We start from the raw sequence: 56,027 nt of genomic DNA, 5'->3' as shown, positions 1-56,027 counted from the left end.
GCTGCTGTACCAGTCGAGTCCGCTAAGGCTCATGGGTAGCTTGAGGCTTTGGAGGTCACTGCGGCTTTGCGGCATCAGGGGCTCATCATGGCGGCCCTGCAGGCGCTTGAGACGGTTCCATTCGGTCGGGCCGTGACGCAGGCAGATCAGTTCAAAATAGGGATCAGGAGCGGGTTTAGCTGTGGGCTCAGACATGAGTTTTTCAGGCATGGATGTTTTAGGCATGAATGAGCGGCTCCAGTTCGGTGCGCAGCACGGCGGCGGCAGATTGTAGAGAGTGCTGTTGGCGAACAGTGGCCAGACTGGCGTCCCGCCATTGCTGGCGCAGCGCAGGCTGTGCCAGGGCCAAATCCAGGGCCTGGGCCAGTGCGCCTGGATCCCGCGGGGGAACCAGCTGGCCGGTACGGTTGTGATGCACCACCGCCGCCACGCCCCTTTCGTTGCCGGCAATCACCGGCAGGCCCTGGGCCTGTGCCTCCAGCAGTGCCATGCCAAAGGCTTCGTTCACCGCAGGCCAGACCATGAGATCTGCAGCCCTGAGCAGGGGCGTCAGCTCAGCGGGCGAGAGTCGGCCCAAAAAGCGCACGCGGGCCTGCTGGTTCGACGAATCCTGCTGGCCAAAGGCCGCCAGCACCTCATTGCGGGCACTGCCATCTCCGACTATCAGCAGCTGGGCGTCGCTGTGCAGTTGCGCAAGGCTTGCCGCCAGTATGCGGTAGGATGCCAGCTTGTCGCCAGAGCGCATCATGGCCACGCTGATCAGCCAGGGTTTGTCGGCGTTCAGCTGCCAGCGTCTGGCCAGGGCGGCTTTGTCGACGCAGGAGATGGCTTGGGCATCAAGGTCAATAAAGGGGTTGAGGTTGACGATGGGGGCCTGTGGGCCCAGGCAAGCCTCAAGGCCGTCGATATCGGTGGGGTTAAGGGTAAAGATGCGTTGTGCCAGATGCAGCGCATCGCCAACGCTCTGATGCGATAGCGCCCAGGGGCCCAGGGCGCGGCTGGCAGCCCAGGAGGCTTCGGCGCAGACATAGGGAATGCCAAGTTGTCGGCAGACGGCGGGGCCAATCCAGTCCGGCGCCTTGTAGTACAGATGGTAGGTAAACCAGAGTCTGGGGCGCCATTGCTGGCGTTGCCAGTGCCGGATCAGGCGTGTCGCCAACTGTTCGCCCAGCTGTGCCATGCGCAGTTGGCGCACCGGGTCGCCACTGGCGTCACGGCTGCGCAGGGCGCTGGCCAGACGTACATCAAAACCTGCTTCCCCCAGCGCGCTCATGAGCAGCCGGGCCAGCAAGCGGTCGCCGGAGGGGGTGGCATGGCTGGGGGCCTTGAGTGGCGCGTAGAAGGCGACAGGGGAAGGCATAAGGCTCAGTGATCGCAGTCGCAGTGCTGGACGGTTGCGGTTTTGCTGTTGGCTGGCGCGCTTGGCAGATCAAACAGTGTTGCCAGTTGATCAATACCGCGCTCGACATTAAAGACCTGCTGGACACGTTGCTGGCCGGCCTGGCCCAGACGGGTGCGCAGCGCAGGATCTTGCAGCAGCAGCTGCAGCGCATTCGACAACTCGGGCGCATCGGCGGGGCCGACCAGCCAGCCGGTGCGCTGGTGCTCGATCAGCTCGGGAATGCCGGAGATCGTTGTGCTCAGGCAGCAAAGCCCCTGGCTCTGGGCTTCCATCAGCACATTGGGCAGGCCATCGCGATCGCCATCATCGACGATCTTGCTGGCCAGCACGAACAGATCCGAGGAGCGATAGTTTTCCAGCACTTCGGTTTGGGGCAGGGCGCCGAGCCACTGGATGCGCTCGCCTATGCCAAGTTCTTCTGCCTGCTGTTTGAGGCGGCTCAGGAGTGGGCCGCCACCGATATGGGTCAGTTGCCAGGCGCAATCGGCAGGCAGTGCAGCCAGCGCGTTCAGCAGGTCGTCATAACCTTTCTTGGCGACGGCGCGGCCCACCGAAACCAGTCGTACCGGATCTTCAGGGTTACGCGCGTCCCGCAGCTGGGCAGTATTGGGCAGGGCCGAAAAACGGCGAAAATCCAGCCCGTGGTAGACCAGATGTACCCTTGATGGATCGGCCGCCAGTCCCTGCAAATACTCGTGATTGGCGCCGGTGCAGGTGGCTAGCCAGGCAAGTTCTGCAAGCTTCTCCTGCAGTTCCCAGGTCTCGCTGGTCCAAATGTCCTTGGCGTGGGCCGAGGCGCTCCACGGCAGTTCGGTGAGCAGGGCGCAGTAGCGTGTGACTGAGGCTGGCGTGTGCAGAAAGTGGGCGTAGAGTTGCTCGGTACCAGGCGGCAATTCTGCGGCCAGTACCAGGGCCTGGCCCAGGCGTCGCAGGCGATTGCGGCTGCGATCGCGCCTGAAGTCCTGCCACCAGCGCCGCATACAGCTGCGATAGCCTGGCTTAAGCCGCACCTGCCACCACCCCTTGAGTACCCGCAGGGGTTCCTGGTGCAAGTATTCGGGCAGGTAAAGCACCGGTGCCTGAATTTCGTCGTGTATCGGGTGGGTGGCCTTGTCGGTGGGGTGGCGCAGGGAAGCCAGGGTAATCTTCATGCCTCGCAGCTCCAGGGCACGTATTTCCTGGGCTATAAAGGTTTCCGACAGGCGTGGATAGCCTTTAAGGACGAGGGTGATCTGTTGGCTCAAACGGTACTCCTTCATGGCCAGAACTTTACAAAGCCGCCACTCAGGCGGTCAGCAGGGCGGGGCCTTCAACCCAGCGAACCTGGGAGGACGCTGTCAGTGTGCGGGTTAGCTGCTCAAGGAAGGCCCAGCAATCCGGATCATGATCCAGGTGGTGCGTCATAAGGCCGCAGGGCTCGGTGGCATCCACCAGTCCCTGCCTGCGTGCTTCCAGGTTGGCAATAATGCGCTTGAGCACAGCTTCAGTGCCGGCGAAGCGTCGCGCCTGCCAGTCGATAATATCGATATGGACATTGATCTGCAGCGGGCCCACAGGTTCAGCCGGTCGCGGGCCCAGTACCGACAGGCGTCGATAGCCCAGTCCTGGCAGCAGGGGCAGCAGGTCGGCATCAATGCGGTTCCAGGGCGGTACCAGTATATCCAGCGCCTGGGCGCCAAACAGCTGTGTCAGTCGTTGTTGGCCGGTGTGCAGTTGCTGCAGGATTTCATCCCTGGGCCTTGGGCCACCGAGCTCGCGTTTGCGCTCGCCGGGGGCTGCGTAGGGGCGGTGATCGTAGCCGTGCTGCAGCACCCAGGCGCGAGGCTCTGTGCTCAGGCGCAGGGCCAGTGCCTCGGTGCACAGGGCGGGAATGACCGCCAGACTCAGGTCGATGCCATGCCGGTTACTGAGGGCTAACAGGTGGTCTAGCGCAGCGCCCGGGGCGATGGCATCGTCATCGCGCCACCAGAAGGTGGCAGGCTCGTGCCATTGATCCAGTTCCTGTTGCAGTGCCTGCCAGGAGGTCATGCCTGGGAGCCTGTTAGCAGCCGGAGCAGATCGGCGGCGGCGTTGCGGGCGCCATCTAGGCGCAGTTCTGGCGAGCGGTCATCCTGTTGTCCTGCATTTAGCGCCAGTTGCGCCGCCTGGCTGAGGCTCTGGGCGCAGAGCCCGGTTTCATCGGCGATGCTGACGCGCCCGGCCTCTGCCAGCTGGCGTGCGCGGCTGATCTGTTCGGTTTCGCCGCTGCCGATATAGGGCACGACCACCGCCGGTACCTGGCTGACCAGCAGGTCCATTACCGTGTTGTAGCCTGCCTGGGATATGGACAGCTCAGCGCCTGCCAGGCGGCTGATAAAGTCGCTGCAAAAGCGCACCAGCTCCAGCTCAGACGAGTGCAGTGACTGTTGCAGTTGATCGAAATCTGCCTGCGGCAGATTGGGCCCGGCGATTAGCGTCCAGGGGCGATTCGGCAACAGGCCGGCACGGTGTGCTTCTATGGCCGCCTGCAGCAGGCGCAGGCCGACGGCACCGCCACCGGCCGATACGATAACACCGCGGCGTGGTCGGGGTGCAGGTGCGGCGGGGGCAATATAGCCGGTGTAATGCAGGCGCGGGCTTAGCTGGGGTGTCAGGCCGTAGCTGGCATCCAGTGGCGCGAAGTGCGGATCGCCGTGGGCCCAGACGCGGCTGTAGTGACGGTTGATCAGTTGCAGAGTTTCTTCTTCCCGCTCCGGGCTGCGCTTTTGCACTATGTCGCGCAGGGAGCAAACCAGCTTGGGCCGCGGCTTTTGCTGCTGTGCCCAGTCGAGCAGCGGGCGCAACTCGAAGCGCATCTGGCGACGGCCAAAGGGAAACAGTTCGGTAATGATGGCATCGGGCTGGATCTGCGCCGCCAGAGCCAGTAGCTGCTCGCGGCGGGCGCTGCGGGTGGCATCGCTGAGTGGCTTGCCGGTAGCGTCTACCAGGGTGGCGAAGTCGGCATTTTCTACCCGGATGGCGCTGAGGTAATGGCAGTGAGCGCCGTCAAAACTGATCGAGGGTACCGGCTCTCCGCCCAGTACCATCTGCACATCAAGGCCCGCCTCGACCAGGGCTTCGCACAATAGCGCGGCGCGGCGCAGATGGCCCACACCCAGCAGGTGCTGTACGTAGAACAGTACTCGTGCGGGGGCTTTGCCTTGTGTGTTCATTGCGGCGCCTGCTCGAACAGCTCGCCGATACGCTCGGTGACACTGTCCAGGCCTCCAAGCCACTCGGCCTTGTCGGCAACGCCTGGGGGTGGTTGTTGCGGCAGCTGTAGCAGGGCCTCAACCATTTCGGTGGTGGAGCGTTCACCGTCGGCATCCACCAGGCTAATCAGGTTCAGCGCGGCGGCATTTTGCGCCCGTATTAGCTGCTCCTTGCGCGGGAAGCTGCGTGGCAGGATCAGTGCCGGGCGGTCGAGGGACAGGATCTCGCAAAAGGTGTTGTAGCCGCCCATCGCAACGACGGCGCTGGCGTTGGCCATTAGGCGTTCAAGCTGTGCATCAAAGGTAATCATGTCGACATTGGGCAGGGCGTCGGCACGGTGCAAAAACTGCTGGCGTTCGGCCTGGGGCATAAAGGGGCCTAGTACAAAAAGGGCACGCCAGGGAAGTTGGACGCCGGATTCGTAAGCGCGCAGTACCCAGTCGGTCATCTCGATGCCATCGCCACCGCCACCGGGTGTTACCAGCATGTAGGGCTGCTCGGGGGAGGCGGAGTCGACGGTATTGGCGACCTCGGGAATTTCGCGACGCAGATAGCCGGTATAGCGCATCCTCTCCATAGTGGCGGCATCGATCGGCAGGCTGTGCAGAGGGTTGCCCATGGCACGGGGGCCATAGACCCAGAGTTCGTCATAGAGACGTTCCAGCTCGCCAAAAATGCCCTTCTTGTGCCACTCGGCCGTCAGCAGATCCGGTGCATCCATGACATCGCGCAGACCCAGTATGGTGCGGGTTGGCGTGTCCTTGAGCATTTCCAGTGTCGAGTGCACTTCGCCCTTGAGGCCCAAAGGCTCCTTGTCGACCAGGAAAATATCCGGGGCAAATGCCTTGGTGGTATTCAGGATAATGCTTTCGCGCAGCGCCAGGGTGTCGGCCAGGTCGATGTGCAGCGCAAGCGAGGTGTAATCGCCATTGTGCAGCTTGATAACGCCTGGGATACGCACGAAATCGACCCGGGCCTTGAAGTCAAAGCGGCCGATGATGGGGGATCCGGTCATGATTAGCACCGAAAGTCCCTTGTAGGCATCCACCATGGCATGGGCCAGCGCGCGGCAGCGGCGCAGGTGGCCAAGACCGAAGGAATCATGGCTGTAGATCAGCAAGCGACGGTTTTTCAAACTATTGCCTTATGCAGCTGCGTCCATTTCTGGCGGCCATAGTAATGCACCGGCTAAGGGCTTGTATAGCCGTGGCCGGTACGACGGGGGTCTGGCTCAGGCCGAACCATCTTCGTCATACAGGTTTTTGCCATGATCATCGTCGATACGGTTGCTCTTGAACAGGTCTGGATGCAGTGCCAGTGCTGCGGCTGCGCCCGCCAGGCCAAGGCCAGCCGCACCTGTCGGATCCGCGGCATTGGTCGCGGGGGGGCTATCGGGCAACAGTACATGCACTGAACGGTGGGCAAAGCGAATACCGTTGGCTTCCAGCGCATCCTTTACCTGGCGGTAGGCTTCGCGGCGGATAACCCATTGCTCGCCGGGCTTGCAGGTGAACTTCATGCGAAAGATAAGGGCTGACTCCTCGACCCGCATTACCCCCTGGGATTTAAGCGGCAGCAGTATGTGGGGGCCCATTTCGGGGTCGTCGAGCATAGCTACGCCAATTTTCTTGATGATCTTGCGCACCTGCTCGATATCGGTGTCATAGGGCAGGCGGAACTCGAGCTTCATGGTGACCCAGTCCCGTGACAGGTTCTTTACGGTAGCAATTTCGCTGTAGGGAATGGTTTGTACCGCGCCCAGGTGATGCCGCAGGCGCATGGAGCGTAGTGAAATCTGCTCCACGGTGCCGCGAAGGCCAGCGGCCTCGATGTATTCGCCGCGGCGAAAGGCATCATCCAGCAGGAAAAATATGCCGGACAGTATGTCCTGCACCAGCTTCTGGGCACCAAAGCCGATGGCGATGCCGACGACACCGGCGCCGGCCAGCAAGGGGCCTATCTCTATGCCGGTCACGCTCAGGGCCATTAAGGCGACCACGATCACCAGAATGACGGAGGTAAAGCTGCGCACCAGTGGCAGCAGGGTCTCGGCCCTGGAGGCGCCCGCGGCACCGCCTTCGCCTTCAAGGCTGGCAATGGCGTCTTCGCTCTGGGGTTCGGGCAGGCGCCGCTCGATGGCGGACTGGATCACCTGCCAGCAGGTATAGGCCAGCAGCAGTATGACCATGATGTCGATAGCGACGCCCAGGCTGCGCTGCACCAGGGTTTCCTCCAGCATCGACATGGACGAAAAGCCGAAAGTCTCGCTGAGAAAGAACAGTGTCATACCGAGCAGGATCAGGCGGCTGCCGTTCTGGATGATGCGGATGAAACTGCGTGAGCGCTGCTCGAAGGTATGGCTTTGCAGCCATGAGAACTGGCACATGCGCTGCAACAGGGCGTGCAGCAGTCGGTCGATGAGGATAAAGCCCAGTGTCAGCCACCAGACCGGGTCTACGCTGCGGGCGGTTTCGTAATTGCCAATAAAGACATGGTAGCTCCAGATGCCCCAGAGCAGCATCAGCCAGAGGGTGGCCAGCATCGGCCAGTTCTGCCGCAGTGTCTGGCGCATGGATGAGCTCTGGTCGGCTTCAGGATCGGCGAACAGGCGGGTAATGGTGTGACGGTGATGCCAGACGAAGGTAATGGCGATCAGGTTCAGCAGCAGGCCGCCCAGCGGGACTGTAATGGCCGACAGTATGGTTTCAATGCCGTGGTGGTACACCAGTGACAGGCCGCGGGTAACGATGACATAGACGATGGCGAAGCCGATAACCCAGTGGTGGATGTTCTGGGCATTCTCGCAGTCCATGCGAAACGGGCGTATGCCGCGGGCATGGGGGGCGAACAGTGAGCGCGACAGGATACTGACCAGGCGGATGATACTCACGGCCACCAGCAGTGCCATCAGGGTCGGGCGCAGGCCGGTGCCTGGGTCATAGGCCAGCACGGGGAGGGCGAGGGCACCCAGCACAAAAGCGCCAAGGCGCACCAGGTTGAGTGCCGCCTGCAGGAAAAGATAACCCACGCTGGTGGACAGGCTCTGACACTGCTGGCAGGAAATATCGGACGACATGCGTCTGAGCTTCCAGCCCAGCAGGCCTTCAACCGCCAGGCCCGATAGCAGCATCAGCGCGAAGGCGATCATCAGATCGCTGAAACCGTCCCAGCCGCGCTGGTCGGTAAGTGAATCCCAGAAATGCTGTTGCTGCTGGGGCCAGCGATCGAAGCTCTGTTGCAGCAGCTCAAGGCGGCTTTCGAAATCGTTGGTCGGCGCCGGCATGCTTTGCAGGGCGTCGTAGGGATTGGGCGTGCGGGCAATGCTTTGCTGTTCGAGCTGGTTGAGCAGCATCTGGCGCACTTCGCCGTCGCTCATCTGGGCGATCTTGTCGGTGCTGGCCTGTCGCGCCTGGCCTTCGGTTACGGCTGCCGCCAGTCCCAGCTGGCTGCATATCAGCAGCAGGGACGACAGGAACAGGTTGCGCCAGAAAAATCGGGTCATGGTGGCTTCCAGTCTTATTATTCTGATGGATCTGCTCATCCGTATTGTGTAGGTGCGTCTCCCAGCATGCCAGAGAATGACGCCTGGGTCAGTCTCCGGCATTCAGGCGGCAGTTTTACTGCCGGTAAAGGCGCAGGAAGTCGGCCAGGCGCCCGATGGCATCTTCAAGCTCATCCTGGCGCGGCAGGAAGACCACGCGAAAATGCTGTGTATCCATCATGTTGAAGCCGCTGCCCTGTACCACCAGTACTTTTTGCTGCTGCAGCAGGTCGAGTACCATTTTTTCGTCGTTGTGGATCGGGTACATCTGCGGATCCAGTTTCGGGAACAGGTACATGGCGGCCTTGGGGCGGACGCAGGAAACCCCCGGGATTTCGTTGATCAGGCGCCAGGCGCTGTCCATCTGGTCGTACAGGCGCCCGCCCGGAACAGTCAGTTCGTTGATGCTCTGGTAACCGCCCAGCGCCGTCTGTATGGCGTGCTGTGCCGGGACGTTGGCGCACAGCCGCATGCTGGCGAGCATGTCGAGGCCCTCGATGTAATCGCGGGCGTTGTGCTTGGGGCCGCTGACGATTACCCAGCCGGAGCGAAAGCCGGCGGCACGGTAGGTCTTGGAGAGGCCGTTAAAGGTAAGGCACAGCACATCGTCCGCCAGGGAGGCGAGGGATGTGTGCTCGTGGCCGTCGTACAGAATCTTGTCGTAGATTTCGTCGGCAAACAGGATCAGGTCGTGCTCACGGGCCAGATCAATGATCTGCTGCAACAGCTCCAGCGGGTACAGGGCGCCGGTGGGGTTGTTGGGGTTGATCACCACTATTCCCTTGGTGCGCTCGGTAATCTTGCTGCGCATGTCCTCGATATCCGGGAACCAGTCGGCCTGTTCGTCGCAGACGTAATGGATCGGGTTGCCGCCGGCCAGGCTCACAGCTGCGGTCCAGAGCGGATAGTCGGGCGAGGGAATCAGCATTTCATCGGTATCGTTCAGCAGGCCCTGCATGGCCATGACGATCAGTTCGGATACGCCGTTGCCGATGTAGATGTCTTCGATGGTGACGTTGCGAATGCCCTTGCGCTGGGATTCCTGCATAACGGCCTTGCGCGCCGAAAACAGTCCCTTGGAGTCGCAGTAACCCTGGGCCGATGGCAGATTGTGGATGACGTCCTGCACGATTTCTTCCGGGGCTTCAAAGCCCCAGGGCGCCGGGTTGCCGATATTCAGCTTGAGGATGCGGTGGCCTTCTTCTTCAAGCCGCTTGGCTTCCTGCAGAACAGGGCCGCGGATGTCGTAGCAGACGTTGATCAGCTTGTTCGATTTTCTGATTACTGGCATGGTTGCAACCCTGAACTCCATTGCAGTTGCGATTGGTTTTAGCAGCCTGTCGAGCTTTTCCGCAGTAGATCAGTGTTAAGTCCGACAGGCTGCCAGGCACTGCGACTGGCTGGACAATATTTGGCGAAGTGCCTGTGTCCATTGGCGAAAAGGGATAAATCATACGTCCTTTTTCAGTGCAAAAGAATATGCGGCCACAGAATAGCGCCGTGCTGCATGGTCAACGGTCACAGGCATGCAATATCAGGGATGCAAAGAGCGCGATGAAGTCATTTCAGTGGCTGTACCAGCATGTGGTTGAACATCGCGCAGGCGAAAATATCGAAGCGTTGCTGCCACAGCCTCTTGATAGGGCGCAGCTGGCGGCGGTCGCTGATGACCGTTTGCTGTCTGATCTGTGTCGACGGGTGTTCCGTGCCGGGCTCAGGCACTCGCTGGTGGATGCGCGCTGGCCGGCTTTTGAGGACGCTTTCTGGGGCTTTGATGCCAACAAGGTGGCGCTCATGTCGGATGAGCAGCTCGAGCGCCTGATGCAGAACGACAAGCTGATTCGGCATTTGGGCAAGCTCAAGTCGGTGCGGGCCAATGCCTTTATGGTGACGGAAATGACGGCAAGGCACGGCAGTTTTGCGCGTTTTCTGGCGGATTGGCCGCAGGACGATATAGTCGGGCTCTGGCTGTTGCTCAAAAAACAGGGTTCGCAGCTGGGCGGTAATTCAGGGCCATACTTTCTGCGCATGGTGGGCAAGGATACCTTCGTGCTGACCGACGATGTGGTGGCCGCCCTGATAGCGCAGGGGGTGGTGGACAAGCGGCCGACGGCGCAGCGTGATCTGCGCCTGGTGCAGCAGGCCTTCAATCAGTGGCAGCTGGAATCCGGCCGGCCCCTGTGCCAGATCAGCAGGCTGCTGGCCCTGACCGTCGGCTGGTAGTCGGGGCGGTCGGATTTAACGGCCCGTTGCTGTTAATACTGCTGGTTAATAAAGTTCAGCAGCTTGGGGTCGTTGAAGGCGCGACTGAGGGTATCGCTGGCGAGCAGGTTGAACAGTTCCTGATTCTTGCTTTCAGAGGGTGTCAGCGGTGACTGGTAACCTTGCTCTGATTTGTACTCTCCGCTGAACGAGCGGCCATTCATTTGAGCGACCAGACGTAGTGTCATCTTTAGTCGCACCTGTTGCTGTGAGCCTTCCTGGCTGGCTTTGTAGGTCAGGTCGTCCAGCAGCAGTGTGATCTTGAGTTCATTGCGCTGCCCGGTGTTATTGCCAAACTGGTAGGCACCCATCTGTCGCAGCCCCTGTTGGGCGCTGCTCAGCAGGGTGTAGCGTGCATCCGTTGCCAGGGTGATAAACGCATTTTTTTCAAAGCGTGAGACGCGGTGGCCTATGATCGGCGACTTGCGCAAATCCTTCGCATCCAGCTCGACCTGAATACCGATGGGCAGACGTTGCTGAGTATCAATCTGAGGCTGAAGCTGGATTTGTTGCGGACTCAGGCTGGTGCAACCGCTAGCGAGGACGATCAACAGACCAAAAAGCAGGTACTTGCAACGGGACATGATTTACTCCTGATCCTGAATGGTATCGGGCTGTAGTGTGTCGAGGAAGGTCGTCAGGTTGTCAGCAATTTTGCGCAGGGGCTTTTTGCCGGGAGCTTCGAGCCAGACGCTGCCGTCGGTATTGTTAAGGCTGATAAACATGTCGTCAGGCTCAGTAGTGGCGAAGAACAGGGTCAGCGGCTGCTTCTTGCGCGCTTTCATCAGGGCGTGTCCGAGCAGGTTGCTGCGCAGACGCTCGCCGTCTTCCGGATTCCACAGTTGTAGCAGGGTCAGACGGTCGGACTGATGCAGCGCGGGCAGCGGGTCGGACCAGTAGCGGCTGTAGAAAGTCACGATATCGGGATGAATGGGTTGCTCGAGTGCCAGGCTAATACGCTCGAACAGGTCGTTTATGTTGGCCTGGCGTACAGGGCGCCAATGGGTGGGTGAGTCTGCATCGGCTTCACTCTGGTAGCAGTCTGAAGGCCACTCGGAGTCAAAAGCGACAAGGGGCAGTCTGCCTGTCTGCTGCAGCTGGTGTTCCAGCGCGCGATCGATAAAGCGATCTAGTGCCTGGGCGGTGCTGGCGCTCGGGGTCATTGCGTCACTCGGGTCAGGATGTGGAAAACAGGTGATGTAGTTATGTCGATCAGCATGTCTGTTTGCGTGTCTGCATTTGTATCTTAATAAACGCGGCTTACTCTATCTGCTTCGGATTTGATTGTGCAATAGCTCAGTGGAGTAGGGTCGAGGGAGATCCAGGCAGGTAACAATATTGTGGCTAAACTGGCCGTAGAGTTTCTGGTTCGCAGTCGCGCGCAGGGTGTTGCAGCCAATTGAGGGACTTTTCTGTATGAAAAATGCGCAGCTTTGACGCGACTTAAAAAAAATGCAGCTAAACGTTTGACAGCACTCGCAAAATCATTAGAATTCGCACTCCGTTCTGAGGCAACAACATGTTCAGGGCGGTTGATTAAAGGGTAGGTTGATGTGTAATCTTCCCTCGATCAGAATACGGAGTGGTAGTTCAGTTGGTTAGAATACCTGCCTGTCACGCAGGGGGTCGCGGGTTCGAGTCCCGTCCATTCCGCCACTTGCTTTGTGCATGTGGATAGTTTGAAAGATCGGTGTTGGAGTAGCAGGGTAGAAAAGCTGCCTGTCATTTCATCACAGGTGCGGTCGGGGATTCAGTCCCGTCCATTCCGCCACTTGCTTTGCGTAAGTGGAAGTTGTAAACGCAAGACTTCGTTTCAAAGTGCTGAAGCGTCGTACTAAAGGCCAGCGTTATGGGCGAATAGCTCAGTTGGGAGAGCGTCTGCCTTACAAGCAGAGGGTCGGGGGTTCGAACCCCTCTTCGCCCACCATAACGGAGTGGTAGTTCAGTTGGTTAGAATACCTGCCTGTCACGCAGGGGGTCGCGGGTTCGAGTCCCGTCCATTCCGCCACTTGATTTGTGTAAGTGGAGTAGTTGAAAGATCGGTGTTGGAGTAGCAGGTTAGAATATCAGTCTGTCATTTCATCACAGGTGCGGTCGGGGATTCAGTCCCGTCCATTCCGCCACTTACTTTGAGCATGTGGATAGTTTGAAAGATAGTGTTGAGGTAACGGGTTAGAATATCAGCCTGTCATTTCATCATCGGTGCGGTCGGGGATTCAGTCCTGCCCATACCGCTACTTCTAGCGAAGTGGCAATTGTAAAAGGCACTCGTGACAAGTGCTGAGATCAAGACTTCGTTTCAAAGTGCTGAAGCGTCGTATTAAAAGCCAGCGTTATGGGCGAATAGCTCAGTTGGGAGAGCGTCTGCCTTACAAGCAGAGGGTCGGGGGTTCGAACCCCTCTTCGCCCACCATAACGGAGTGGTAGTTCAGTTGGTTAGAATACCTGCCTGTCACGCAGGGGGTCGCGGGTTCGAGTCCCGTCCATTCCGCCACTTTTCGAAGTGGAAGTTGTACAAGTAAGACTTCGTTTCAAAGTGCTGAAACGTCGTACAAAAGCCAGCGTTATGGGCGAATAGCTCAGTTGGGAGAGCGTCTGCCTTACAAGCAGAGGGTCGGGGGTTCGAACCCCTCTTCGCCCACCATAACGGAGTGGTAGTTCAGTTGGTTAGAATACCTGCCTGTCACGCAGGGGGTCGCGGGTTCGAGTCCCGTCCATTCCGCCACTTTTTCCGAAGTGGCAATTGTAAAAGACACTCGTGACAAGTGTTGAGAGCAAGACTTCGTTTCAAAGTGCTGAAGCGTCGTATTAAGCCAGCGTTATGGGCGAATAGCTCAGTTGGGAGAGCGTCTGCCTTACAAGCAGAGGGTCGGGGGTTCGAACCCCTCTTCGCCCACCATAACGGAGCGGTAGTTCAGTTGGTTAGAATACCTGCCTGTCACGCAGGGGGTCGCGGGTTCGAGTCCCGTCCGTTCCGCCACTTTTCGAAGTGGCTTTTTTTTGTCTTTTTTTTGCATTTTTCTGATCCGCTGCAGTACTTTGTGGGTCAGCGCGGCTATCCTTTTGCCCGTCCTTTGCATTCTAGCAGCCTGTCGGGCTTGGCCGATCGTAGCGAGGGAAAGACCGTTTTGAGGCAGTTTTTGAGCTCTTTTGAGGTAAATAGTGGTTCTATTTAACAAAAAAGAGGACGAAAAATGACCAAAGGCGGCTTTTCCGCAGTAGATCAGTGTTAAGTCCGACAAGCAGCTAGGGTGGGTATTGTATGCGACTTTGATGGCGTTGGCAGGGCGCAGCAGGGTGTCCGTGTGATGGCTGTATGTACAATGACATGTCATTCAGTGGCTCCCGTACCGGCTTTGCACGCTAAAATAGTAGGCTGACCTGCATGAGCAGCCCCCCAGCACTTCGGTCTGAACAGGAAGCGTCGCGTGTCAACAAAGTACCTAAAACGATTTTTCAAGCCCGACTCCATCGCCATCTTTGGGGCCTCAGAGCGCGATGACAGCATGGGCGGCGTCGTACTGCAGAACCTGCTGGATGGCGGCTATAAGGGTGAGTTGATTGTCGTTAATGCCCAGGGCTACGAGATGGTGCGGGGCGTGCCCTGCGTAAAAAGTGTCAGCGAACTGCCGAAGATGCCGGATCTGGCGATTATCTGCTCGCCACCCCAAACCGTCGCCGATATTATTCGCAAGCTCGGTGCCCATATGGTGAAGGCGGCGCTGATTCTTACCGGCGGTCTGTCGATTCGGGACAGCAAGACAGAGCGCACCTTGCATGAGGAAGTGCTGGAAGCCGCGCACCCCTATGGCATTCGCATCCTGGGACCGGACTGCATGGGCTTGCTGGTGCCGGGGTCTTGCATGAATGCCAGTTATTCCCATGTCAATATCAGCCACGGCAAGGTGGCATACGTTGGCCAGTCGGGGCTAATAGGCACCGCCATGATTGACTGGGCGAACGGGCAGGAGATTGGTTTTTCCCATTTTCTGACCCTGGGTGAAAGTGTCGATGTGGATATTCCAGCGGTGATCGACTATCTGGCCAAGGACCCCCATACCCAGGCCATTTTGCTGCAGATGGATCGCATGACCGGCTCTGCGCGGGATTTCCTCTCGGCCGTGCGTGCCGCATCACGCAACAAGCTGGTGCTGGTACTCAAGTCCGATGTGGTGCAGGACGCCGAGCACTGCGCCCGCCTGGCGCCCGGCGTTTGCGATGAGGATCTTGTGTATGACGCAGCGCTGCGTCGTGCCGGTGTACTGCGGGTCGAAACTTCGGATCAGTTGTTCCATGCTCTGGAAACCCTTTCGCGCATGAAGCCCATGCGGGGGGAGCGGCTGGCTATTGTGTCCAATGGTATGGGGCCCAACGCGCTGGCTACCGATCGATTTCTGCGCGGGCGGGGCCAGTTGGCGCAGTTGTCAGAGGCCAGCCGTGAGGCCCTGGCGGCATTGCTGCCGGACGGCTGGAACCGGGGCAACCCGGTGGATCTGAATGCCGACGCCACACCCGAACGCTTTGCCAGTGCGCTGCGTATTCTGGTCGCCGATACTGCGGTGGATGCGGTGCTGGTGATACACGCGCCGACGCATCCTGCGCCGGGCGTCGAGACCGCCAGAGCGGTGATAGAGGTTGCCCGGGGAACCCCGCGCAACGTGCTCAGTTGCTGGATGGGTCGCGCCACAGCCATTGCGGCTCGTAATCATTTCAATACTGCCGGTATCGCCACCTTCATCACCCCTGAGGAAGCGGTTGATGCCTTCCTGCAGATGGTGCGTTACAGGCGCAATCAGGAAGTCATGCGCCAGACGCCGGCGCCTTTTCTGAAACTGAACAGCCAGAATCATATCCAGGCGCGCAATCTGGTGGCTCAGGCGCTGGAAGAAGGGCGCGGCTTTCTGCACCATGCCCAGGCCTGTGAACTGCTGGATCTCTATGGCGTGCCTGTGTCTCATTCGTACTACGCCGATACGGTGGAAGGCGTGGTGGAGGTGGCCAAACAGCTGGGCGGGTCAGTCGCCGTGCGGGTACTGCACTGTGAGAATGTCTATCCGTTCAGCTATGACGACAAGGTGCGCCAGCGCTGGCGCGATCTGGCGTTGGACCTGTACTCGGTCAGCGAGGTTCGCCATGCCGTGACACGGCTGGAGTACCGCGTGCGTGAGCGCTTCAGTGACGACCAGGTGATGGGATTCTGCGTGCAGCAGATGAAGCGTGGTTTTCAATCGCTGCAGATCAACGTGGGCATTACCCGCGACCCCATTTTTGGGCCGCTACTGCTGTTTGGCGCCGGTGGTTATACGGTGGATGTACTGGCGGATCGGCAGCTGATGTTGCCGCCGTTGAATCAGGCGTTGGCCCGGACACTGGTACAGCGCTCGAGGGTATACGACATTATCTGCGAAAATAGTTATCAGGTTGAGCGCGATGTCGATCAGTTGTGCGACCTGCTGATCAAACTATCTGAGATGGTGGTGGATCTGCCTAATATTGCGGGGCTGGAAATCAACCCGTTGCTGCTCAACAAGCGCGGTCTGCTGGCGGTGGATGTGGCCGTGTCGGTGGCTGAGCCTGTACGCCTGGCAATATCGCCTTACCCCGAGCATCTGACCGAGACGATTCGCCTGCGTCGCTCCGGCCGCCAGGCCGTGCTGCGAGCCATTCGAGGTGAAGATGAGCCCGATCATCTGGAGTTTTACAATCACCTCAGTTCTGAATCGATCCGCATGCGCTACTTCTACAGCCGCGGTGTGCCGACGCACCAGGAGCTGGCCAATTGGACTCAGATTGATTACGACCGCGAAATGGCCTTTGTGGTGTCGGCGCCACGGGAAAATGGCGCCGGCAACGAGACTCTGGCCGTGGTGCGGGCGGTGACGGATGCGGATAATGTGCGCAGTGAATTCTCCATTGTTATTCGGGACGACCTGCAGGGGGAGGGGGTCGGGGTTGTGCTGATGCAAAAGTTGATCGATTACTGTCGTAGCCGGGGCACGCTGCAGCTGTATGGCTCGACCCTGCCGGTTAACCGGGGCATGCAGACGCTAGCCCGCAAGCTCGGATTCAAGATTCGTTTCAATGCCGAAGAGGATGTGGTCGAGATGGTCATGATGTTGAACGAGGCGACCGAGGAATGGCAGATGTACCGGTTGCAGTCATGAGTCTGAAGACAGCCATGGCGCACGATGGCGCCGTGGCTGATGTCAGCGCAGAACCCCTGACTGATGCCGAGCGTATATGGCAGGTGGTGGCGCGAATTCCTCCCGGGCGGGTCTGCAGCTATGGACAGGTGGCGGAGCTTGCGGGGCTGCCGCGCCGGGCACGCCTGGTCGGACGTATTCTCAGCCGGTTGCCCCAGGGCAGTCGATTGCCCTGGCATCGGGTGGTAAACGCCAGGGGCGAGTTGTCATTGCCGCAGGGCAGCGCAGGAGAACTGCGCCAGCGCAGCCTGCTTGAGACAGAAGGGGTCTGTTTTCTGCGTGGGCGCATATCGCTGGCCCTCTATCGTTGGGATGCAGAGGGCTGAGTAGCCCTCTGCAAGGCCGATCTCGATCGGCTGCCAAACCTGCGCCCCTAAATTTATGAAGTAAGGTTCGTGCAGAGTCTCAATCAGCCGCTGTGCCTTTAACTGCTAGCCTGCGGGAGTCTCGACGGGTGTCCCAGACTGTGTCCGGAAGGTCTCCAGACCCTGCATGACCAGGCTGTAGGTCGCGTCTATGGCGCTGGCAATATCGCCCTTGAGCACCTGCAAACCGTCCAGAAGGTCCCGCGCCTGGGCAAAGCCCAGGTCGATACCGCCCTTTATGATGTCGGCGAAGCTGAGGCGGGCTTCGTCTTCGTTTAGTTCCGGGTGCTGGGTTTGATAGGACGCAAAGAAGGCTGTTGAACGGCTCAGGATGCGTGCGGCTGTGGCTTCGGGGCTGACATCCAGCTCTGTGGCGTAGGCGTTCTGAATCGCCGAATCGCCAAGGTCCGCCTGCAGAGTTTCATTGAGTGCGCCTATAACGCTGCGATACAGCGCCTCCATGGGCTGGCTGCCCACAGTGATGCTGACCTTGAGGGAGGCTTCGAGAATGGCTTCGTTGCGCGCCTGGCTATGTTCGGCGGGGGTAAGCTGCTTGTCGCTACGGGCCGCTTGAGAAACCTCCGCGCCCAGGCCACCAGTGGGGCGGTCTTCGGCTTTGGCGCGGGCGGAAACCTGTTGGCCGAAGTTATCGGGTTTTATGTCCATGGCGGATCAGGCTCCCAGCGGTGGTCGATCCTCTGAGTATCGGCTACGAGCCTTGATTGTTGAGTGAAACCTATTCATGCAAAATCCGCCTGGCTGCTGCGCCTGGGACGCCGGGTCAGCTGAGAGTTGGCGAGGGTGCGGTTGCGCCCGGCCCGTTTGGCGGCGTAGAGCGCCTTGTCGGCCAGTTGCATGACTTCATCGCTGTGCAACTGGGCAGGCCCGCGTTCGCACAGACCAATACTGATGGTGACTTGAAGCGGCTTGTCGGAGCTTTTGGTTGTTTTCTTGGCGGGCTTGCCTGACTGACGCTGCTGACGGCCCTCTTTCGCATTCTCGGTGCGATTGAGTTGGCGCAGGTGCAGCGGGTAGCGAGCGATGACCTCGCGCAATTGCTCGAGATAGGGCAGGGCTTCGACCTCGGTTTTGCCGCGAAACAGCACGGTGAATTCTTCACCGCCATAGCGGAAAACTCGTCCGCCACCACCAACCTGCTTGAGTTGAGACGCCACCATGCGCAACACCTGGTCACCGGCATCATGGCCATGGCGATCATTGAACTGTTTGAAGTGGTCAATATCCATCATGGCCAGGGTATAGCGCTGGCCCAGGCTGCTAAGCTGTTCCTGCAGTGCCCTGCGGCCCGGCAAAGTCGTTAGCTCATCAATAAAGGCCAGCTGGTGGGAGTGGGAGATCAATGCCTGGCACAGCAGCAGCTGGATGCAGGTGAACAGCAGGGGCGAGATGTGTGTCAGATCAAACCAGAAAAACAGTGCCGGCATGGTCAGCAGGGACACGAACAGCGCCGCATCGGCGCGGGTGCGGCGTAGCGATAGTACCAGAGCGCAGAATGCGAAAGTGCCCGCAAACAGCCAGGCGGCGCCTTCACTGAGGTAGTGGCCTGCCGTGATGAGTTCGAGCAGCAGCATGGGCAGATGGCTGAGCCAGGCCCCCAGAATCTGTTGCTGCCACAGGAACCAGAGCATCAGGTAGGTGGCCAGGGGCAGTAGCAGGCGTAGCAAGGCCCCACGGTTAAACAGGCCGCGTTCGGGTGCGAGGCAAATCACGAGATGATTGATGGGCAGCAGCAGAGACAGCAGGCTGAAAAGCACGTAATTGTCGGGCTGCTCCAGTGGAGTCTGCAGGCAGAGCTGGATGAGCGCGTAGACACCCAGCAGGTTTAGTGCGGCGAAAAGCAGTCGACTCTGATTAAACAGAAAGCCCAGTAGCAGGTTGGCAGCGCCGAGCAGGTACGGCAGGGCAACAATCAGCAGTTGCAGGTCAGGTGACAGGCGGCTGAGGTTGCTGAACAGCACCAGCGTCGCCATTAGCATCAAAGCAAAGGGTGCGATAAGCAGGCGGAGAACTTGAATCGTCACAAACGCACTATCCTTCATATAGTGTGCGCTGATCCTAACAGACTCTGTCGGTCTCTGGGAGACCGTACCTTCCTTTGTCGCGCTATCGATCGAGCCTGTGATTGTAGCACGGTAATTTCTCAGGGGCGGTTACCAGGAAGCGCTGCCGGGCTCGAGTAAGGGACTCGCTGTTGCAGGAGGCAATATGAAAACGATTAGCAAGATTCTGGTCAATATCGAAGAGCAGCATGACAGCGAGCAGGCAATCGCCAAGGCCGTCTGGCTGGCAGAGCGCTCGGGGGCTTCGATCGAGTTATTTTGCTGCTGTTTCAATATTTCGATACGCAATGGCTACCTGTTCGACAAAGAGGCGGGTCTGCACGCGCAGCACGGCTATTTGCGTCAGGTGGAGGAGCGCTTGCTGACAACCGCATCGAGCCTGCAGAGCCAGGGGCTGAATGTTGAGGTGGATGTCGCCTGGGACCGGCATCATTGCGATGGCGTTTTACGCAAGGTGCAGCGTTACGGGCCTGATCTGCTGATTCACCAGATTGGAGTCCACAGCCGCCTGGGGCATTACTGGATGGAACACCATGACTGGCAGTTGTTGCGTCAGTGTGCGGTGCCCATGTTGCTGGTCAAGGCCCATCAGTGGGGCCGAATACCTCTGGTGGCCGCCTGTGTCGATCCGTTTCACGAATGTGATGCACCGGCGGAACTGGATCGCGGCATTCTGAATCAGGCCTGCGTGCTGGCGCGCCTGGCCGATGGCCGTATGCATGTGGTGCACAGCTTTCAGACCCTGCCGCAGGCGGCAATATTTGATGAACATGTAGTGACCGACTATGCAGCGCTGCAGAGGTCGGTTGTGCAACAGCATGGCGAGGCTCTGGATAAAATGCTGGATGAGCTGGTGTATATCGAGGCTGACAATGTGCATCAGCTGCAGGGGGAAAGTCATATCACCCTGCCCGCGTTTGCCGCGCAATATAAGATCGATGTGATGGTGATGGGGTCGGTTGCCAGGGGCTTTCTGGATCGACTGTTATTGGGCAGCACCATTGAACGGATCTTCGATCACATGGACTGCGACGTGCTGGCGGTTAAACCGGCGGGTTTTGATACGTCCAATTTTGGTTAAAAGTGCCTTGTTTGAGAAAGAGTCTTGGTAGAAAGCGGTCCCGGCTGCGAGTGTCGCCGCTGCGACGCCAGGCTTGGATGAATGTATAACGCCCGCGAATGCGCGGGCGTTATGCTAAATGGGCTTCGCACATGCGATCTCAGAGATCGAAGGTGGCCCAAATAGGTGCATGATCGGACGGTTTTTCCATGGCCCGGATGTCGTAGTCGATATTTGCGTCTGTACACAGACTTGCCAGCGGCGCCGTTGCCAGGATGGCGTCGATGCGCAGGCCGCGCCTGGGCTCGCGTTCAAAGCCGCGGCTGCGGTAATCAAACCAGCTGAAGTGTGCGTTGTCGTCGGGCTTGTGCAGTCGGTAGGTATCCTGCAGGCCCCAGCCCTGCAGGCGTTGCAGCCATTCGCGCTCGACGGGCTGAAAGCTGCTTTTGCCATCGCGCAGCCAGCGCTTGCGGTTGTCTTCGCCAATGCCGATATCAATATCTTCGGGTGATATGTTCAGGTCACCCATCACCACCAGCAGCTCGGCCGGATCGCAGTGCTGCTCCAGGTGGGCCTGCAGATCCGCGTAATACTTGCGCTTGGCAGGGAACTTGGTGGCGTGGGCAATGTTCTCGCCCTGGGGGAAATAGCCGTTAATGACCGTGACCTCGGTGCCGTTCTCACTGGCGTAACGGCCGATGATCAGGCGCTTTTGTGCGTCCTCATCGTCCGTCAGGAAGCCTTTTTGTACGCTGAGCGGGGGTTGGCGCGAGATCAGGCAGACGCCGTAGTGGCCTTTCTGGCCGTGAAACTCAACGTGGTAGCCCAGGGCTTCGATGGCTCCGATTGGAAATTCCGGGTCTGAAACCTTGGTTTCCTGAATGCCGATAACATCCGGCTGGTGAGACTCGATCAGCGCGGCGAGCTGGTGCAGGCGGGCGCGTATTCCGTTGGTATTGAATGAGACCAGCTTCATGCCTGACAGTACTCCTGATAACGGGCGGCGCAGCAGTGTAGCATGCCCGTTTGGCCGGCTCATCCCTGCGAATATAGCCGGGCGCTATTTCCGCTTTAGTGGCAGGCTATTGGCCTCTGGATGGCGAAATCTATAGAGTAGGTCGCCACAGATACTGAGAAGCTAGAGGGAGGCCAGAGTGGCTGAATACGATTTTGATCTGTTTGTAATTGGAGCCGGGTCCGGCGGTGTGCGTGCGGGTCGAATGGCGGCTGCCATGGGAGTGCGAGTCGGCATTGCCGAAGACCGCTACCTGGGTGGTACCTGTGTGAACGTTGGTTGCGTACCGAAAAAACTCTATGTCTATGCCTCCCACTATGGTGACGATTTTTGCGAGGCGCAGGGCTTTGGCTGGCAGGCAGAAAAGCCCCGTTTTCGCTGGGAAACGCTGCGCGATAACAAGAGCCAGGAAATCGAACGTCTCAACGGTATTTACCGCAATCTGCTGGTCAATTCCGGCTGCACCCTGATTGAAGGGCGAGCCCGCATTGTGGATGCTCACACAGTGGCGGTGGGTAATGATCACTACAGTGTTGAGCGCATTCTGGTTGCGACCGGCGGCTGGCCCTTCGTGCCCGATATTGAAGGTCGCGAGCATATTACGACCTCAAATGAAGTCTTCGATCTGGATGCTTTTCCTGAGCGTGTCCTTGTTGTGGGCGGTGGTTATATCGCGGTGGAATTTGCCGGCATCTTCGCCGGTCTGGGCGCAAAAACGCACCAGATCTATCGCGGTGAGCTGTTCCTGCGCGGCTTTGATCAGGAAGTGCGGGAGTTTGTGGCCGAGGAAATGCGCAAGAAAGACGTTGACCTGCGGTTTAATACGGATGTGCAACGGATTCAGAAGGCGGCGGATGGCAGCCTGCGAGTCGAGCTGAAAAACGGTGAAGTACTGGACGCCGACTGCGTGCTTTATGCCACAGGGCGGGTGCCCAACGTGACCAACCTGGGGCTGGAAAATGTGGCGGTTCGCCAGCGTGACAATGGCGCCATCATTGTTGATGAGCAGTTCCAGACCGGTGAGCCGTCGGTCTATGCGCTGGGGGATGTGACGGATCGCGTCCAGCTGACGCCGGTGGCACTGGCTGAGGGCATGGCGCTGGTGCGCAACCTCTACGATGGCAAGGCGGAGAAGGTCGACTACGACCTTATTCCTACCGCCGTATTTTGCCAGCCGAATATCGGTACCGTGGGACTGAGTGAAGAGCAGGCCCGCGAGCGTTATGGTGCTATCGACGTCTACAGCTCCAGCTTTCGTGCCCTCAAGCACACGTTAAGCGGTAGCGACGAGCGCACCCTGATGAAGATGATCGTAGATTCAGCCACTGATCGCGTCGTTGGCGTGCACATGGTGGGCGGCGATGCCGGTGAAATCATTCAGGGTATTGCGATTGCCATGAAGGCCGGCGCCACCAAGGCGGTATTCGACTCCACTATCGGCATTCACCCGACGGCGGCGGAAGAGTTTGTCACCATGCGTCAGAAGACCCGTTAGTCTGCTGATCTGATCAGGGTCGCCCCCCGTGGGCGGCCCAGTCTGTCTGATTGAGGCTAATTCCCTTGATCTGGGCAAACACCTCATCACCGACACTCAATCCCAGTTCAGATGCGGCCCAGAGCGTAATATGCGCCCACAGGCGGTGGCTGCCGATACACAGCTGCACCGCCATTTGATGACCGCTTTCATCCGGCTCCAGCGCTTCGATGCGTGCTGGCAGCACATTGCGGATACTGCTGTGCTGCGCCCGCGTGCGCACAATGGAAATATCGTTGGCACGAATGCGCAATCGTACCTGTTGCCCCGCCGGCATCTCGATGCTGCGCACCCAAAGTGGCAAATCTTCCCCCAGTGACAACTGCGTCATCTGCCACTTTGGCTCTTGGGATAGCACCCTGGCGTTAAGTACGCAGCTTAGATCCTCTGCCGCAAACCAGGGGCGCATCTGTGCCGATCCCCAGACCTCTTCCAGTGGCCCCTGCAAGGGGGCGCGGCCTTTGTCCAGCAATACCAGGTGATCTGCCAGGCGCAGTACCTCATCCAGGCTGTGGCTGACATACAGAATCGGCAGTTGGACTTCCGCCGCCAGGCGCTCCAGGTAGGGCATCAACTCGCGTTTGCGCGGCATATCGAGGGAGGCCAGTGGCTCATCCATCAGCAGCAGGCGTGGCTGGCTCAGCAGAGCTCGGCCTATGGCAACGCGCTGACGTTCACCGCCTGACAGGGTCGAAGGCGCGCGCAGCAGCAGCGGGCCTATGCCCAGCAGTTCGATCACATCCGCAAACTGTTTTGGGTTTGTTTTGCGAGACCCGTAGCGCAGATTGCCTTCCACGCTGTAATGCGGGAAGAGGCGGGCATCCTGAAACACATAGCCGATCCGGCGCTGCTCCGGGCGCAGATGAATATTGCGGCGGCTGTCGAACAGCACCTCGTCACCTAGCGCGATCTGGCCCTGATCTGGGCGCACCAGGCCGCTAATCATGTTGATCAGGGACGTCTTGCCGGCCCCTGAACGGCCGAAGATGGCACTGATACCCTGTGCCGGTAGCTGGATATCCAGCTCCATGTCGAGGTCACCCTGGCGCTTTTTAATACAGATACTCAGCATGCGCCCTCCAGCCGACGGCGGGTCAGGCGGGCCAGCCATTCGGAGAACAGCAGAGCGGCCAGTGAAACGACTATGGCGATTACGCACAGGCGAGCGGCCTCGGCTTCAGCGCCAGGGGTTTCGATAAAGCTGAACATGGCCAGGGGCAGGGTGCGTGTTTCTCCGGGAATATTGGAGACAAAGGTGATGGTCGCGCCAAACTCACCCAGGCAGCGGGCGAAGGCCAGCACGGTGCCGGCCAGAATACCGGGCAGTGTCAGGGGCAGGGTGATGGTGGCAAAGACGCGCAGCCGTCCTGCGCCCAAAGTGTGGGCGGCTTCTTCGAGGCGGCGGTCCACGGCCTCGAGTGACAGCCGGATGGCGCGTACCAGTAACGGGAAGGCCACCACGGCGGAGGCCAGTGCCGCACCGCGCCAGCTGAAACTGAAGCTAAGGCCAAAACTCTCGTACAGCCAGCCCCCGATCATGCTCTGGCGACCCATGCCAATCAGCAGCAGATAGCCGATCACGACCGGTGGTAGCACCAGCGGCAGATGAATCAGGCTGTCGAGCAGTGCCTTGCCGGGAAAACGCCCGCGGGCCAGCAGCCAGGCCAGCAGAATGCCAGGCGGCAGGCTCCAGAGCACCGCGACGCTGGATATTTTCAGGCTGAGTATCAGTGCCTGCCATTCGTATTCGCTCAGCATCTAGTGAACTTCAAAGCCGTGGCGACGAAAAATATCGGTGGCATGGGGCGCGTTCAGGAAAGCCAGCAACTCGCGGGCGGCGGGGCTGTCTGCGTTGCGTACAATGGCGACTGGATAGTCGATGGGGCTGTGACTGTGGGGTGGAAACTCTGCCAGAATCCGCACCCTGGCGCTTAAGGCATCGCTGCCATAGACGATGCCCAAGGGGGCTTCGCCGCGCTCAACCAGTGCCAGGGCACCACGCACATTGTTGGCTCGGGCCAGGCGCGGTTCTGCGACCGGCCAGAGCCCGAGCCACTGCAGTGCTTCTTTGGCGTAGCGTCCGGCCGGCACGTGATCAGGATCACCCAGGGCCAGACGACTGTCACCCAGAGCGCCGGCCAGATCCCAGTCCGGATGCAGCTCAACGGTTGCCAGGGCGCTGTCGCGGGCAGTGACCAGCACCAGGCGGTTGCCCAGCAGGGTACGGCGGCTGTCATCGGCCAGTACGCCGGCCTCCGTCAGATAATCCATCCATTGCAGGTTGGCCGAGATATAAAGATCCGCCGGCGCGCCCTGTGCTATCTGGCGCGCCAGGGTGGATGATGAGGCATAGTTGGCGATGACCCTTGTCGAGTGGGTTTCACCGTAGGCGGCGATCACGTCGTTTAACGCATTGGTCAGCGAGGCGGCCGCATAGATGCTGAGAGACTCTGCGCTGCGGGTGGTGCCGGATAGCAGGCCTAGCAGCAGGCCAAGCAATACGGCGATGGGTTTCAGGCGCATGGGGGCTGTCCGGCAGTAAAGCATTCAGGGCCTGGTGACAGGCGCGGATTTTGAGTGTTGATTGGGGTATCGATATATATCAAGGTATATAGCGCTATGCAAGTTCACCGCACTGCGGTTTGCTTTTTACGCGCAGCTGTTTGCTCTTGTTGCCATGGCTTGAGGTTTTGGCTGCGACGGGCACAATGGGTGGCCAGGGCGTCTGGTGCGGTGGCGGTCAAGGCGTCGGTTAAGGTGCGTGCGAAGTGGAGATTTATGGAACTTGAGGTCGTACTGACCCTGCTGCAGGACAGCAAACTGCTGGCAAATCCCAAGCGTATCGCTCTGTTGCGTCAGATAGGGGTTACCGGGTCCATCAGTCAGGGCGCAAAACTGGCGGGCCTTAGCTACAAGGCCGCCTGGGATGCAGTCAAGGAGATGAATCTGCGCAGTCCCGAGGCGCTTGTCGAATCTGCGGTGGGCGGGCGTGGTGGCGGCGGAGCCGCGCTGACCCGCCGTGGTGTTCGTTTTGTGCAGCTGTATGAATTGCTGGAGCAGGTGCAGGGGCAAGCGCTGGCGGCGCTGGAGGACGACAGTATTCCGCTGCACAGTTTGCTGGGGGTCATGGCGCGGATGTCATTGCAAACCAGCGCCCGCAATCAGTTTTTTGGTGTCGTCGAACGCATTGAGTCGATAGGCCCGGATGAGCGCATTTTCACAGCCCTGGCCGATGGTACCCCGCTTTGCGCGAGTATTACCCGGCGCAGTCGCGAACGCCTGGCACTGTCGCCGGGCAAGGACGTGCTCCTGTTGCTCAAGGCTCCAGCCATCGAATTAATTGCAGACGCAGCGCTGCTCTCTGATCCTGGGTTGAATCGGCTTGAGGGTACGCTCACCGGGCTGGAAGACTGTGGCCAGAGTATTGAGCTTCAGGTGCGTCTCAAGGGCGGCGATGAGGCCTGTGCGCTGGTGTCGCGTGATCTGGCGAGGGGGCTATTGCCTGGGGATACAGTGCGTTTGCGCTTTGCACCGGAACAGGCGCTGGTGGCTGCGCTGACCTGACAGGCCTGGAGTCGCACTCGATGGCTGGTGGATAGGGCAGGTCGCACGGATTGAGCATGATTGTATCAAGCAGTGTCGCATGCAGTGCGCGTTATCAGTCGGCGGGTTTGGGTGGGGCAGGCAGCGGGCTGTTATCAGGCGGGAGTTTCGGGTATCGTTGCCGCACACTTTGTGCATCGAATTGAATGGCCTGAGACTGAAAAAAGCATGATCATCCAACCGAAAATCCGCGGCTTCATCTGTACTACCACCCATCCTACGGGCTGTGCTCAGAACGTGCGCGAGCAGATCGACTATACCCGCCAGCATGGCACTGTTGAGAATGGCCCAAAGCGGGTGCTGGTGATAGGCGCGTCCAGCGGTTATGGCCTGTCGTCCCGTATCGCTGCGGCCTTTGGTTCGGGTGCTGCCACCATTGGCGTGTTTTTTGAAAAGCCTGCCACTGAGCGCAAGACCGGTACCGCCGGTTGGTACAATTCCGCTGCTTTCGAGCAAGAGGCGCATGCCGCAGGTCTGTACGCCAAAAGCCTGAACGGTGATGCCTTCTCCCATGAAGCCAAGCAGAAGGTTGTTGAGCTGATTCAGCAGGATCTGGGGCAAATTGATCTGGTGGTCTATTCCCTGGCATCGCCTGTGCGCAAAATGCCGGATTCCGGCGAAGTTGTGCGCTCGGTGCTCAAGCCCATCGGCGAAACTTACCGCGCAACCGCTATCGATACCAACCGTGACTGCATTATCGAGGCTGAAGTTGAGCCTGCGACCGAAGAAGAAGTGGCCAATACGGTTACTGTTATGGGCGGTGAAGACTGGGAACTCTGGCTGCATGCGCTGAATGATGCCGGTGTACTGGCTGAAGGCTGCAAGTCGGTGGCGTACAGCTATATAGGTACCGATATCACCTGGCCAATTTACTGGGATGGCGCTCTGGGCAAGGCCAAGCAGGATCTTGATCGCGCCGCAACGGCCCTCAACGGCCTGCTGGCTGCCAAGGGCGGCCAGGCTAATGTGGCGGTGCTTAAGTCCGTTGTGACCCAGGCAAGCTCGGCCATTCCGGTCATGCCGCTGTACCTGTCCATGGTGTTCCGCATCATGAAGGCACATGGCGTGCACGAAGGCTGCATGGAGCAGGTGGCGCGTCTGTTCACCACAGGCCTGTGCGGCACCAGTGCCAAGATGGATGAGGGCAACCGTTTTCGCCTTGATGACTGGGAGCTGCGCGATGATATTCAGAGCGAATGCCGCGCCCTCTGGCCTCAGGTGACCACCGAGAACCTGTTTGACCTGACAGACTACGCGGTCTACAAGGCGGAGTTCCTGAAACTGTTCGGATTCGGTTTGGATGCTGTAGATTACGCCGCCGATGTGGACCCCCAGGTGCCCTTCGATGTTATCGATATCTGAATGATGTGACTCGAAAGCGCTTCACCCGCCAGGCCTTCTTGCCTGGTGAGTGAGCTGTGCAATACGAACGTTAAACGGCAGGGATGCCACGGTTGGGCGCACCATATGAGTGCGGCCTGCTATGCTGCGTAGGCAGTGAATTTAAAGGGACTTTACGGATGACGCGGATCTTTGGCAGTACTTGTCTGGGCGCATGTGCTCTGGTCGCAGCTGGGTTGCTGGCGGGCTGTGCTGGATTACAGCAACAGGGCACAGGGTCCACACCGGTTGCCCTTGGTACAAAAGTGGCAATACCCAGCCTTGCCGGCACTCGCTGGCAGGTAGTCCAGGTGGCTGATCAGCCAGTACCTGCTTCGATCAACTCCAGTATCCAGTTTGATGATCAGGGCCATGTATTCGGCTCTGCCGGCTGCAACCAGTTCACCGGCACCTATGAGCTGAATAACGGCAGTCTGCGGGTCGAGCGTCTGGCCACAACACGCAAACTCTGTTTCGCCGCCATCATGTACCAGGAGGAGGCGTTACTGCGTGTTCTGCGCGGTGCGGAACGTGTCTATCTGCAGGCGGATGAGTTGATTCTGGAGTCGGCCCGCGAACGGGGCCTCAGTCGCATGACCCCTCTGCCGGAGGCCTCCTTGCCGTCGCGCACAATCAACTCTGACTCAGGTATTGATGCCTGACATGGGCGCATCGTGGGTGATCGCTTCGATCACCCAGTCGTGGAAGGCTTTCATGCCGTAACTCAGCGCCCGGCCCTTGGGGTACACCAGGAAGAAGGCATTGCCACTGTCCAGTACCAGGTCGAAAGGCTTGGCCAGCTGGCCGTAGCGTACCTCTCGCTCCACCAGTTTTTCATCGCCCAGCGCAATGCCCACGCCCTCCATCGCGGCTGACATGGCCAGCGATGTGCTTGAGAACGTCATGACACGGCCAATGTCGGTGCTGCTGACGCCGGCCTGGCGCAGAATGCGCGGCCACTCATCCGGCCTGTCGGCGACTCGGATCAGGGTGTGGCGCTTGAGATCTTCGGGGCTGTTGAGGGGCTTGTCGCCGGTGAGCAGAGCGGGGCTGCAGACCGGGACCAGGCGGACATTGAGCAGGTGGGTGCTTTCGACATCACGCCAGCCGCCACGGCCAAAGTTGACCGCCATATCGGTATCTGAATGATCAAAATCGATCGGGCCATAGGCCGCGCTAAGGCGCAGTTCGACATCGGGGTATTCAGTTTGAAACTGACCGATGCGCGGCACCAGCCAGCGGGTTAGAAAGGCGGGCGCCACGCTGATGGTGACTGCGACCGAGTTTGGCGAAGCCATCAGGCGTCGGGTAGCGCTGTCGATTTCATCCAGCGCCAGCTGTACAGAGGCCAGGTAGCGTTCGCCTGCACTGGTAAGGCTGACCCTGCGTTTTTCACGCAGAAACAGGCGCACTTCCAGAAAGTCTTCCAGTGTTTTGACCTGGTGGCTGACGGCGGAAGGTGTGACATAGAGTTCATCGGCCGCTTTATTGAAGCTGCCGTGGCGGGCGGCGGCTTCGAAGCTGCGCAGTGCATTGAGTGGTGGCAGACGGCGGATGTTATTTCTCCCTGTCAGGTCGCGCACAGGGCGCGAATATCGAGCCCTAGTATAGCGCCACTGCAGTGAAGCGTTAATGTCTTTGTCCCGCTGGGCCTCAACACGGCCTGGCAGTGGTTGCCAGCGATGCAAAAGTCATCTAATTTCTTGGCAAGGGGGCATCGGTTTGTGAAGCGGGGGCCGCACGGTGTTGTGCCTGTGGTACAGCTGCGGACTGTTTCTGCTGCATTGCCTACTGTACGGGAATAGGTGAATCGTTCTATGCTGAGCAGCACCTAATTTCGAAGAATAATCCTAATGCGAGAGTTGCCCATGCCATATTCGCCTGAAATGATTGAAGAGCTGAACATGCTGAACCGCTTCAATCTGATGACAACCCAGGAAGGCCTCAAGGTACACCATGACGCTGAAACTGCGGTGGTTTCTGCCACCGGTCGGCTGTTTGAAAAAGGTCTGATTACTCAGGCTGATGGTGGTTATCTGACGGATCTCGGTCGCGAAGCGGCTGAGCACGCCCAGTCGGCGCTGATGATCCTGCAGTCGCCGCCCTGTAACTGAAACTGTCACCGCCGAGGGTATCGCGCTCGGCGGGCGCTGCACGGAGGGTGAAGATTAGCTTTGAAGTTTTGTGCACCTGCGGCACAATAATAAGCGTGAGCAAGAAATGCTGCCTAGAATGGGAGTCACCATTATGGAAACCAAGCTTAAAACCCATCCTAAATTCGTTGAAGCCATGCAGAAGCTGTCTGTTATGACCGAGGACGAACGCCTGTCTGAAGAGAACAGAGCGCTGTTTGATCAGGCAATCCGTTATGCCCCTCTGGATATTCAACCCAAACTTGCAGCGATTCAAAGAAAGTACGAAGCGCTTCACTAATATCGGCTGCTTGCAGCCGGCCACGGGCCACCTAAGGGTGGCCCGTGGCATTTTTAGCCCAGGATTTTTCACTCATGCACAAGTACCCAATTGGCTCTGTACTTTGGTTGCGCATGGTCTGGCGACTTAAGTTCTGCGCCTAATTAATGATTAGCTAGGTTTGATTCGCCTGGTAGCGAGATGCCGCGCGGGTTAAACGACGTGCTAGCAGCCTGTCGGACTTGGCCGATCGTAGCGAGGGAAAGTCCGTTTTGAGGCAGTTTTTGAGCTCTTTTGAGGCGAATAGTGGTTCTATTTAACAAAAAAGAGCGCGAATAATGCCCAAAATCGGCTTTTCCGCAGTAGATCAGTGGTAAGTCCGACAGGCTGCTAGCAGGCTCTGGAGCCAGGAAATCGGAGCGATTGACGTACCGCGCAAGCAGGGCGGGGCTGGGTCGGCCAATATTTTATGCGGGCAGGGCTCGACCTTAGTGTCGCAATTGGGCATATTGAGCGCGTTTTGAGGTGCTTGCTCCTTCGTCCACGACCGTGTCTGCCAGTTGTAGCTGCAGCGGTGGTATTCAGTTGATGCCGGCCTCCTGGTGTGTAGCAGGAAGCGATTGGCTGTTCATCATGCCCAGTGTTGGCAATCCGGCCCGTTTGAAAGGGGCCAGTGAACTGCCAATTTTTTGTCCCCCTGCGGGACAGCCCACACCTGGGGAGTGAACCACTCCATGCATTGGATACTGCTATGCCTTATCGTGCTGGCGTTTGTGTTGATCGTGGCCGAAGACTTTGTCCATATCAATAAAGCCAAGTCGAGCCTGTTTCTGGGAACCCTCGTCTGGCTGCTGGCGTTTATCTTTCCTGAACCCGGCACTGATGCCGCGACCATTCAGGCGCAATTGAACGAAAACCTGCTGGATATTGCCACCCTGTGGCTGTTTTTGATGTCGGCGATGACCTTTGTGGCCTATCTCAACCAGCAGGGACTGATTACCCAGATGGTGTATCGCATTCTGCCAGCGCGTATCGGTCAGCGTCAGCTGATGCTCTTGATGGCCCTGCTGGCCCTGGCGTTTTCGTCCCTGGCGGATAACATCACTGCATCCCTGATCATGCTATCGCTGCTGTCCTCTCTCAAGCTCAAGACCGAAACCGTGCTGAAATTTGCGGCATTGCTGGTGTTTGCGGTGAACTCCGGTGGTGTATCGCTGATTACCGGCGACGTGACCACCCTGATGATCTTCCTGGCTGGCAAGGTCAGTATCAGCAACCTGTTTATGCTCATACCTGCGGCTGTATTGGGGGTCGTTGTACTGTTGCTGACAATGCTCGGCGGCACCACGGGCGAGCTGGATATTCCCCATTTTCGGCGTCCCATCGGCGGGCGTGACAAGGTGATAGCGCTGCTGTTCGTGCTGACCATTGGCTCGACGCTCTTCATGAGCGTGTATTTCAGTGTACCGCCGGTACTGAGCTTCCTGTTCGGGCTCTCGGTGATGTTTCTGATGTACCAGTTTCTTAACCGCAATACGCCCTCAAGCCAGAGCGTACTGGAGTATATTCGCGAGATCGAGTTCGACACCCTGTTGTTCTTCCTCGGCGTGCTGCTGCTGGTGGGCATGCTCAAGGAGCTGTCGGTGCTGGATCAGTTGCCGGCGCTGTACCAGGTGATGCCGGTCTATGCGGCCAACTACGTGGTCGGTCTGCTGTCTGCGCTGGTGGATAACGTGCCTTTGACTGCAGCCATCCTCAAATCCGGCATCGACATGGATCGTGCGGACTGGATGGGGCTGACCTATGCTACCGGTGTGGGCGGATCCTTGCTGATCATCGGCTCGGCGGCGGGAGTTATTGCCATGAGCAAGATTGAAGCTCTCAGCTTTGCGACATACCTGCGTTTTCTGCCGCGTTTGCTGCTGGCCTATAGTGTGGGTTATGTGGCGGTGCTGGCGATCGCAGATACCATGCTGTAGTGCACTGGCGCTTGGCCGTTATCGTCTGATGTCGTTTCGTGTGTCAGGGGTGGTCAAATAAAAGTGCGGGCAGGAGTCGGCGCCTTGGTGCCGGCTTCTGCCCGAAACGCAGCAGAGAGAGAAGGGGGAAGTGTCTCTGCTTCGGTTGAAAGTCTGATTAAGCGGTTTCTAGTACAACTTGCTGTCACGCGGCGGCGCTGTTGCCATGTTCCGGGTGGGTTGCCAGAAAGTGTTGCAGCACCTTGCGCAAGACTTCGGCATGAGTTGTATTGCCGCACCGTTCAGCGCGTTTTATGTCATCAAGAATGATGCTCTTGATTCGCTGGTCGCCGTGGTGGGATGTCAGGTACTGCCCTAGAGCCATCGCGATCATGGGGTCCATGTGTTCATGTTCCGCGATTGCCTCGATTTCAGCCTCCGTCAAGTCACACATTGCCAAACATTCTTCATACGTCAACATACTGTGCTATCTCCATGGTTGGGGGTGCTCTTCACTTTTTGCATTGCCGTCCCTGAGAGCAATCATGAGTGTAGAAGGGCTTGCTGATGGTCGCTATGGAAGCTTGCGTATTTAAATTCATGCGCCTGCCCTGCTTGTTTATTGTGGCTCATGCTGCGGCTGCAAAGTGAAATTAATGCGATCCTCGTTGTGCTCCATATTGCAGTGCGTTGAGCGATTGTACGCCTGCAAAGGCCGATGTTTTATGGCGTTTCAGTCCTTTCTAAATGGCAGCCAACTTGTTAATTCTTCAATTTGAGCACGCATGGCGCTGCGTTCCTCGCCCATGGCCTTGTCGATGGCACCGGCGAAGCCTGGGTGTTTGACCCAGTGGCCGGACCAGGTTTCGATCGGCTGAAAACCGCGCTGAATCTTGTGCTCGCCCTGGGCGCCGGGGTCGAAGCGGGTCAGACCCTGGTCGATGCAGTATTCGATACCCTGGTAATAGCAAGTTTCAAAATGCAGGCTGTCGTAGTCATCCAGGCAGCCCCAGTAGCGGCCGTACAGCGTGGAGCTGCTCTTGAGTGACAGCGCCGCAGCAACGGGCTGGCCGTCTTTTTCGGCGAGCACCAGCAGCAGCTGCTCTGGCATGTTTAGGTGTAGCAGCCGGAAAAATTCAGGTGTCAGGTAGCCTGTGCGACCGCGCTTTAGATAGGTGTTTTGGTAAAAGGCGTAGAAAACCTCGAGCAGCTCGGGGCTGATGTCGGTGCCTTCAATGCGGCGCAGGCTGATTTGTTGCTTGATCACCTTTTGGCGCTCGCGGCGGATGTTCTTGCGTTTGCGCGAGGCGAATTTTTCCATGAAATGGTCGAAGTTGCGAAAGTCTTCGTTGAACCAGTGATACTGGGTGCCCAGGCGCAGCGTTAGGTCGGATGCTTCCATGCTCTGTCGCAGTTCGGGCTCTACGAAGAGGCCGTGCCAGGAAGAGGCCCCAAAGCGCTCTGCCAGCTGCCGAATGGCATCCAGCAGGGCGGGCATCAGGTTTTCTGTCGGCTGGCTGCTGCCGATACGAGGTCCGGCGGCGGGGGTGAAAGGGATGGCCGTGACAAGTTTGGGGTAGTAGTCCAGCCCGTGGCGCTGGTAGGCATCAGCCCAGGACCAGTCGAACACGTATTCGCCGTAAGAGTGGGTTTTAAGGTACATCGGCATCACAGCGATGGTTTCGCCGTCCTGTACGACAGCGATATGCAGGGGCTGCCAGCCGGTTTCAGGGCTGACGCTATTGCTGTCTTCCAGGGCGGCGAGAAATTCATAACGCAGAAAGGGGTAGTCTATGCCGCAGAGTCGGTTCCAGGTGTCTGGGCCTATTGCGCTGATGTCAGTGAGAATCTTGAGTTCAAGCATTTTTACCTATACTTCCATGAATGCCCGGGTGCAGAATATCGGGTTTTGGTGTGGCGAACAGGAGCCCCAAGATGGATGAGCTGGAACTCGAATTTGAACTCCACCCGCAGCTGGCGCAGGACTGTATTGCGTTGGGAGACTTTGCGCTCTGTCGATTGCTGCTGATCAATGATGCCAACTATCCCTGGTTTGTGCTGGTGCCGCGGCGCAGCGGTGTCAGCGAAATTTACCACCTGTCATCACAAGATCAGGTGCAGCTGATGCGGGAATCCTGCTTTCTGGCCGAAAATCTGGCTGACGCCTTTGTCGCACGCAAGATGAATGTCGCGTCCCTGGGCAATATGGTGCCACAGCTGCACCTGCATCACATCGTGCGGTTCGAAAAAGACCCGGCTTGGCCTGGTCCTGTGTGGGGCAAGCTGCCTGCGCGCAGTTACACCGCGGAGCAGGTTGGGGATATCCGCAAGAAGCTGCAGGCGCTGATGTCAGGTGAGCTGGACTTCGTGCCACAGTCCGTTTGATTGGCAGGTGTTGGCCGACGGCAGCAGTACAGACGTGTGTGTCGGCTAAGGTACGGGCTAAGTGCAGGTAAAATTAGCCTGGGCAGGTCTGTAAGCGCCTTTCAAATCAGGTATAATTCGCCGCTTTGTGACGCCTGTGTGGTGCGCAGGCGGCGTTTTTGCGTCATGTGCCTGTGTTTTGCTGCCAGTAGCCGATATGGGGTTTGAGCCCTGCATCGTGCAGCCCAGAGTTTTTGGGCTCCGGGTAAGGTCTGGATTACCGCTTGCCCGTGAGTGGTGTACTGCTGTGATATCCGGCAGGCGACAGGTATGCAGCTAGCATCCGCTTAATGCGGTGCTATACAAGATTTCGGGGCGCGTCCCCCTATGGTTAATCGACAGGAATTGGAAACTATGCGCAGCCAATATTGCGGCGAGCTGAGAGAAGAACATATCGGCGAAGATGTGACGCTGATGGGTTGGGTTCACCGTCGCCGTGATCACGGCGGGGTTATCTTCCTCGACGTGCGTGACCGTGAAGGCATTTCCCAGGTTGTATTTGATCCGGACCGTGAAGAAAGCTTCAAGCTCGCGGACAGCGTGCGCAGCGAGTTTGTTATCGAACTGCGCGGCACAGTGCGGGCGCGCCCAGAGGGCACCTCGAACAAGGACATGGCCACCGGCGGGATTGAAGTGCTGGGCAAGGAGCTAATTATCCTGAACAAGGCGGAAACGCCGCCGTTCCAGCTGGACGATCACCAGCAGGTGGGCGAGGACGTGCGTCTGCGTCACCGTTACATCGACCTGCGTCGTCCTGAAATTCAGAACAAGTTGCGCTTTCGCTCCAAGGTAACCAGCGCGCTGCGCACCTACCTGGATGGCCATGGCTTCCTGGATATCGAAACCCCGATCCTGACCCGTGCCACGCCTGAAGGCGCGCGTGACTACCTGGTACCAAGCCGTACCCATGAAGGGTCCTTCTTCGCACTGCCGCAGTCGCCCCAGCTGTTCAAGCAGCTGCTGATGGTGTCCGGCTTTGATCGCTACTACCAGATTGCCAAGTGCTTCCGTGATGAAGACCTGCGCGCTGATCGCCAGCCTGAGTTTACTCAGGTGGATATCGAAGCCTCGTTCATGAACGAGGAAGAGATCATGGGCATGGCCGAGGAAATGATCCGCGGCGTCTTCCAGAACCTGATGAATGTGGATCTGGGCGAATTCCCCCGCATGCCTTACGCCGAAGCCATGCGTCGCTTTGGTTCGGACAAGCCGGATCTGCGCATTTCCATGGAGCTGGTCGATGTTGCCGACCTGATGGCAACGGTCGACTTCAAGGTCTTTGCCGGCCCGGCCAAGGATCCCAAGGGCCGTGTTGCGGCATTGAAGGTTCCGGGTGGCGCTGTGCTGACTCGCAAGCAGATTGACGACTACACCAAGTTTGTCAGCATCTACGGTGCCCGTGGTCTGGCCTGGATCAAGGTCAATGCGCTGGAAGACGGTGTTGAGGGGCTGCAGTCGCCGATCGTCAAGTTCCTGGGTGAAGACGTATCCATGCAGATCATGCAGCGCCTGGGGGCCAAGAACGGTGATATCGTATTCTTCGGCGCAGACAGCTCCAAGATCGTCAGCGAAGCCATTGGTGCGCTGCGCATCAAGGTGGCGGAAGACCTGGGTCTGATCGAGCGCGAGTGGGCGCCACTGTGGGTGGTGGACTTCCCGATGTTCGAGGAAACCAGCAAGGGCGGTCTGACCGCGCTGCATCACCCGTTCACGGCGCCCAGCTGCAGCGTCGACGAGCTTAAGGCTGCACCAGAAACAGCGCTGTCCCGTGCCTACGACATGGTGCTGAATGGCACTGAGCTGGGTGGCGGTTCCATCCGTATCCACGACCAGGCCATGCAGAAGGTAGTGTTCAAAATTCTGGGTATCGAGGATGAGGAAGCGCAGGAGAAATTCGGCTTCCTGCTCAACGCTCTGAAATACGGTGCGCCGCCCCACGGTGGTCTGGCATTCGGTCTCGATCGTCTGGTGATGCTGATGACCGGCTCAGACTCGATTCGTGAAGTCATTGCCTTTCCGAAAACCCAGAGCGCGTCCTGCATGCTGACCGATGCGCCGGGCGAAGTGAGTGCGGCCCAGCTGCATGAATTGAACATTCGTTTGCGCAAAACCCCCTGATAAAAAGTACTGGCGGGGCCGCTGCGGCGGCTCTGCAGATCAAGAGGTATACCGATGGCAGGTCATTCGAAATTCGCCAACATCAAGCACCGCAAGGCGGCCCAGGATGCGAAGCGCGGCAAGGTTTTCACCAAGCTGATTCGCGAGCTGACTGTGGCATCCAAGGAAGGCGGGCCTAACCCGGATGACAATCCGCGCCTGCGCGCGGCGGTCGATAAGGCACTGGGTGCCAATATGAAGCGCGATACCATCGACAAGGCGGTCGCGCGCGGTGCCGGCGGCATGGAGGGTGAAAGCTACGACGAGCTGACCTACGAAGGTTATGGCATCAACGGTGTGGCGATTCTGGTTGAGTGCATGACCGATAACGTTAACCGTACCGTGTCCCAGGTGCGTGCTGCCTTTAACAAGTTTGGTGGCAATCTGGGGACCAACGGCTCGGTGTCGTACCTGTTCGAGAAAAAAGGTCAGCTCAGTTTTGGTGAAGGCGCGGACGAAGACGCCATCATGGAAGCGGCGCTGGAGGTGGGTGCAGAAGATGTGGTCGGTAATGATGACGGTTCTGTGGATGTGTTTACGGCGCCGGCGGATTTCATGGCAGTCAAGCAGGGTCTTGAAGCGGCCGGTTTCAAGTCCGAGTTTGCCGAAGTCTCTATGATTCCGGCCACTACGGTAGAGCTGGATGTCGACACTGCCCGCAGGGTCATGAAGCTGATAGACGCGCTGGATGATCTGGATGATTCGCAGAACGTTTTCCACAATGCCGATATTCCCGAAGAGGCCATGGAAGACGAATAAGTCATTTCGTTTTACGGGCAACCCGTCGAGACACTCCCGGCCGGGGTCAGGATTTTAGTCGTCGTCAGTGAGGTCCTTGCAGACCTGTATTGATGCGGCGGTTAAATCCGGGCTCCGGCCTTTTATTTTGCGCAGCAGTGCGTCTGAGTCGCTATCATGGCCCAGACGCACTCAGGGATAAGCGAATCTGTATGCTGATTCTAGGAATTGACCCCGGCTCGCGGATCACCGGGTACGGGGTGATTAACCATGTCGATGGGCGCAATGAATATGTAGCCAGTGGTTGCATTCGCATCAAGGGCGATGAGCTGCCCGAGCGGCTGCAGCAGGTCTACGCCGGCGTCAGTGAGATCGTGGAAACATACTGTCCGCAGGAAATGGCGATCGAGCAGGTGTTCATGGCACGCAATCCGGACTCGGCCCTGAAGCTTGGGCAGGCGCGCGGTGTGGCCATCGTCGCCTGCAGTAATCGAGACCTGCCGGTATACGAGTATGCCGCACGCAAGGTAAAGCAGGCGGTGGTAGGCAATGGCGGCGCCGACAAGGCGCAGGTGCAGCACATGGTGTCCTATTTGTTGAAATTGCCGGGCCTGCCCCAGGCCGATGCCGCTGATGCCCTGGCCATCGCCATCTGTCATGCCCATACCCGCAGCAGCATGGTGCGTACCCTGGGTGTCTGCGCCAGTCGTAACGGACGCTGGCGCAAATGACCTACCTTGAGTTTGTCTATGTGGCGGACCTCGCCGGTGTTGCCGTGTTCGCTACCACCGGCGCGCTTGCCGCCCAGGGCAAGCGACTGGATATTCTGGGTGTGGTGGTACTGGGTATTGTGACGGCGCTGGGTGGCGGTACGCTGCGGGACATCACCCTGAATGCTCACCCGGTGCTCTGGATTGGCGATACCCGCTACCTGTGGGTGGCCATTTTAAGTGCGGTGCTGGCCTTTGTGCTGTCGCGCTATATCCGGTACCCCCGGCGCCTGCTGCTGATTCTGGATGCGCTGGGGCTGTCGCTGTTCGCCATTCTGGGAGCGCAGAAAGCCCTCGCCCTGGGTATGCCTGATGTAGTGGTGGTCATGATGGCCGTTATTACCGGTGTGGCCGGTGGCATGATTCGCGATATCCTCACCGGCCAGGTGCCGCTGATTTTGCAATGGAACGGTGAAATGTATGCCAGCTGCGCGCTGGTGGGCGCGGTCGTCTATGTGGTGTTCAGCCATGTTATGACCGAGCCCACACGCTGGCTGGAGTTGAGTGCCATGACCATAGTGTTTGTGTTTCGCATGGCCTCCATCGTGGCGGGGCTGAGGCTGCCTGAATTTATAGTGGCAGGGCACAGGCTGGAATCACCCGAAGAAGCCCGTAATCTGGAGAGAAAAGAGCCGTGATAGGACGTCTGAGAGGGGAGTTGCTGGAAAAGCATCCGCCGCAGTTGCTGGTAGAGGTGGGTGGGATTGGTTACGAGCTCGAAGCCTCGATGAATACCTTCTATCGCCTGCCCGAGCGTGGCAAGCAGGTGGTGCTCTACACCCACTTTGTGGTGCGTGAAGATGCGCAGTTGCTTTACGGTTTTGCTGATCGGGGCGAGCGCAGTCTGTTCCGTGCCCTTATCAAGGTGAATGGTGTTGGTCCCAAGCTCGCGCTGACCATTTTGTCGGGCATTGATGCCGACAGCTTTGTGCGGGCGGTGCATCAGGGCGATACGGCATCGCTGGTGCGTTTGCCTGGCATCGGCAAAAAGACCGCGGAGCGACTGATCGTCGAGATGAAAGACAAACTCAAGGAGTTGCAGGTGTCCGGTGCCGGCGAATTTCAGCTGTCCGCCCCCGGTGAGCAGGCGCCTGTCGCAGGCCCTGATGCGACTTCCGAGGCGGAGAGTGCGCTGGTGGCGCTGGGTTACAAGCCCGCTGAAGCCACCAAGGCTGTGAGCCAGGCGGCCAGACAGCTGGATGCCAATGCGCCCTGTGAAGCGCTGATTCGCCAAGCCCTCAAGTCAATGGTCGGGGGTTGATAGATGTCAGATCTGGCGCTGTGGAGTAAGGCTGTATGATCGAAGCAGACCGTTTTATTGCGCCCCAGGCGAGCCCGACGGAGGATGTGCTGGATAGGGCGATACGCCCCAAGACGCTGGCGGATTACGAAGGTCAGCCGCGGGTGCGTGAGCAGATGGAAATTTTCATCGAGGCGGCACGCAAGCGTGGCGAGGCCCTGGACCATACCCTGATATTCGGACCGCCCGGTCTTGGCAAGACCACGCTCGCCAATATCATCGCTAACGAGATGAAGGGGGCCATCAAGACGACCTCCGGGCCTGTGCTGGAAAAGGCCGGTGACGTGGCGGCCATGCTCACCAGTCTGGAACCTGGCGATATTCTTTTTATCGACGAAATCCATCGTTTGAGCCCCAATGTGGAAGAAATTCTCTATCCGGCCATGGAGGACTATCAGCTCGATATCATGATCGGGGAGGGGCCTGCGGCGCGCTCAATCAAGATAGAGCTGCCGCCCTTTACCCTGGTGGGGGCAACAACCCGTGCCGGGCTGCTGACGTCCCCGCTGCGCGACCGCTTTGGCATAGTGCAGCGGCTGGAATTCTATGGCGTTGATGATCTGGCACAGATCGTCGAGCGCTCAGCGCGTCTGTCTGGCACCAGCATAGCGTCTGAGGGTGCGCTGGAAGTTGCCAGGCGAGCGCGGGGTACACCACGTATCGCGAATCGCTTGCTAAGGCGTGCGCGGGATTACGCTGAGGTTAAGGGTAATGGCGAGATTGACCGGCAGACGGCTGATCTGGCACTGAACATGCTTAGCGTCGACGAGCGCGGGTTTGATCATATGGATAGGCGCCTGTTGCTGGCGATGATCGAGAAGTTTGGTGGTGGGCCTGTTGGCGTCGATAATCTGGCGGCGGCGATTTCGGAAGAGCGCGATACCATCGAGGACGTGCTGGAGCCCTATCTCATTCAGCAAGGTTTTATCATGCGCACACCCAGAGGGCGCATTGTCACCGATCATGCGTATCTGCACTTTGGTCTGGCGGTGCCTGAACGCAACCCCTGAGTGAAAGTTGTGGGGTCGGCTTTGCCTGTTTCTGGCCGTTTCCATGCACTATTTAAGGGCGGTCATGGCGGCTGAAATTCTTTTTGCGTTGGCGCTGCATAAGCTGCTTGAATAAATTTTTGCGCCTGCTATTGTGTGCGCAGAATTCGCTCGACGCCTAAAGGCCCAGGTCCCTGGTCCCTGCCCATCGCGCAAACGACTTTGTATGCTTACCCTTATTCACCTCTGCTGCGTGCGCCTGTTAAGGTTGTGCGACAGTGTGCGTGGGGCGGGGTTCGAGCAGCCAGTCGGACTTAACGCTAATCTACTGTGGAAAAGCCGATTCTGGGCATTATTCGCGCTCTTTTTTGTTAAATAGAACCACTATTCGTCTCAAAAGAGCTCAAAAACTGCCTCGAAACGGACTTTCCCTCGCTACGATCGGTCAAGTCCGACAGGCTGCTAGCAGTGGCTTTGTTCATTCTGCAGCAAGCTTGGAGCCGCTATCATGCGGCGCTCGTGGATGTGGCTGAACCAATCTGCTTGAGCGCTATCATACAGCGATCGCAGGCAAGTCTGTGTTAGGGTCGACAGAGGCTGTCGGGAAGCTTTTTATTGCATCCAGAACCTATTAACCTGTTTTGGTCTGTTCGTTGCTTTATGTGGCATCGGGTAGTTCGATTTATCAACCGAGTCAGCCGGCACTTCTTGTGATCTGGCGCGTGAGAGGAATTTGTTGTGGTCGAGGAAATGTCGATCTGGAGTCTGGTGCTCAACGCAAGTCTGGTTGTGCAGCTGGTTATGCTGATATTGCTGTTGGCATCCTTCCTGTCATGGATCATGATTTTTCAGCGTCGCCGCGTCTTCAGTGATGCCAGCAAAGGTCTGGCCGTGTTTGAAGAGCGCTTTTGGTCGGGCGTTGATCTGGGGCATCTGTTTCGCGAAGTGAATCAGTCTCCGGATCCGGGTAATGGTGCCGAGAATATTTTCCGCTCCGGTATCAAGGAATTCACTCGCCTGACGCAGCAGCGCAATTACGATCCCGATGCAGTGATGGAAGGTATTCAGCGCAGCATGCGTGTTGCGCTGGCCCGTGAAGAGGAAAAGCTGGATCAGCACCTGCCGTTTTTGGCTACCGTTGGTTCGACCAGTCCCTATATAGGTCTGTTCGGTACTGTCTGGGGCATCATGAACTCATTCCGCGGGCTGGCCAATATGCACCAGGCGACGCTCGCGTCCGTGGCACCGGGTATTTCCGAGGCGCTGATTGCTACGGCGATTGGGCTTTTTGCGGCGATTCCGGCGGTCATTGCCTATAACCGCTTCTCGTCCAAATCCGAAGGGCTGCTTAACCGTTACGAGACCTTCGCCGATGAGTTTTCCAGTATTTTGCACCGTCGCATTCATTCAGCGGATTGATCAGGCAATCTCATGATTAGACGACAGAAGCGCAAGCGCAAGCTTAATGCCGAGATCAACGTTGTACCCTATATCGACGTCATGATGGTGCTGCTGGTGATCTTCATGGTTACCGCCCCAATGCTTACCCAGGGTGTGGATGTGGAGTTGCCCAAGGCCTCAGCCGACCCTGTGGACAGCAAGGACAGCGAACCACTGATCGTTACGGTGGATGCACAGGGGCAGTACTACATCAATATTGGCGGCACCGAACAGTCGGTTGTCAGTGCAGAAGATGTGGGTGAGCGTGTGCAGAAGGTGCTGGCGGCGAATCCGGAAAAAATGTTGCTGGTCAAAGGTGACAGACGCGTTGAATATGACAAGGTCGTCGGGCTTATGGTGCTGTTGCAGCAGGCCGGCGCACCCAGTGTCGGGCTGGTAACCGAGTAGGTGTGGTCGGTGGATAAGCGCAGTTATCTGGTACCCAGCCTGCTTGCGTTTCTGGTGCATGTGGCTGTGGTGTTGCTGCTGGCTGGTCACTGGTTCGACCAGGCCGACCCGCGGGAGCTGAAGCCGCGCCATATTCAGGCGCAGATGGTGGATCTGGGCGCGGTGAGTCAGGCGCTGGAAAAGCAGACCGAGCAGGCGCGTCGCGCTGAAGAGGCGCGCAAGAAAACCGAGCAGCTCAAGCAGAACGAGCGCGATCAGGCGCAGGAAAAGCAGCGTCAGCAGGAGCTGGCGGCGCAGGAAAAGGCTGCAAAGGCACAGCAGGCTCAGGAGCTAAAGGCCCAGAATGAGCAGGCGGCAAAGGAAAAATCGGTAAAAGAGGCTGAGCAGAAGGCAGAAGCCCAGCGCCAGCAAAAGGAGCAGGCTGAAGTTCTGGCGAAGGCTAAGGCTGCTGAGGCTAAGGCTGTCGCTGAGACAAAGCAGAAGGCGCAGGAGCAGGCGAAGCTCGCCGCCGAGAAGAAAAAACAGGCCGAGGATCTGGCCAAAGCTGCGGCTGACAAGAAAAAGCTGGCAGATGATCAGGCGAAGCTTGCCGCTGAGAAGAAAAAGCAGGCGGACGATCAGGCCAAGCTTGCCGCCGAGAAGAAAAAGCAGGCTGACGATCAGGCAAAAGCCGCGGCCGAGAAGAAAAAACAGGCAGATGTGGCGGCCAAGGCCAAGGCGGAAGCCGAAGCCAAGCGTGTTGCCGAAGCCAAGCGCAAGCAGGAAGAACAGCAGCGCAAGGAAGCCGAAAAAGCACGTGAACTGGCGCAGCTTGAAAAAGAATTGGCCCAGGAGCAGCAGAAGATGGCCGCGGATCGCGCATCGCAGCAGCTGATGGTGTCGATGGGTGACTATATACGAAGTGAATTGGAGCGCTACTGGCGGATTTCAAGCGCATCTCGTAACGGCATGGAGGCGGTGGTGGAAATACGCCTTTTCCCGTCCGGCGAAGTTGATAGTGCTAATCTGGTGCTGAGCAGTGGTGATTCAGGATTTGACGCTACGGCGGTGCAGGCGGTGTACAAGGTCGATCGTTTTTCTAGATTGACTGAGTTGGATCCATTGACGTTCGAGCGCAATTTCAGAAAATTCAGAGTTAAGTTCCGACCGGAGGGATTAAGGTGGTAATAGCGATGAAGCAAAGGTTGCTGGCGTGCTGCGTATTGATGCTGTTGGCATTCGGTGTGCGCGCGGAGTTGGTGATTGAAGTCACCCAGGGTGTAGATGCGCCGACGCCCATCGCTGTGGTGCCCTTTGGCTGGAGTGGCACTACGCCGCTGCCGGAGGATATCGCCGAGATCGTGTCCACTGACCTTCACCGCAGCGGCTTTTTCGGTGCCATGAAACGCGCTGACATGTTGAGCTTTCCGCAGCAGCAGGCGCAGGTGTTCTTTCGGGACTGGCGCGTATCGGGGCAGAATTATCTGCTGATTGGTCGCGTAAGCTCGACCGGCGGTGAGCAATTGCAGGTGACCTATGAGCTCTACGATGTGCTCAAGGAAACGCGGGTGTTCGGTGAGCAGATCAGTGGCTCAACACGCAATATGCGTGATATGGCGCACTATATCGCCGATGCAGTATTCGAGAAGCTTACAGGTTTGCGCGGTGCCTTTTCTACCCGCATCGCTTATGTGACGGCGCAGAGTCAGGGCGCTGGCCAGCACCGCTACAGCCTGCAGCTGGCGGATGCCGACGGTGCGCGTGCGCGTACCATTCTGGAGTCCCGCGAGCCCATCATGTCGCCGTCCTGGTCCAGGGATGGCAGCAAGCTGGCGTACGTATCCTTTGAAAGCTCGCGTCCGGGAATCTATGTGCAGCACTTGGCCAGTGGCAAGCGGGAAAAAATTCAGTCCTTTCCGGGACTCAACGGTGCGCCGGCCTGGGCGCCGGACGGTCAGCGCCTGGCGTTGACGCTGTCCAAGGATGGTAACCCTGAAATTTATACGCTGGACCTGGCGCGCCGCCAGCTAACCCGGGTAACGCACCACTACGGCATAGACACCGAGCCGACCTGGGCGCCGGACGGGCAGTCCATACTCTTTACGTCGGATCGGGGTGGGCAGCCGCAGATCTACCGTGTCTACCTGGCGGATAGGCGCATTGAGCGTGTGACCTTTGAGGGCAACTACAATAGTAGCGGCAAGCTGACCCAGGATGGCCGTTTCCTGGCCATGGTGCATCGCAGTGCCGGTGCTGGAGCGGCCTTCAATATTGCAGTGCAGGATCTTAAAACAGGGCGCCTGGATATACTGACTCAGACGTCTCTGGACGAATCGCCAACCATAGCACCGAACGGCAGCGTTGTGCTGTACGCGACCCAGCAGGGTAGTACCGGTGTACTGGCGGCAGTTTCTCTCGATGGTCGGGTGCGCTTTCGCATGCCCTCGTCATCGGGTGATGTTAGGGAGCCGGCCTGGTCCCCCTACTTGCAATAGGACCGGGCTAACATTACTTTAGTCTACACATTAGCGGCCAAGACGGTCGCTTCAAGGAGCAATAGAAGAATGCGTGCGTTGAACGTTACCAAGGTTGCTGCTCTGGCTCTTACATTCGCATGGGTTGCAGGTTGCAGCTCCACTAGTACTCAGACTGACAGCGCAGATATGGGCGGTAGCATGGGTTCTGAAGGCGGTGCCATGACCTCCGGTTCCGCGGGTATGGGCGGACTGTCGGGTTCCGACCTGCCGGCTGAAGTTGCAAACCTGCAGACAGTTTTCTACTTCGATTTTGATCAGTCTACCGTCAAGGGCGAATCTTTCGCTGATCTGGAAGCGCATGCACGCTACCTGTCGTCTAACCCGCAGGCAAACGTTCGCCTGGAAGGTCACGCCGATGAGCGTGGTACTCGTGAATACAACATCGCCCTGGGCGAGCGTCGTGGTAACGCAGTTGCGCGTTTCCTGATGGTGAACGGTGCCAACGCCGGTCAGGTTGAAGTAATCAGTTACGGCGAAGAAAAGCCGGCAGTGATGGGACATGGCTCGGATTCCTGGGCTCAGAACCGTCGCGTTGAGCTGAAATACGCTGGCCGCTAAGTGCCCATGACTGTATTCAGGCTCAGGTTTCTGGGATTGCTACTGGCGCTTGCGCCAGTAGCGGTTCTGGCTGCGGACCCCGTGCCGGTCATTGAGATCGCGCCGGGGCCAGGGCAGAGCTATTCCAGTGGCGGCTCGGGGCAGGCTTTTGGCACGCAGGAGGCGCAGCTCATGATGATGCTGCAACAACTGCAGGATGAAGTACGCAGCCTGCGCGGCCAGGTGGAATCACAGCAATACGAGTTCGATCGTATGCAGAAGGATCAGCTGGAGCGATACCGTGATCTCGACCGCCGCATGGGCGCGTTGATTACCGGTGCAGCCGTAGCTCCTGTGGTTCCTGAACTTAACTCTGGTACGCCGTTGCCAGGTGCGGGTGCTCCTGAGCCTGAAACTGCTGCGCCTGCGCCTACTTACGCGCCTTTGGCGTCTTCCGGAGCAGGCGGCGATGATCAGGCGTATCAGGATGCCTTTGCGCTGGTGCGAGAGCGCAAGTTTACTGAAGCGGCTGGCGCCTTTGAGCGTTTCGTGCAGGACTATCCGGCAAGTGCCCGGTTGGCGAATGCACACTACTGGCTCGGTGAAATTTACCTGGCCCAGCAGCAACTGGATCTTGCCCAAACAGCTTTTTCCCGTGTTGTGAGTGATTTTCCTGGCAGTACCAAGCTGCCCGATGCGCTCTACAAGCTGGGGGTGCTGAATTATCAGCGTGGCAACACGGCTGAGTCGGCGCGTTACCTGGAGCGGGTGATACGTGATTTCCCGCAAAGTTCTGCCGCGCGATTGGCGCAAAATTTTAAGCGCTAGGCGCTTGGTGTTCGCTTGAGCCCGGCCTGTCCGGGCTCAGTTATTTGTTGTACTGCTCACATTTTTAAAAGCGGAAACTGTTTTGATGACTCAATCCTCTCCCAAAGCCGTTGTCTTGTTGTCCGGTGGTCTTGATTCGGCCACAGTGCTGGCGATGGCGCTCGATCAGGGTTACGACTGCCATGTGCTGAGTTTTGATTATGGTCAGCGCTCGCAGACTGAACTGAATGCTGCCCGTGCCGTTGTCAGTGCCCTGGGTGTTAGTGCACACAAGCACAAGGTTGTTCGCCTGCATCTGGAGGACTTTGGTGGCTCTGCGTTGACCGATCATTCGATTGATGTCCCGGAGCAGGAAGTTGAGGGCGTGATTCCGGTGACCTATGTGCCGGCGCGCAACACTGTATTTCTTTCCCTGGCGCTGGGTTGGGCCGAAGTGCTGGATGCCAGAGCCCTGTTCATCGGTGTCAATGCGGTGGATTACTCCGGTTATCCGGACTGTCGGCCCGAATTTATTGCCGCATTCGAAACTATGGCTAATCTCGCGACCAAGGCGGGTGTTAGCGGTCAGCCATTTCGTATTGAGACGCCGCTGATGAGCCTAACCAAGTCGGATATTATTGCCGAAGGTCGACGGCTAGGGCTGGACTATGGCTTGACAGTGTCCTGCTATCAGGCGGATGAGCAGGGACGGGCCTGTGGCGTCTGTGATAGCTGTCGATTGCGTGCCAGGGGTTTTGAAGATGCCGGTGTTGAGGATCCGACCCGCTATCAGGCATAAAAGTTGATTGCAGGGGTTGCATCGAGGCTGAAAGTCTTTAGAATGCGCAGCCCATCGGGTCGTTAGCTCAGTTGGTAGAGCAGTTGGCTTTTAACCAATTGGTCATAGGTTCGAATCCTATACGACCCACCAAATTCGAAAAAAGAGGGAGCATTTTTTGCTCCCTCTTTTTTTATGTCTGTTTGCTTTGGGTGCGATTGGCATCTCTGCTGACAAGGTTCGCTGATATTTTGGTCGCTATCAGTGTTGCGGGGCTTGCAGTCACGCAGAGTCGGCACAATGATTGGGTTATCGGGTCAAAGCAGTGACGGCGACCGCTGGCGCAGAACTGTGGTATTATTCTGCGCCTCGAAATTCACATCGGGTTTGTTGCCCCAATTTTGACAGACTGACATGACGCCTATGTTGAGCAAGCAGGACATCTCCGAGCGCATCCTGGTGCAGGAGCACTTAGCCAAAGAACATTTGCCGGACGACATGAGTCGCGCGGATGTTGATCGCTATAAAGCGCGTATCAAGGCATTGCTGAAAGAAAAGAATGCCTGCCTGGTGGCGCATTATTACACCGAAGCGATTATCCAGGAGCTGGCTGAAGAAACCGGCGGCTGTGTCGCTGATTCGCTGGAAATGGCGCGCTTTGGCAGTGCCCGACCGGAAACCACGCTGCTGGTAGCTGGTGTGCGTTTTATGGGGGAGACGGCAAAGATACTGAGTCCGGAAAAACGCATTCTCATGCCGACCCTTGAGGCGACCTGTTCGCTGGATATCGGTTGTCCTGCGCCGGAATTCACCGCCTTCTGTGATGCGCATCCGGACTATGAAGTCGTGGTCTATGCCAATACCTCGGCGGCGGTCAAGGCGCGGGCAGACTGGGTCGTGACCTCCAGCATTGCGCTGGATGTGGTTGAGCATCTGGCAGATCAGGGCAAAAAAATCATCTGGGCGCCGGACAAGCATCTGGGTGCCTACGTGCAGAAGCAGACGGGCATTGAAATGCTGATGTGGGATGGTGCCTGCATCGTGCACGAAGAGTTCAAGGCCAAGGGGTTGCTGGATCTGAAGCAGGTGTACCCCGATGCCGCTATTCTGGTGCATCCGGAGTCACCGGCTTCGGTTATCGAACTGGCCGATGCGGTGGGATCAACGTCCCAGCTGATCAAGGCGGCGGCGGAGCTGCCAAACCGCGAGCTGATCGTGGCCACCGATCGCGGCATCTTCTACAAGATGCAGCAGGCGGCTCCGGACAAGGTCTTTATCGAAGCGCCCACCGGCGGCAGCGGTGCGACCTGTCGCAGCTGTGCACACTGTCCCTGGATGGCACTGAACGGCCTGGAGAATATGGTGACGGCGCTGGAAGAGGGTCGTGATGAGGTGCTGGTCGATGCGTCTCTTATCGATGCGGCGCGCCGGCCGTTGCAACGCATGCTGGATTTCTCTGTGGCACTCAAGGGGTAGTCTCAGGGCTAAAAGGATTTGTCGGGGTCTTGCGGCCCCGGGTGCCTGTGACCTTGTGCAAGTTATAAGCCGTAAGCCGTAAGCTACAAGTCACAAGTCGCAAGCTGCAGGTTACAAGATCAACGGCATAAGTCACGCAGCGCCCGTTACGGGTGGTGCGACCCCCAGTGCCTGTCCCGACGCTTGTCGGGACAGGCATTGTTGTATAGATCCTCGCGTATTATCAAAAATCCATTTTCAGGTTTTCACGCAGCTGTTCGGCATCCGTCTTGTAGGCTTCCAGGCGTGCGCGGTCTGACTCAGACAGTGTCTTTTCCTTCAGTGCAAAGTCCACCTGGCGCAGGGCCTTGTCGACGTCTGCCGTGCGCAGAAAATACTCGATGCGGGCTTCGTGCACGCGCAGAATCTGCTGTTCCAGGCCATAGCTCTCGGCGAGGTTGAAGCGGCTGTTGATATCATTGGGGTAGCGCCTGAGCAGTGATTCGTAGAGGCGTGCGGCCCGGGCGGGTTTTTCGATGTCCTGCAGCAGGCGGGCGTAGGTTTTTTGCACCGGCAGGTTGTCAGGATAGAGCTGATTCAGTTCATTGAGGATCTGCTCGGCTTCGCTGTCACGCTTGGCGGCGTGAAGAATTTCGGCCCGACTGACGCGCACATACAGGTGTTGCTGCCAGGCGCTATCCAGGCGGTCGAACGCCTTGATTGCCTTGGCGTGATCGCCATTGGCGCTTGCGGCCAGTGCCAGGCCGTAATAGTCACGGTTGCTGCCGCTGTTTTGTGCTGCGGCTTCAAAACTGGCCATAATGACGCCAGGCTGGCTGGCGTAATGTACCTGCAGACGAGTGCGGGCGATATCGAATTCCTGGCTTTGGCGCTGCGCCATCGGTACGGGCAGCTGGGCGGCGCGGTTGAGGGAGTCGGCGATACGGGACTGGGTCACCGGGTGGGTGAGCAGAAATTCCGGTGGGCGATCGCCGTAAAATCGCATCGAGCGCTGCATGCGCTCAAACATGCGCGGCATGGCGCTGGGGTCTATGTTGGATGATGCCAGTGTGGCCATGCCAAGGCGGTCGGCTTCCTGTTCGTTCTGGCGGCTGAATGAAAGCCGTGCCAGCTCATTGGCGCCCATCGTTGAGCTCAGTGCTGCTGCACCTGCCTGGGCATCGACTGCCGCCACCAGAATACTGCCCAGTACTGCCGCCATCATAAAGGGGCGGTTGCGCCTTTCTTCTTCCAGCTGCTGGGCGAAGTGGCGCTGGCTGAGGTGCGCCAGTTCGTGCGCCAGTACCGAGGCCAGTTCATCTTCAGCTTCGGCTGATAGCAGCAGGCCACCGTGTACGCCGACGATGCCGCCCGGTACCGCAAAGGCATTGAGCGTTGGGTTGTCGACGGTGATCAGTTCAAGCTGCGGTTGCTGTAGTGCGCTGTTGGCGGCGAGCTTCCACAGCAGGTCTTCCAGGTAGCTATATACGATGGGGTCTTCGAGCAGCTTGGCGCGTCCGCGCAGCATTCGACCCCAGGTATCGCCCAGGCGTGCCTCTTGCGACAGCGATACGATGGAGGAGGAGGTGTCGCCGATGGTCGGCAGGTTCTGTGCCGCCTGGGCAAGCGGGGGCATGGACAGAAGTAGCCCCAGCAGCAGAGCGGGCAGTTTTTTGGGCGCTAGCATGGGTTTCCTTATCATCAGTCGCTGACGATTATCGTACAGAGCTTTATGCTAATATCCAGCTTCCCAAGCGACCCGGCAAGAGGGGTAATCATGGTAGGCGGTGAATTCGATCAGGTACTTGATGCCAGTGGGCTGAATTGCCCGTTGCCGTTGCTCAAGGCCAAGCAGGCACTGAACCGGCTGCAAAGCGGTGCTGTGTTAAAGGTCATTGCGACCGATGCGGGATCGGTGCGGGACTTCAAGGCATACACCGATCAGTGTGACCATGAGCTGCTGCAATCGTTCACAGAGGGCGAGCGTTACATTTACATTATCCGGCGTTCCTAGCCTGCAGGGATATTATATGCGCAAGATTTTCGGTAAATGGATTGATCGGTATTTCTCCGACGAAGAAGCCCTGTTGCTCTTTCTGCTGCTGGCAGTGGGTCTGACGGTCATTGTTACTCTGGGGCAACCCCTGGCGCCAGTCTTTGCCGGCATAGTGCTGGCGTTTCTGATGCAGGGCTCGGTCGACTGGCTGGTCTCGCGAGGGCTGAATCACCTGCCTGCGGTGATGCTGGTATTCGCGGCCTTCGTTGGCTTTTTTCTGGCACTGGTGCTGTTTGTCATGCCGCTGGCCTGGAAGCAGCTTGTCACCCTGTTTAATGAGTTGCCGCGCATGGTGTCCCATGTGCAGTCGCTATTGCTGTTGTTACCCGAGAAATACCCCGACTTTATTTCCGAGTCCCAGGTACGCGAGCTGATCCAGCTGGCGACCACGGAACTCAGCCGGGCCGGGCAATGGGTGCTGACCTTTTCGCTCAATTCCCTCGGCAATCTGGTGGCGCTGCTGATCTATGTGGTGCTGGTGCCCATACTGGTGTTTTTCTTTCTCAAGGATGGTCGCAAACTGGTGGGCTGGTGGACTTCCTTCCTGCCGGAGCGTCGCCTGATGATGACCAAGGTATGGCGCGAAATGGATGATCAGATCGCCAACTACATTCGTGGCAAGGCGCTGGAAATCCTTATTGTCGGCAGCGTTACCTTTGTGGCATTGGCCTTCCTGGGGGTAAATTACGCTGCGCTGCTGGGAATTATTGTCGGTCTGTCTGTGCTGGTGCCCTATATAGGTGCCGCACTGGTGACCTTGCCGGTAGCGCTGATTGGCTTCTTTCAGTTTGGCTGGGGTACCGAGTTCATGTGGCTGATGGTGGCCTACGGCATTATTCAGGCGCTGGACGGTAACGTGCTGGTGCCGCTGCTGTTTTCGGAAGCGGTGAACCTGCACCCGGTCTCCATCATAGTAGCGGTGCTGATATTTGGCAGTTTGTGGGGTTTCTGGGGTGTGTTCTTTGCCATTCCTCTGGCGACCCTGGTAAAGGCCATTCTGAATGCCTGGCCGGGGAGTCAGTTGCCGGCGCTTCCTGGTGACGGTCAGCCGCCGTCTTAGCGTCAGGGTCGTCTCATTTTAGAGGGTCGCGGGTAACCCGTCGGGCTGCCCGCGGCGGTGTATCAGAGCGCCTTGACGGCTTCGAGCACGGCGTCGGTGTGGCCGGCGACTTTTACCTTGCGCCATTCGTTGCGCAGGGTGCCGGTTTTGTCGATCAGAAAAGTACTGCGTTCGATGCCCATGTGCTCCTTGCCGTACAGCTTCTTGAGCTTGATTACGTCAAACAGGCCACACAGGCTCTCGTCTGTATCGCTGATCAGCTCGAACGGGAATGCCTGTTTGGCCTTGAAGTTCTCGTGTGCACGCAGTCCATCGCGTGACACGCCAAATATATCGGTATCCAGTGCCTGAAACTCTTCGTACAGATCGCGAAAGTTCTGGCCTTCAGTGGTGCAGCCGGGGGTGCTGTCCTTGGGGTAGAAATAGATCACCAGGTTGCGGCCGCGCAGGGCGCCTGAGTCAACCGCAAGGTCGCTGGTGGCCTGGGCGTTAAAGTCAGGTATGGGCTGGTTGAGGGATACTAGGCTCATGGGGATTCCTTTTTGGGTCAAAAAACGGGTACGCTTCGGGCGTGCAAATCGTATAGAATACTGGGCCTTTCTGCGAGATCAAACCCGCTGTTGGCCGTGGCCGACGGGGAATTCGGATCTCGTTGTACGAGTCTGGTGCGAACCGTACCATAGACCCGAATTTGTCAGATGGAGAAAGTAATGATTACTGGCAGTATTGTTGCGCTCGTTACGCCGATGCAGATCAACGGAGATGTCGATTGGGACGCTCTGGACAAAGTTGTCGATTTGCACCTGGATAACGGCACCGATTCGATCGTTGCCGTTGGGACCAGCGGTGAGTCCGCGACCCTCGATTATGACGAGCATTGTCAGGTGATCAAACGCATCATCAAGCGTGTCGATGGGCGCATGCCGGTGATCGCTGGTACCGGTGCCAACTCGACCCGTGAGGCCATCTCCCTGACCCGCCGCGCAGCAGATCTGGGTGCCGATGCCTGTTTGCTGGTAACGCCGTACTACAACAAGCCGACTCAGGAAGGCCTGTTTCAGCACTTCAAGGCGGTTGCTGAAGCCGTGCCGGTAGCTCAGATTCTGTATAATGTGCCGGGCCGTACTGCCTGTGACATGAGCAACGACACTACGCTGCGTCTGGCCGCTATCGATAATATCATCGGTATCAAGGATGCGACCGGCAATGTCGATCGTGCCCGTGATCTGGTAGCCCGTGCACCCAAGGATTTTGCAATTTACTCCGGGGATGATGCCACGGCGGTTGAGCTGATTCTGGCCGGCGGTCACGGTAATATCTCTGTTACCGCCAACGTGGCACCGGCCGAGATGGCCGAGCTGTGCCGCCTGGCCCTGGCGGGCGATGCTGCAGGTGCCCGGGCGTTGCAGGAAAAACTGATGCCACTGAACACTCAGCTGTTTGTGGAGTCCAACCCGATTCCGGTGAAGTGGGCCCTGTACGAAATGGGTCTGATTGGTCCCGGTATTCGTTTACCGCTGACGCTGCTGGCCGAGAGCTGTCAGCCGATCGTTCGCAATGCGCTGCGCGAGAGCGGCATCATTCAGGGCTGAACCCATCATGATGAAGAGTCAAACGCTGACCGGTGCGCTACTGGTCGCAGTCGCGGGGCTGTCAGGTTGCAGTTACCTGTCGAACAACCCGCTCTACGGCGACGATGGTCTGGTGCGCAACCGCTCCCAGGACTATGAAGCCGCCCAGGCGCAGTCGCGGCTGGAAATTCCGCCGCACCTGCAGACTCGTGAGCTGAACGAGCAGCTGGTAGTGCCGGTGGTGGGTGATACCGCCACTTTGCGTCAGAGCGACTTTCAGGTGCCTCGACCGGAATTCTTTTACGCCGATACGGGTTCCGAGCGAGTCAATCTGTCCCGTCTGGGTGATGAGAAGGTCATAGTGGTGGATGAGCCCATCGCCGATGTCTGGCTCAAACTGCAGGATTTCTGGCGTTTCAACGACATCGAACTGGCTAAGTCTGACCCGCGTCAGGGGCAGATGGAATCCGGCTGGATTCGCGTTGATGGCAAGGAATACGGCTTTGCTGATCGCTGGATCAAAAAGCTGACTTTTCAGAATGTTGATACCGATACTCGCAACAAGTTGCGTATTAGCCTCAAACCGGACCCGGAAAACTACGATCGCACGTCCATTCGGATTGATCATGTAGCGTTTCCGTTTAGTCAGCAGGTCGATACTATCGACTGGAGTGCTCAGGCCAGTAATGTCGGCTACAAGAGCGACATGATGTTCGACATGTTGCGTTACCTCAGCAAGGCCACGGCCGATTCCAGTGCGCAGAGCCTGCTGGCGCTGCAGCAGCGCGATACGGTGCGCCCGCTCTTGGGGCGTGACTCGCGTGGCAATCCGACGCTGAAGATCGAAACCTCGATTGATAATGCCTGGAGCCTGATCGATAGTGCGCTTACGGCGGCAGAGCTGGACGTGGGTACGCGGGATCAGGAACGTGGCATTTTCTATCTGACCTACACCACCACGACACCGGTGGACGATTCCAAAAAGGCCGGTTTCTTTGAGTGGCTGCACGGCGAGCGTGACGATATCAAGTTTGATACCGGCCTGTTCGAACGCACCCTGGGCTTTGGCGAGACTGACGCTGACAATGGCATCAGTTACAGCGCCAAGCAGACCGACCGTCTTGTTGAGGGCGTGGTGGATCAGAGCGATCTGGCCGATCCAGACAACCTGGCCAATCGCGAAGGTTACAAGATCTGGTTTGCCGGCAAGGTTATCTATGTGTTTGGCGATGATGGCAAGGATGGCGGCCTGAATCGTGAAACGGGCAATTATGAGTTCGTGGGGCGCTATCAGTTGCGCATGAATCGTTCGCGCAGCGGCAGCTATTTGAGTGTCGACACGGCTGAAGGCCTGGCAGCACCGTCTCTGGTGGCAGAAGAGATTCTGTGGAGCATCAAGGATCACCTGCCTGCAGGCTGACTCGGGCTGAGCCTGAACGAGCAGTGATAACAGGTTAACGAAAAAGGGGCTAAGGCCCCTTTTTCGTATCTGAACAAAAGCGCTAAATAGCTCTTGAAAAGTAGAAAAACAGCAGGGAGTGAGGCATATGGAAAAGGCAGTATTTCTTGATCTCGAAAGCCTGGAAGATATCGACCTGGCGGCGCTGGCAGGCGAGTTCGAGAGCTTCGAAACTCACATGGCCACAGCGCCTTCAGACGTGGCTGTGCGCATCCGCGATGCCGAGGTGGTGCTGGTCAACAAGGTACGCCTTGATGCCGCTGCGCTAGAGCAGGCGTCACAACTCAAGCTGATTTGCGTGGTTGCGACGGGTACCAATAATGTGGATCTTGAGGCCGCGCAGCGCCTTGGTATTCAGGTGTCGAATTGCCGTGCCTACGGCAATGACTCGGTGATTCAGCACGTCTTCGCGCTGTTGCTGGCACTCAGTACGCGCCTGCTGGATTACCACCAGGCGGTGCAGGCCGGGCGCTGGCAGCAGGCTGGGCAGTTCTGTTTTCTGGATTTTCCTATCGCAGAGCTCTCTGGCAAGACACTGGGTATTGTCGGCTATGGCAACTTGGGTCAGGGCGTCGGGCGCATTGCCGAGGCTTTTGGCATGAAGGTCATGATCGCGCAGCGCCCGGGCGGGCCCGCTGAAGCGGGTCGTACGCCGCTGGATGAGCTTCTTGCCCAGGTGGATGTGCTGACGCTGCACTGTCCGCTGACCGAGCATACTCGCAACCTGCTTGATGCGGCTGCTTTCAAGCGCATGAAAAAGTCCGCTCTGCTGATCAATGTGGCCCGCGGTGGCATTGTTGATGAGGCGGCACTGGCAGATGCCCTGCGCAGTGGCGAGCTGGCGGGGGCTGCCACTGATGTACTCAGTGTGGAGCCGCCAAGGGGTGGTAATCCGCTGCTGAGCGGTGACATTCCCAATCTGATCGTAACGCCGCACAACGCCTGGGGCAGCACCGAGGCGCGTCAGCGTATCATTGCGCAGACGCTGGAAACGGTACAGGCGTTCGGTCGTGGCGAGGCGCTGCGGGTGGTGAATTAAGATTCAGGCGGCTAGAGCACTTTCATCTTACATCGACCCATTGCGATGGTTGAGACGAGATTCAGGTGACTGTGTTGGAGCCTGTGCAGGCTGCGGTATCGGAGCAGTTTGATGGCTCATGTTGCGCCTTGCTGACGCGTTACTTTCTTTGCTCGTGCAAAGAAAGTAACCAAAGAAAGCACGCCCCGATGAAGCCTATTCGCTGCGCTCTGAGATCATTCAGCGGGCTGCGCTGACGGTACATCCATGTACCTCATCGCAGGCGCATCAGTCCCTGTTGCGCCCCTTCGGGCCTGATCGCCGAATGACCTCAGTGCTCGCCGGCTTCATAAGGGGGAACAAGAGCCGCTCTGATGTTTCGGTGGCAGTAGGCAACTAGAGCACGTTCATCTTACATCGGCCCATATCCGGCCACCTCGAAGCAAGGAAGCACTCAAAACAAACTCGATCGACAGATAAGTGATTCCGTAAAATAA

52 protein-coding genes and 10 tRNA genes (1 of these 62 running past the window's edge) are annotated in these 56,027 nt (G+C 58.1%); 41 read left to right on the top strand and 21 right to left on the bottom strand.

Going from position 1 to position 56,027, the window contains the following annotated elements:
- The 8 genes from MPRO_RS18710 to MPRO_RS18675 form a co-directional block, all read right to left on the bottom strand.
- Nucleotides 1-195, bottom strand: partial view of a histidine phosphatase family protein gene (locus MPRO_RS18710; RefSeq protein WP_158651871.1) — the 5' portion only. It extends 429 nt beyond the left edge of the window; 195 of the gene's 624 nt are visible here — the first part of the coding sequence; it begins with the start codon at nucleotides 193-195; its stop codon lies beyond the left edge, outside the window.
- Nucleotides 196-217: 22 nt separating this feature from the next.
- Entirely contained in the window at nucleotides 218-1,360 is a 1,143-nt protein-coding gene (locus MPRO_RS18705) for a glycosyltransferase family 4 protein (protein ID WP_067296536.1), read from the bottom strand.
- A 5-nt stretch (nucleotides 1,361-1,365) separates the two neighbouring features.
- Nucleotides 1,366-2,646: a glycosyltransferase gene (locus tag MPRO_RS18700; RefSeq protein ID WP_216821330.1), complete on the bottom strand. Its 1,281-nt coding sequence runs from the start codon at nucleotides 2,644-2,646 to the stop codon at nucleotides 1,366-1,368.
- A 40-nt stretch (nucleotides 2,647-2,686) separates the two neighbouring features.
- On the bottom strand, nucleotides 2,687-3,430 hold the full coding sequence (locus MPRO_RS18695; protein WP_067296529.1) for a polysaccharide deacetylase family protein: 744 nt from the start codon (nucleotides 3,428-3,430) through the stop codon (nucleotides 2,687-2,689).
- A complete protein-coding gene (locus MPRO_RS18690) occupies nucleotides 3,427-4,593 on the bottom strand; it encodes a glycosyltransferase family protein (protein ID WP_067296526.1) in 1,167 nt (388 codons plus the stop codon). Before MPRO_RS18690 ends, MPRO_RS18695 begins: the two co-directional genes overlap by 4 nt.
- Nucleotides 4,590-5,768 carry a glycosyltransferase family protein gene (locus MPRO_RS18685; protein WP_067296524.1) on the bottom strand — a complete coding sequence of 393 codons (1,179 nt, stop codon included), beginning with the start codon at nucleotides 5,766-5,768 and terminating at the stop codon, nucleotides 4,590-4,592. Before MPRO_RS18685 ends, MPRO_RS18690 begins: the two co-directional genes overlap by 4 nt.
- A gap of 96 nt (nucleotides 5,769-5,864) precedes the next feature.
- Nucleotides 5,865-8,135, bottom strand: coding sequence for a mechanosensitive ion channel family protein (locus MPRO_RS18680; protein WP_067296521.1), 2,271 nt, complete (start codon nucleotides 8,133-8,135; stop codon nucleotides 5,865-5,867).
- Between the two features lie 115 nt (nucleotides 8,136-8,250).
- Entirely contained in the window at nucleotides 8,251-9,465 is a 1,215-nt protein-coding gene (locus tag MPRO_RS18675) for a pyridoxal phosphate-dependent aminotransferase (protein ID WP_067296518.1), read from the bottom strand.
- Nucleotides 9,466-9,728: 263 nt separating this feature from the next.
- Here MPRO_RS18675 and MPRO_RS18670 point away from each other — a divergent pair, with 263 nt between their 5' ends.
- On the top strand, nucleotides 9,729-10,397 hold the full coding sequence (locus MPRO_RS18670) for a DNA-3-methyladenine glycosylase I (protein WP_067296516.1): 669 nt from the start codon (nucleotides 9,729-9,731) through the stop codon (nucleotides 10,395-10,397).
- Nucleotides 10,398-10,429: 32 nt separating this feature from the next.
- Here MPRO_RS18670 and MPRO_RS18665 read toward each other — a convergent pair whose 3' ends face one another.
- Nucleotides 10,430-11,020, bottom strand: a complete 591-nt coding sequence (locus MPRO_RS18665) for a YajG family lipoprotein (protein ID WP_067296513.1) — start codon at nucleotides 11,018-11,020, stop codon at nucleotides 10,430-10,432.
- Nucleotides 11,021-11,023: 3 nt separating this feature from the next.
- Nucleotides 11,024-11,599: a SecY-interacting protein gene (gene syd, locus MPRO_RS18660; RefSeq protein ID WP_067296510.1), complete on the bottom strand. Its 576-nt coding sequence runs from the start codon at nucleotides 11,597-11,599 to the stop codon at nucleotides 11,024-11,026.
- 416 nt (nucleotides 11,600-12,015) lie between these two features.
- Here syd and MPRO_RS18655 point away from each other — a divergent pair.
- The 11 genes from MPRO_RS18655 to MPRO_RS18605 all read left to right on the top strand — a co-directional run bounded on the left by MPRO_RS18655 (nucleotide 12,016) and on the right by MPRO_RS18605 (nucleotide 16,965).
- A tRNA-Asp gene (locus MPRO_RS18655) sits at nucleotides 12,016-12,092 on the top strand.
- Between the two features lie 195 nt (nucleotides 12,093-12,287).
- Nucleotides 12,288-12,363: transfer RNA gene (locus tag MPRO_RS18650), tRNA-Val, on the top strand.
- Between the two features lie 4 nt (nucleotides 12,364-12,367).
- Nucleotides 12,368-12,444 (top strand) — tRNA-Asp (locus MPRO_RS18645).
- 329 nt (nucleotides 12,445-12,773) lie between these two features.
- Nucleotides 12,774-12,849 (top strand) — tRNA-Val (locus tag MPRO_RS18640).
- Between the two features lie 4 nt (nucleotides 12,850-12,853).
- Nucleotides 12,854-12,930 (top strand) — tRNA-Asp (locus MPRO_RS18635).
- 74 nt (nucleotides 12,931-13,004) lie between these two features.
- Nucleotides 13,005-13,080: transfer RNA gene (locus MPRO_RS18630), tRNA-Val, on the top strand.
- A gap of 4 nt (nucleotides 13,081-13,084) precedes the next feature.
- Nucleotides 13,085-13,161 (top strand) — tRNA-Asp (locus MPRO_RS18625).
- A 98-nt stretch (nucleotides 13,162-13,259) separates the two neighbouring features.
- Nucleotides 13,260-13,335, top strand: a tRNA-Val gene (locus MPRO_RS18620).
- Nucleotides 13,336-13,339: 4 nt separating this feature from the next.
- Nucleotides 13,340-13,416: transfer RNA gene (locus MPRO_RS18615), tRNA-Asp, on the top strand.
- Between the two features lie 448 nt (nucleotides 13,417-13,864).
- Nucleotides 13,865-16,600, top strand: a complete 2,736-nt coding sequence (locus MPRO_RS18610; protein WP_067296506.1) for a bifunctional acetate--CoA ligase family protein/GNAT family N-acetyltransferase — start codon at nucleotides 13,865-13,867, stop codon at nucleotides 16,598-16,600.
- A complete protein-coding gene (locus tag MPRO_RS18605; protein WP_245635135.1) occupies nucleotides 16,597-16,965 on the top strand; it encodes an MGMT family protein in 369 nt (122 codons plus the stop codon). The genes MPRO_RS18610 and MPRO_RS18605 overlap by 4 nt, the downstream gene beginning before the upstream one ends.
- 105 nt (nucleotides 16,966-17,070) lie before the next feature.
- On the opposite strand, the gene MPRO_RS18600 is transcribed toward MPRO_RS18605, so the two are convergent.
- Together MPRO_RS18600 and MPRO_RS18595 are read right to left on the bottom strand one after the other, a co-directional pair.
- The gene (locus MPRO_RS18600; protein ID WP_067296500.1) at nucleotides 17,071-17,670 is read right to left on the bottom strand and encodes a DUF5610 domain-containing protein; all 600 of its coding nucleotides are present in this window, start codon (nucleotides 17,668-17,670) and stop codon (nucleotides 17,071-17,073) included.
- A gap of 74 nt (nucleotides 17,671-17,744) precedes the next feature.
- Nucleotides 17,745-19,046 carry a GGDEF domain-containing protein gene (locus tag MPRO_RS18595; RefSeq protein ID WP_158651870.1) on the bottom strand — a complete coding sequence of 434 codons (1,302 nt, stop codon included), beginning with the start codon at nucleotides 19,044-19,046 and terminating at the stop codon, nucleotides 17,745-17,747.
- Nucleotides 19,047-19,230: 184 nt separating this feature from the next.
- Between MPRO_RS18595 and MPRO_RS18590 the strand changes: the two genes are divergently transcribed.
- Entirely contained in the window at nucleotides 19,231-20,166 is a 936-nt protein-coding gene (locus MPRO_RS18590; protein ID WP_067296494.1) for a universal stress protein, read from the top strand.
- Between the two features lie 139 nt (nucleotides 20,167-20,305).
- On the opposite strand, the gene xthA is transcribed toward MPRO_RS18590, so the two are convergent.
- Complete coding sequence (gene xthA, locus MPRO_RS18585) at nucleotides 20,306-21,121, bottom strand: exodeoxyribonuclease III (protein WP_067296491.1); 816 nt, start codon at nucleotides 21,119-21,121, stop codon at nucleotides 20,306-20,308.
- Nucleotides 21,122-21,299: 178 nt separating this feature from the next.
- On the opposite strand from xthA, the gene gorA reads away from it, so the two are divergent.
- On the top strand, nucleotides 21,300-22,655 hold the full coding sequence (gorA, locus tag MPRO_RS18580) for a glutathione-disulfide reductase (RefSeq protein WP_067296487.1): 1,356 nt from the start codon (nucleotides 21,300-21,302) through the stop codon (nucleotides 22,653-22,655).
- A gap of 13 nt (nucleotides 22,656-22,668) precedes the next feature.
- Here the strand turns inward: gorA and modC are convergent, their stop codons facing one another.
- From modC to modA, 3 genes are read right to left on the bottom strand one after another with little or no spacing between them, the layout of a single operon-like run.
- Nucleotides 22,669-23,766, bottom strand: a complete 1,098-nt coding sequence (gene modC, locus MPRO_RS18575) for a molybdenum ABC transporter ATP-binding protein ModC (protein ID WP_067296483.1) — start codon at nucleotides 23,764-23,766, stop codon at nucleotides 22,669-22,671.
- Nucleotides 23,760-24,452, bottom strand: coding sequence for a molybdate ABC transporter permease subunit (gene modB / locus MPRO_RS18570; protein ID WP_067296480.1), 693 nt, complete (start codon nucleotides 24,450-24,452; stop codon nucleotides 23,760-23,762). The genes modC and modB overlap by 7 nt, the downstream gene beginning before the upstream one ends.
- Nucleotides 24,453-25,217: a molybdate ABC transporter substrate-binding protein gene (gene modA / locus MPRO_RS18565; RefSeq protein ID WP_067296477.1), complete on the bottom strand. Its 765-nt coding sequence runs from the start codon at nucleotides 25,215-25,217 to the stop codon at nucleotides 24,453-24,455.
- A 255-nt stretch (nucleotides 25,218-25,472) separates the two neighbouring features.
- Here modA and MPRO_RS18560 point away from each other — a divergent pair, with 255 nt between their 5' ends.
- The 3 genes from MPRO_RS18560 to MPRO_RS18550 all read left to right on the top strand — a co-directional run bounded on the left by MPRO_RS18560 (nucleotide 25,473) and on the right by MPRO_RS18550 (nucleotide 28,339).
- Nucleotides 25,473-26,258, top strand: coding sequence for a TOBE domain-containing protein (locus MPRO_RS18560; RefSeq protein ID WP_067296474.1), 786 nt, complete (start codon nucleotides 25,473-25,475; stop codon nucleotides 26,256-26,258).
- Between the two features lie 207 nt (nucleotides 26,259-26,465).
- Nucleotides 26,466-27,659, top strand: a complete 1,194-nt coding sequence (gene fabV, locus MPRO_RS18555; RefSeq protein ID WP_067296560.1) for an enoyl-ACP reductase FabV — start codon at nucleotides 26,466-26,468, stop codon at nucleotides 27,657-27,659.
- A gap of 158 nt (nucleotides 27,660-27,817) precedes the next feature.
- Entirely contained in the window at nucleotides 27,818-28,339 is a 522-nt protein-coding gene (locus tag MPRO_RS18550; RefSeq protein WP_067296470.1) for an META domain-containing protein, read from the top strand.
- Here the strand turns inward: MPRO_RS18550 and gcvA are convergent.
- Complete coding sequence (gcvA, locus tag MPRO_RS18545; RefSeq protein ID WP_245635134.1) at nucleotides 28,322-29,260, bottom strand: transcriptional regulator GcvA; 939 nt, start codon at nucleotides 29,258-29,260, stop codon at nucleotides 28,322-28,324. The genes MPRO_RS18550 and gcvA overlap by 18 nt on opposite strands.
- Before the next feature lie 285 nt (nucleotides 29,261-29,545).
- On the opposite strand from gcvA, the gene MPRO_RS18540 reads away from it, so the two are divergent.
- From MPRO_RS18540 to nhaD, 3 genes are all read left to right on the top strand, one after another.
- Complete coding sequence (locus MPRO_RS18540) at nucleotides 29,546-29,791, top strand: TIGR02647 family protein (RefSeq protein WP_067296467.1); 246 nt, start codon at nucleotides 29,546-29,548, stop codon at nucleotides 29,789-29,791.
- Between the two features lie 133 nt (nucleotides 29,792-29,924).
- Nucleotides 29,925-30,110, top strand: a complete 186-nt coding sequence (locus MPRO_RS18535; protein WP_067296556.1) for a hypothetical protein — start codon at nucleotides 29,925-29,927, stop codon at nucleotides 30,108-30,110.
- A 713-nt stretch (nucleotides 30,111-30,823) separates the two neighbouring features.
- On the top strand, nucleotides 30,824-32,068 hold the full coding sequence (nhaD, locus tag MPRO_RS18530) for a sodium:proton antiporter NhaD (RefSeq protein WP_067296465.1): 1,245 nt from the start codon (nucleotides 30,824-30,826) through the stop codon (nucleotides 32,066-32,068).
- A 184-nt stretch (nucleotides 32,069-32,252) separates the two neighbouring features.
- Here the strand turns inward: nhaD and MPRO_RS18525 are convergent, their stop codons facing one another.
- Nucleotides 32,253-32,501: a hypothetical protein gene (locus tag MPRO_RS18525; RefSeq protein ID WP_369406746.1), complete on the bottom strand. Its 249-nt coding sequence runs from the start codon at nucleotides 32,499-32,501 to the stop codon at nucleotides 32,253-32,255.
- 279 nt (nucleotides 32,502-32,780) lie between these two features.
- On the bottom strand, nucleotides 32,781-33,911 hold the full coding sequence (locus tag MPRO_RS18520) for a GNAT family N-acetyltransferase (RefSeq protein WP_067296457.1): 1,131 nt from the start codon (nucleotides 33,909-33,911) through the stop codon (nucleotides 32,781-32,783).
- Nucleotides 33,912-33,982: 71 nt separating this feature from the next.
- On the opposite strand from MPRO_RS18520, the gene MPRO_RS18515 reads away from it, so the two are divergent.
- From MPRO_RS18515 to nadA, 16 genes are all read left to right on the top strand, one after another.
- The gene (locus MPRO_RS18515) at nucleotides 33,983-34,432 is read left to right on the top strand and encodes an HIT domain-containing protein (protein ID WP_067296455.1); all 450 of its coding nucleotides are present in this window, start codon (nucleotides 33,983-33,985) and stop codon (nucleotides 34,430-34,432) included.
- A gap of 393 nt (nucleotides 34,433-34,825) precedes the next feature.
- Nucleotides 34,826-36,589: an aspartate--tRNA ligase gene (gene aspS / locus MPRO_RS18510; protein ID WP_067296453.1), complete on the top strand. Its 1,764-nt coding sequence runs from the start codon at nucleotides 34,826-34,828 to the stop codon at nucleotides 36,587-36,589.
- Between the two features lie 54 nt (nucleotides 36,590-36,643).
- Nucleotides 36,644-37,387 (top strand): YebC/PmpR family DNA-binding transcriptional regulator, encoded by a 744-nt coding sequence (locus MPRO_RS18505; protein ID WP_067296448.1) that lies wholly within the window; start codon nucleotides 36,644-36,646, stop codon nucleotides 37,385-37,387.
- A gap of 191 nt (nucleotides 37,388-37,578) precedes the next feature.
- Nucleotides 37,579-38,097, top strand: a complete 519-nt coding sequence (gene ruvC / locus MPRO_RS18500; RefSeq protein WP_067296445.1) for a crossover junction endodeoxyribonuclease RuvC — start codon at nucleotides 37,579-37,581, stop codon at nucleotides 38,095-38,097.
- Nucleotides 38,094-38,774 carry a trimeric intracellular cation channel family protein gene (locus tag MPRO_RS18495; protein ID WP_067296443.1) on the top strand — a complete coding sequence of 227 codons (681 nt, stop codon included), beginning with the start codon at nucleotides 38,094-38,096 and terminating at the stop codon, nucleotides 38,772-38,774. The genes ruvC and MPRO_RS18495 overlap by 4 nt, the downstream gene beginning before the upstream one ends.
- Complete coding sequence (gene ruvA / locus MPRO_RS18490) at nucleotides 38,771-39,397, top strand: Holliday junction branch migration protein RuvA (protein ID WP_067296440.1); 627 nt, start codon at nucleotides 38,771-38,773, stop codon at nucleotides 39,395-39,397. The genes MPRO_RS18495 and ruvA overlap by 4 nt, the downstream gene beginning before the upstream one ends.
- Nucleotides 39,398-39,432: 35 nt before the next feature.
- Complete coding sequence (gene ruvB / locus MPRO_RS18485; protein WP_067296437.1) at nucleotides 39,433-40,446, top strand: Holliday junction branch migration DNA helicase RuvB; 1,014 nt, start codon at nucleotides 39,433-39,435, stop codon at nucleotides 40,444-40,446.
- Between the two features lie 717 nt (nucleotides 40,447-41,163).
- On the top strand, nucleotides 41,164-41,844 hold the full coding sequence (gene tolQ, locus MPRO_RS18480; protein ID WP_102136332.1) for a protein TolQ: 681 nt from the start codon (nucleotides 41,164-41,166) through the stop codon (nucleotides 41,842-41,844).
- Between the two features lie 12 nt (nucleotides 41,845-41,856).
- Nucleotides 41,857-42,273 (top strand): protein TolR, encoded by a 417-nt coding sequence (tolR, locus tag MPRO_RS18475; RefSeq protein ID WP_067296432.1) that lies wholly within the window; start codon nucleotides 41,857-41,859, stop codon nucleotides 42,271-42,273.
- A gap of 9 nt (nucleotides 42,274-42,282) precedes the next feature.
- A complete protein-coding gene (tolA, locus tag MPRO_RS18470; protein WP_158651869.1) occupies nucleotides 42,283-43,440 on the top strand; it encodes a cell envelope integrity protein TolA in 1,158 nt (385 codons plus the stop codon).
- A gap of 5 nt (nucleotides 43,441-43,445) precedes the next feature.
- Entirely contained in the window at nucleotides 43,446-44,747 is a 1,302-nt protein-coding gene (gene tolB / locus MPRO_RS18465; RefSeq protein ID WP_067296427.1) for a Tol-Pal system beta propeller repeat protein TolB, read from the top strand.
- A gap of 180 nt (nucleotides 44,748-44,927) precedes the next feature.
- A complete protein-coding gene (pal, locus tag MPRO_RS18460) occupies nucleotides 44,928-45,347 on the top strand; it encodes a peptidoglycan-associated lipoprotein Pal (protein WP_369406745.1) in 420 nt (139 codons plus the stop codon).
- A 6-nt stretch (nucleotides 45,348-45,353) separates the two neighbouring features.
- Nucleotides 45,354-46,154 carry a tol-pal system protein YbgF gene (gene ybgF, locus MPRO_RS18455; RefSeq protein WP_082708963.1) on the top strand — a complete coding sequence of 267 codons (801 nt, stop codon included), beginning with the start codon at nucleotides 45,354-45,356 and terminating at the stop codon, nucleotides 46,152-46,154.
- 85 nt (nucleotides 46,155-46,239) lie between these two features.
- On the top strand, nucleotides 46,240-46,932 hold the full coding sequence (queC, locus tag MPRO_RS18450) for a 7-cyano-7-deazaguanine synthase QueC (RefSeq protein WP_067296419.1): 693 nt from the start codon (nucleotides 46,240-46,242) through the stop codon (nucleotides 46,930-46,932).
- A gap of 56 nt (nucleotides 46,933-46,988) precedes the next feature.
- A tRNA-Lys gene (locus tag MPRO_RS18445) sits at nucleotides 46,989-47,064 on the top strand.
- A gap of 270 nt (nucleotides 47,065-47,334) precedes the next feature.
- On the top strand, nucleotides 47,335-48,387 hold the full coding sequence (gene nadA, locus MPRO_RS18440) for a quinolinate synthase NadA (RefSeq protein ID WP_067296415.1): 1,053 nt from the start codon (nucleotides 47,335-47,337) through the stop codon (nucleotides 48,385-48,387).
- A 223-nt stretch (nucleotides 48,388-48,610) separates the two neighbouring features.
- On the opposite strand, the gene MPRO_RS18435 is transcribed toward nadA, so the two are convergent.
- Nucleotides 48,611-50,053, bottom strand: coding sequence for a M48 family metalloprotease (locus MPRO_RS18435; RefSeq protein ID WP_067296412.1), 1,443 nt, complete (start codon nucleotides 50,051-50,053; stop codon nucleotides 48,611-48,613).
- Between the two features lie 90 nt (nucleotides 50,054-50,143).
- Between MPRO_RS18435 and MPRO_RS18430 the strand changes: the two genes are divergently transcribed.
- A complete protein-coding gene (locus MPRO_RS18430) occupies nucleotides 50,144-50,380 on the top strand; it encodes a sulfurtransferase TusA family protein (protein WP_067296410.1) in 237 nt (78 codons plus the stop codon).
- A gap of 16 nt (nucleotides 50,381-50,396) precedes the next feature.
- Nucleotides 50,397-51,482 (top strand): AI-2E family transporter, encoded by a 1,086-nt coding sequence (locus MPRO_RS18425; protein WP_067296407.1) that lies wholly within the window; start codon nucleotides 50,397-50,399, stop codon nucleotides 51,480-51,482.
- 62 nt (nucleotides 51,483-51,544) lie between these two features.
- On the opposite strand, the gene MPRO_RS18420 is transcribed toward MPRO_RS18425, so the two are convergent.
- Nucleotides 51,545-52,012, bottom strand: coding sequence for a peroxiredoxin (locus tag MPRO_RS18420; RefSeq protein ID WP_067296403.1), 468 nt, complete (start codon nucleotides 52,010-52,012; stop codon nucleotides 51,545-51,547).
- A 180-nt stretch (nucleotides 52,013-52,192) separates the two neighbouring features.
- Between MPRO_RS18420 and dapA the strand changes: the two genes are divergently transcribed.
- The 3 genes from dapA to MPRO_RS18405 all read left to right on the top strand — a co-directional run bounded on the left by dapA (nucleotide 52,193) and on the right by MPRO_RS18405 (nucleotide 55,551).
- Nucleotides 52,193-53,074 (top strand): 4-hydroxy-tetrahydrodipicolinate synthase, encoded by an 882-nt coding sequence (gene dapA, locus MPRO_RS18415; protein WP_067296400.1) that lies wholly within the window; start codon nucleotides 52,193-52,195, stop codon nucleotides 53,072-53,074.
- Between the two features lie 7 nt (nucleotides 53,075-53,081).
- Nucleotides 53,082-54,473 (top strand): NlpB/DapX family lipoprotein, encoded by a 1,392-nt coding sequence (locus MPRO_RS18410; protein ID WP_067296397.1) that lies wholly within the window; start codon nucleotides 53,082-53,084, stop codon nucleotides 54,471-54,473.
- A 127-nt stretch (nucleotides 54,474-54,600) separates the two neighbouring features.
- Nucleotides 54,601-55,551, top strand: coding sequence for a 2-hydroxyacid dehydrogenase (locus MPRO_RS18405; RefSeq protein WP_102136331.1), 951 nt, complete (start codon nucleotides 54,601-54,603; stop codon nucleotides 55,549-55,551).
- Nucleotides 55,552-56,027 lie beyond the last annotated feature (476 nt).

This window comes from Marinobacterium profundum, assembly GCF_001528745.1.
Taxonomy (GTDB): Bacteria; Pseudomonadota; Gammaproteobacteria; order Pseudomonadales; family Balneatricaceae; genus Marinobacterium_A; species Marinobacterium_A profundum.
Note: the sequence above shows the minus strand (reverse complement) of the source record. Positions and strands in the feature narration are given on the sequence as shown.

Bases quoted from the DNA above. Each gene is read 5' to 3' on its own strand.
- MPRO_RS18705 (WP_067296536.1), bottom strand. From the start codon at position 1,360: ATGCCTTCCCCTGTCGCCTTCTACGCGCCACTCAAGGCCCCCAGCCAT.
- MPRO_RS18695 (WP_067296529.1), bottom strand. From the start codon at position 3,430: ATGACCTCCTGGCAGGCACTGCAACAGGAACTGGATCAATGGCACGAG.
- MPRO_RS18690 (WP_067296526.1), bottom strand. From the start codon at position 4,593: ATGAACACACAAGGCAAAGCCCCCGCACGAGTACTGTTCTACGTACAG.
- MPRO_RS18680 (WP_067296521.1), bottom strand. From the start codon at position 8,135: ATGACCCGATTTTTCTGGCGCAACCTGTTCCTGTCGTCCCTGCTGCTG.
- MPRO_RS18675 (WP_067296518.1), bottom strand. From the start codon at position 9,465: ATGCCAGTAATCAGAAAATCGAACAAGCTGATCAACGTCTGCTACGAC.
- MPRO_RS18670 (WP_067296516.1), top strand. From the start codon at position 9,729: ATGAAGTCATTTCAGTGGCTGTACCAGCATGTGGTTGAACATCGCGCA.
- MPRO_RS18665 (WP_067296513.1), bottom strand. From the start codon at position 11,020: ATGTCCCGTTGCAAGTACCTGCTTTTTGGTCTGTTGATCGTCCTCGCT.
- syd (WP_067296510.1), bottom strand. From the start codon at position 11,599: ATGACCCCGAGCGCCAGCACCGCCCAGGCACTAGATCGCTTTATCGAT.
- MPRO_RS18605 (WP_245635135.1), top strand. From the start codon at position 16,597: ATGAGTCTGAAGACAGCCATGGCGCACGATGGCGCCGTGGCTGATGTC.
- MPRO_RS18600 (WP_067296500.1), bottom strand. From the start codon at position 17,670: ATGGACATAAAACCCGATAACTTCGGCCAACAGGTTTCCGCCCGCGCC.
- MPRO_RS18590 (WP_067296494.1), top strand. From the start codon at position 19,231: ATGAAAACGATTAGCAAGATTCTGGTCAATATCGAAGAGCAGCATGAC.
- xthA (WP_067296491.1), bottom strand. From the start codon at position 21,121: ATGAAGCTGGTCTCATTCAATACCAACGGAATACGCGCCCGCCTGCAC.
- modC (WP_067296483.1), bottom strand. From the start codon at position 23,766: ATGCTGAGTATCTGTATTAAAAAGCGCCAGGGTGACCTCGACATGGAG.
- modB (WP_067296480.1), bottom strand. From the start codon at position 24,452: ATGCTGAGCGAATACGAATGGCAGGCACTGATACTCAGCCTGAAAATA.
- modA (WP_067296477.1), bottom strand. From the start codon at position 25,217: ATGCGCCTGAAACCCATCGCCGTATTGCTTGGCCTGCTGCTAGGCCTG.
- MPRO_RS18560 (WP_067296474.1), top strand. From the start codon at position 25,473: ATGGAACTTGAGGTCGTACTGACCCTGCTGCAGGACAGCAAACTGCTG.
- fabV (WP_067296560.1), top strand. From the start codon at position 26,466: ATGATCATCCAACCGAAAATCCGCGGCTTCATCTGTACTACCACCCAT.
- MPRO_RS18550 (WP_067296470.1), top strand. From the start codon at position 27,818: ATGACGCGGATCTTTGGCAGTACTTGTCTGGGCGCATGTGCTCTGGTC.
- MPRO_RS18540 (WP_067296467.1), top strand. From the start codon at position 29,546: ATGCCATATTCGCCTGAAATGATTGAAGAGCTGAACATGCTGAACCGC.
- MPRO_RS18535 (WP_067296556.1), top strand. From the start codon at position 29,925: ATGGAAACCAAGCTTAAAACCCATCCTAAATTCGTTGAAGCCATGCAG.
- nhaD (WP_067296465.1), top strand. From the start codon at position 30,824: ATGCATTGGATACTGCTATGCCTTATCGTGCTGGCGTTTGTGTTGATC.
- MPRO_RS18525 (WP_369406746.1), bottom strand. From the start codon at position 32,501: ATGTGTGACTTGACGGAGGCTGAAATCGAGGCAATCGCGGAACATGAA.
- MPRO_RS18520 (WP_067296457.1), bottom strand. From the start codon at position 33,911: ATGCTTGAACTCAAGATTCTCACTGACATCAGCGCAATAGGCCCAGAC.
- MPRO_RS18515 (WP_067296455.1), top strand. From the start codon at position 33,983: ATGGATGAGCTGGAACTCGAATTTGAACTCCACCCGCAGCTGGCGCAG.
- aspS (WP_067296453.1), top strand. From the start codon at position 34,826: ATGCGCAGCCAATATTGCGGCGAGCTGAGAGAAGAACATATCGGCGAA.
- MPRO_RS18505 (WP_067296448.1), top strand. From the start codon at position 36,644: ATGGCAGGTCATTCGAAATTCGCCAACATCAAGCACCGCAAGGCGGCC.
- ruvC (WP_067296445.1), top strand. From the start codon at position 37,579: ATGCTGATTCTAGGAATTGACCCCGGCTCGCGGATCACCGGGTACGGG.
- MPRO_RS18495 (WP_067296443.1), top strand. From the start codon at position 38,094: ATGACCTACCTTGAGTTTGTCTATGTGGCGGACCTCGCCGGTGTTGCC.
- ruvB (WP_067296437.1), top strand. From the start codon at position 39,433: ATGATCGAAGCAGACCGTTTTATTGCGCCCCAGGCGAGCCCGACGGAG.
- tolR (WP_067296432.1), top strand. From the start codon at position 41,857: ATGATTAGACGACAGAAGCGCAAGCGCAAGCTTAATGCCGAGATCAAC.
- tolB (WP_067296427.1), top strand. From the start codon at position 43,446: ATGAAGCAAAGGTTGCTGGCGTGCTGCGTATTGATGCTGTTGGCATTC.
- pal (WP_369406745.1), top strand. From the start codon at position 44,928: ATGGGTTCTGAAGGCGGTGCCATGACCTCCGGTTCCGCGGGTATGGGC.
- ybgF (WP_082708963.1), top strand. From the start codon at position 45,354: ATGACTGTATTCAGGCTCAGGTTTCTGGGATTGCTACTGGCGCTTGCG.
- queC (WP_067296419.1), top strand. From the start codon at position 46,240: ATGACTCAATCCTCTCCCAAAGCCGTTGTCTTGTTGTCCGGTGGTCTT.
- nadA (WP_067296415.1), top strand. From the start codon at position 47,335: ATGTTGAGCAAGCAGGACATCTCCGAGCGCATCCTGGTGCAGGAGCAC.
- MPRO_RS18435 (WP_067296412.1), bottom strand. From the start codon at position 50,053: ATGCTAGCGCCCAAAAAACTGCCCGCTCTGCTGCTGGGGCTACTTCTG.
- MPRO_RS18430 (WP_067296410.1), top strand. From the start codon at position 50,144: ATGGTAGGCGGTGAATTCGATCAGGTACTTGATGCCAGTGGGCTGAAT.
- MPRO_RS18425 (WP_067296407.1), top strand. From the start codon at position 50,397: ATGCGCAAGATTTTCGGTAAATGGATTGATCGGTATTTCTCCGACGAA.
- MPRO_RS18420 (WP_067296403.1), bottom strand. From the start codon at position 52,012: ATGAGCCTAGTATCCCTCAACCAGCCCATACCTGACTTTAACGCCCAG.
- dapA (WP_067296400.1), top strand. From the start codon at position 52,193: ATGATTACTGGCAGTATTGTTGCGCTCGTTACGCCGATGCAGATCAAC.
- MPRO_RS18410 (WP_067296397.1), top strand. From the start codon at position 53,082: ATGATGAAGAGTCAAACGCTGACCGGTGCGCTACTGGTCGCAGTCGCG.
- MPRO_RS18405 (WP_102136331.1), top strand. From the start codon at position 54,601: ATGGAAAAGGCAGTATTTCTTGATCTCGAAAGCCTGGAAGATATCGAC.